The 54,094-nt window shown below is 65.2% G+C and carries 50 protein-coding genes, 1 tRNA gene and 2 pseudogenes (1 of these 53 running past the window's edge); 28 read left to right on the forward strand and 25 right to left on the reverse strand.

Annotated features, from left to right (window positions below; all coding sequences use genetic code 11):
• On the reverse strand, positions 1-4,201 hold the 5' portion of the coding sequence (locus GKO32_RS14850; RefSeq protein WP_166459562.1) for a SpvB/TcaC N-terminal domain-containing protein. Its footprint begins 3,299 nt before the window's first position; the window shows 4,201 of its 7,500 coding nt (coding positions 1-4,201); its start codon is at positions 4,199-4,201; its stop codon lies beyond the left edge, outside the window.
• Positions 4,202-4,312: 111 nt separating this feature from the next.
• On the opposite strand from GKO32_RS14850, the gene GKO32_RS14855 reads away from it, so the two are divergent.
• Both GKO32_RS14855 and GKO32_RS14860 read left to right on the forward strand, forming a co-directional pair.
• The gene (locus GKO32_RS14855; RefSeq protein WP_154757453.1) at positions 4,313-4,801 is read left to right on the forward strand and encodes a MarR family winged helix-turn-helix transcriptional regulator; all 489 of its coding nucleotides are present in this window, start codon (positions 4,313-4,315) and stop codon (positions 4,799-4,801) included.
• Positions 4,802-4,972: 171 nt separating this feature from the next.
• Positions 4,973-5,470 carry a nuclear transport factor 2 family protein gene (locus GKO32_RS14860; protein WP_154757454.1) on the forward strand — a complete coding sequence of 166 codons (498 nt, stop codon included), beginning with the start codon at positions 4,973-4,975 and terminating at the stop codon, positions 5,468-5,470.
• A 57-nt stretch (positions 5,471-5,527) separates the two neighbouring features.
• Here the strand turns inward: GKO32_RS14860 and GKO32_RS14865 are convergent, their stop codons facing one another.
• Positions 5,528-7,258, reverse strand: coding sequence for a CocE/NonD family hydrolase (locus GKO32_RS14865; protein ID WP_154757455.1), 1,731 nt, complete (start codon positions 7,256-7,258; stop codon positions 5,528-5,530).
• A gap of 2 nt (positions 7,259-7,260) precedes the next feature.
• Positions 7,261-8,187, reverse strand: coding sequence for an NADP-dependent oxidoreductase (locus tag GKO32_RS14870; protein ID WP_154757456.1), 927 nt, complete (start codon positions 8,185-8,187; stop codon positions 7,261-7,263).
• A 77-nt stretch (positions 8,188-8,264) separates the two neighbouring features.
• Here GKO32_RS14870 and GKO32_RS14875 point away from each other — a divergent pair, with 77 nt between their 5' ends.
• On the forward strand, positions 8,265-8,834 hold the full coding sequence (locus GKO32_RS14875) for a TetR/AcrR family transcriptional regulator (RefSeq protein WP_154757457.1): 570 nt from the start codon (positions 8,265-8,267) through the stop codon (positions 8,832-8,834).
• Between the two features lie 11 nt (positions 8,835-8,845).
• On the opposite strand, the gene GKO32_RS14880 is transcribed toward GKO32_RS14875, so the two are convergent.
• From GKO32_RS14880 to GKO32_RS14895, 4 genes are read right to left on the reverse strand one after another with little or no spacing between them, the layout of a single operon-like run.
• Entirely contained in the window at positions 8,846-9,649 is an 804-nt protein-coding gene (locus GKO32_RS14880; protein ID WP_154757458.1) for an IclR family transcriptional regulator, read from the reverse strand.
• A 10-nt stretch (positions 9,650-9,659) separates the two neighbouring features.
• Entirely contained in the window at positions 9,660-10,784 is a 1,125-nt protein-coding gene (locus tag GKO32_RS14885; protein WP_154757459.1) for a zinc-dependent alcohol dehydrogenase, read from the reverse strand.
• Positions 10,781-11,782 carry a cupin domain-containing protein gene (locus GKO32_RS14890; protein ID WP_154757460.1) on the reverse strand — a complete coding sequence of 334 codons (1,002 nt, stop codon included), beginning with the start codon at positions 11,780-11,782 and terminating at the stop codon, positions 10,781-10,783. Before GKO32_RS14890 ends, GKO32_RS14885 begins: the two co-directional genes overlap by 4 nt.
• 19 nt (positions 11,783-11,801) lie before the next feature.
• Positions 11,802-12,530, reverse strand: a complete 729-nt coding sequence (locus tag GKO32_RS14895; protein WP_154757461.1) for a dienelactone hydrolase family protein — start codon at positions 12,528-12,530, stop codon at positions 11,802-11,804.
• Positions 12,531-12,604: 74 nt separating this feature from the next.
• On the opposite strand from GKO32_RS14895, the gene GKO32_RS14900 reads away from it, so the two are divergent.
• The 3 genes from GKO32_RS14900 to GKO32_RS14910 are packed head-to-tail and all read left to right on the forward strand — an operon-like array spanning position 12,605 to position 16,017.
• Positions 12,605-14,206 carry a bifunctional 3-(3-hydroxy-phenyl)propionate/3-hydroxycinnamic acid hydroxylase gene (locus tag GKO32_RS14900; protein WP_154757462.1) on the forward strand — a complete coding sequence of 534 codons (1,602 nt, stop codon included), beginning with the start codon at positions 12,605-12,607 and terminating at the stop codon, positions 14,204-14,206.
• A gap of 27 nt (positions 14,207-14,233) precedes the next feature.
• Positions 14,234-15,166, forward strand: a complete 933-nt coding sequence (locus tag GKO32_RS14905; protein WP_154757463.1) for a VOC family protein — start codon at positions 14,234-14,236, stop codon at positions 15,164-15,166.
• Positions 15,167-15,180: 14 nt separating this feature from the next.
• On the forward strand, positions 15,181-16,017 hold the full coding sequence (locus GKO32_RS14910) for a fumarylacetoacetate hydrolase family protein (protein ID WP_312867936.1): 837 nt from the start codon (positions 15,181-15,183) through the stop codon (positions 16,015-16,017).
• A gap of 5 nt (positions 16,018-16,022) precedes the next feature.
• On the opposite strand, the gene GKO32_RS14915 is transcribed toward GKO32_RS14910, so the two are convergent.
• Positions 16,023-16,364 (reverse strand): YciI family protein, encoded by a 342-nt coding sequence (locus GKO32_RS14915; protein ID WP_154757464.1) that lies wholly within the window; start codon positions 16,362-16,364, stop codon positions 16,023-16,025.
• Positions 16,365-16,579: 215 nt separating this feature from the next.
• Here GKO32_RS14915 and GKO32_RS14920 point away from each other — a divergent pair, with 215 nt between their 5' ends.
• Positions 16,580-17,470 (forward strand): TIGR03619 family F420-dependent LLM class oxidoreductase, encoded by an 891-nt coding sequence (locus GKO32_RS14920; protein ID WP_154757465.1) that lies wholly within the window; start codon positions 16,580-16,582, stop codon positions 17,468-17,470.
• Between the two features lie 49 nt (positions 17,471-17,519).
• Here GKO32_RS14920 and GKO32_RS14925 read toward each other — a convergent pair whose 3' ends face one another.
• Positions 17,520-18,974 carry an MFS transporter gene (locus GKO32_RS14925; protein ID WP_281353853.1) on the reverse strand — a complete coding sequence of 485 codons (1,455 nt, stop codon included), beginning with the start codon at positions 18,972-18,974 and terminating at the stop codon, positions 17,520-17,522.
• A gap of 193 nt (positions 18,975-19,167) precedes the next feature.
• Between GKO32_RS14925 and GKO32_RS14930 the strand changes: the two genes are divergently transcribed.
• Both GKO32_RS14930 and GKO32_RS14935 read left to right on the forward strand, forming a co-directional pair.
• The gene (locus tag GKO32_RS14930) at positions 19,168-20,433 is read left to right on the forward strand and encodes an MFS transporter (RefSeq protein WP_154757467.1); all 1,266 of its coding nucleotides are present in this window, start codon (positions 19,168-19,170) and stop codon (positions 20,431-20,433) included.
• Positions 20,421-21,809 (forward strand): mycothione reductase, encoded by a 1,389-nt coding sequence (locus GKO32_RS14935; RefSeq protein ID WP_312867937.1) that lies wholly within the window; start codon positions 20,421-20,423, stop codon positions 21,807-21,809. The genes GKO32_RS14930 and GKO32_RS14935 overlap by 13 nt, the downstream gene beginning before the upstream one ends.
• A gap of 54 nt (positions 21,810-21,863) precedes the next feature.
• Here the strand turns inward: GKO32_RS14935 and GKO32_RS14940 are convergent, their stop codons facing one another.
• The 3 genes from GKO32_RS14940 to GKO32_RS14950 are packed head-to-tail and all read right to left on the reverse strand — an operon-like array spanning position 21,864 to position 24,330.
• Entirely contained in the window at positions 21,864-22,694 is an 831-nt protein-coding gene (locus GKO32_RS14940; protein WP_154757468.1) for a maleylpyruvate isomerase family mycothiol-dependent enzyme, read from the reverse strand.
• Positions 22,691-23,470: a mycothiol-dependent nitroreductase Rv2466c family protein gene (locus tag GKO32_RS14945; RefSeq protein WP_154757469.1), complete on the reverse strand. Its 780-nt coding sequence runs from the start codon at positions 23,468-23,470 to the stop codon at positions 22,691-22,693. Before GKO32_RS14945 ends, GKO32_RS14940 begins: the two co-directional genes overlap by 4 nt.
• On the reverse strand, positions 23,467-24,330 hold the full coding sequence (locus GKO32_RS14950; RefSeq protein WP_154757470.1) for a fumarylacetoacetate hydrolase family protein: 864 nt from the start codon (positions 24,328-24,330) through the stop codon (positions 23,467-23,469). Before GKO32_RS14950 ends, GKO32_RS14945 begins: the two co-directional genes overlap by 4 nt.
• A 332-nt stretch (positions 24,331-24,662) precedes the next feature.
• Here GKO32_RS14950 and GKO32_RS14955 point away from each other — a divergent pair, with 332 nt between their 5' ends.
• On the forward strand, positions 24,663-25,484 hold the full coding sequence (locus GKO32_RS14955; protein WP_154757471.1) for a GntR family transcriptional regulator: 822 nt from the start codon (positions 24,663-24,665) through the stop codon (positions 25,482-25,484).
• A gap of 2 nt (positions 25,485-25,486) precedes the next feature.
• On the opposite strand, the gene GKO32_RS14960 is transcribed toward GKO32_RS14955, so the two are convergent.
• Both GKO32_RS14960 and GKO32_RS14965 read right to left on the reverse strand, forming a co-directional pair.
• A complete protein-coding gene (locus GKO32_RS14960) occupies positions 25,487-26,275 on the reverse strand; it encodes an SDR family NAD(P)-dependent oxidoreductase (protein WP_166459563.1) in 789 nt (262 codons plus the stop codon).
• A gap of 37 nt (positions 26,276-26,312) precedes the next feature.
• Entirely contained in the window at positions 26,313-27,146 is an 834-nt protein-coding gene (locus tag GKO32_RS14965) for an SDR family NAD(P)-dependent oxidoreductase (protein ID WP_154757473.1), read from the reverse strand.
• A 185-nt stretch (positions 27,147-27,331) separates the two neighbouring features.
• On the opposite strand from GKO32_RS14965, the gene GKO32_RS14970 reads away from it, so the two are divergent.
• Positions 27,332-27,556, forward strand: coding sequence for a hypothetical protein (locus GKO32_RS14970; protein WP_154757474.1), 225 nt, complete (start codon positions 27,332-27,334; stop codon positions 27,554-27,556).
• A gap of 148 nt (positions 27,557-27,704) precedes the next feature.
• Positions 27,705-28,499, forward strand: coding sequence for an alpha/beta fold hydrolase (locus GKO32_RS14975; protein ID WP_154757475.1), 795 nt, complete (start codon positions 27,705-27,707; stop codon positions 28,497-28,499).
• 35 nt (positions 28,500-28,534) lie between these two features.
• Here GKO32_RS14975 and GKO32_RS39045 read toward each other — a convergent pair whose 3' ends face one another.
• A complete protein-coding gene (locus GKO32_RS39045; RefSeq protein WP_246243767.1) occupies positions 28,535-28,918 on the reverse strand; it encodes a recombinase family protein in 384 nt (127 codons plus the stop codon).
• A 457-nt stretch (positions 28,919-29,375) separates the two neighbouring features.
• On the opposite strand from GKO32_RS39045, the gene GKO32_RS39805 reads away from it, so the two are divergent.
• From GKO32_RS39805 to GKO32_RS15010, 7 genes and pseudogenes are all read left to right on the forward strand, one after another.
• Positions 29,376-29,642 (forward strand): ATP-binding protein, encoded by a 267-nt coding sequence (locus GKO32_RS39805; RefSeq protein ID WP_166459568.1) that lies wholly within the window; start codon positions 29,376-29,378, stop codon positions 29,640-29,642.
• A gap of 1,238 nt (positions 29,643-30,880) precedes the next feature.
• A pseudogene (locus GKO32_RS14990) lies at positions 30,881-31,437 on the forward strand (thiamine pyrophosphate-binding protein); the annotation flags it as partial.
• A 38-nt stretch (positions 31,438-31,475) separates the two neighbouring features.
• Complete coding sequence (locus GKO32_RS37995) at positions 31,476-31,625, forward strand: hypothetical protein (protein ID WP_166459558.1); 150 nt, start codon at positions 31,476-31,478, stop codon at positions 31,623-31,625.
• A 60-nt stretch (positions 31,626-31,685) separates the two neighbouring features.
• Positions 31,686-32,774, forward strand: a complete 1,089-nt coding sequence (locus GKO32_RS14995) for a Glu/Leu/Phe/Val family dehydrogenase (protein WP_312867938.1) — start codon at positions 31,686-31,688, stop codon at positions 32,772-32,774.
• A 64-nt stretch (positions 32,775-32,838) separates the two neighbouring features.
• Positions 32,839-33,657: an HpcH/HpaI aldolase/citrate lyase family protein gene (locus GKO32_RS15000; protein ID WP_312867939.1), complete on the forward strand. Its 819-nt coding sequence runs from the start codon at positions 32,839-32,841 to the stop codon at positions 33,655-33,657.
• 3 nt (positions 33,658-33,660) lie between these two features.
• A complete protein-coding gene (locus GKO32_RS15005; RefSeq protein WP_154757476.1) occupies positions 33,661-34,575 on the forward strand; it encodes an HpcH/HpaI aldolase/citrate lyase family protein in 915 nt (304 codons plus the stop codon).
• Between the two features lie 295 nt (positions 34,576-34,870).
• Positions 34,871-35,698, forward strand: a complete 828-nt coding sequence (locus GKO32_RS15010) for an HpcH/HpaI aldolase/citrate lyase family protein (protein ID WP_312867940.1) — start codon at positions 34,871-34,873, stop codon at positions 35,696-35,698.
• Between the two features lie 1,644 nt (positions 35,699-37,342).
• On the opposite strand, the gene GKO32_RS15015 is transcribed toward GKO32_RS15010, so the two are convergent.
• Positions 37,343-38,257, reverse strand: a complete 915-nt coding sequence (locus tag GKO32_RS15015) for a UbiA prenyltransferase family protein (protein ID WP_166459564.1) — start codon at positions 38,255-38,257, stop codon at positions 37,343-37,345.
• 136 nt (positions 38,258-38,393) lie between these two features.
• On the opposite strand from GKO32_RS15015, the gene GKO32_RS15020 reads away from it, so the two are divergent.
• Positions 38,394-39,137, forward strand: coding sequence for a helix-turn-helix domain-containing protein (locus tag GKO32_RS15020; protein ID WP_166459565.1), 744 nt, complete (start codon positions 38,394-38,396; stop codon positions 39,135-39,137).
• 132 nt (positions 39,138-39,269) lie between these two features.
• Here the strand turns inward: GKO32_RS15020 and GKO32_RS15025 are convergent, their stop codons facing one another.
• On the reverse strand, positions 39,270-39,929 hold the full coding sequence (locus GKO32_RS15025) for an SAM-dependent methyltransferase (protein WP_154757480.1): 660 nt from the start codon (positions 39,927-39,929) through the stop codon (positions 39,270-39,272).
• 384 nt (positions 39,930-40,313) lie between these two features.
• Between GKO32_RS15025 and GKO32_RS15030 the strand changes: the two genes are divergently transcribed.
• From GKO32_RS15030 to GKO32_RS15045, 4 genes and pseudogenes are all read left to right on the forward strand, one after another.
• Positions 40,314-41,708, forward strand: coding sequence for an amidohydrolase family protein (locus GKO32_RS15030; protein ID WP_166459566.1), 1,395 nt, complete (start codon positions 40,314-40,316; stop codon positions 41,706-41,708).
• Entirely contained in the window at positions 41,708-43,453 is a 1,746-nt protein-coding gene (locus tag GKO32_RS15035) for a CocE/NonD family hydrolase (protein ID WP_208024408.1), read from the forward strand. Before GKO32_RS15030 ends, GKO32_RS15035 begins: the two co-directional genes overlap by 1 nt.
• A 102-nt stretch (positions 43,454-43,555) precedes the next feature.
• A pseudogene (locus GKO32_RS39810) lies at positions 43,556-43,714 on the forward strand (dihydroxy-acid dehydratase domain-containing protein); the annotation flags it as partial.
• A 488-nt stretch (positions 43,715-44,202) separates the two neighbouring features.
• Positions 44,203-44,499, forward strand: a complete 297-nt coding sequence (locus GKO32_RS15045; RefSeq protein WP_166459567.1) for a transposase — start codon at positions 44,203-44,205, stop codon at positions 44,497-44,499.
• Here GKO32_RS15045 and GKO32_RS15050 read toward each other — a convergent pair.
• Entirely contained in the window at positions 44,496-45,173 is a 678-nt protein-coding gene (locus GKO32_RS15050) for a TetR/AcrR family transcriptional regulator (protein WP_154757484.1), read from the reverse strand. The genes GKO32_RS15045 and GKO32_RS15050 overlap by 4 nt on opposite strands.
• A 54-nt stretch (positions 45,174-45,227) precedes the next feature.
• Positions 45,228-46,019 carry an SDR family NAD(P)-dependent oxidoreductase gene (locus GKO32_RS15055; RefSeq protein ID WP_154757485.1) on the reverse strand — a complete coding sequence of 264 codons (792 nt, stop codon included), beginning with the start codon at positions 46,017-46,019 and terminating at the stop codon, positions 45,228-45,230.
• Between the two features lie 102 nt (positions 46,020-46,121).
• Between GKO32_RS15055 and GKO32_RS15060 the strand changes: the two genes are divergently transcribed.
• Complete coding sequence (locus GKO32_RS15060) at positions 46,122-47,810, forward strand: CocE/NonD family hydrolase (protein WP_154757486.1); 1,689 nt, start codon at positions 46,122-46,124, stop codon at positions 47,808-47,810.
• 211 nt (positions 47,811-48,021) lie between these two features.
• On the opposite strand, the gene GKO32_RS15065 is transcribed toward GKO32_RS15060, so the two are convergent.
• Positions 48,022-49,011, reverse strand: coding sequence for an AraC family transcriptional regulator (locus GKO32_RS15065; RefSeq protein ID WP_312867941.1), 990 nt, complete (start codon positions 49,009-49,011; stop codon positions 48,022-48,024).
• Between the two features lie 101 nt (positions 49,012-49,112).
• Here GKO32_RS15065 and GKO32_RS15070 point away from each other — a divergent pair, with 101 nt between their 5' ends.
• Positions 49,113-50,012: an MBL fold metallo-hydrolase gene (locus tag GKO32_RS15070; protein WP_312867942.1), complete on the forward strand. Its 900-nt coding sequence runs from the start codon at positions 49,113-49,115 to the stop codon at positions 50,010-50,012.
• 115 nt (positions 50,013-50,127) lie between these two features.
• Here GKO32_RS15070 and GKO32_RS39060 read toward each other — a convergent pair whose 3' ends face one another.
• Positions 50,128-50,367, reverse strand: coding sequence for a hypothetical protein (locus GKO32_RS39060; RefSeq protein ID WP_154757487.1), 240 nt, complete (start codon positions 50,365-50,367; stop codon positions 50,128-50,130).
• Between GKO32_RS39060 and GKO32_RS40515 the strand changes: the two genes are divergently transcribed.
• Positions 50,254-50,517, forward strand: a complete 264-nt coding sequence (locus tag GKO32_RS40515; RefSeq protein ID WP_376765961.1) for an MmyB family transcriptional regulator — start codon at positions 50,254-50,256, stop codon at positions 50,515-50,517. The genes GKO32_RS39060 and GKO32_RS40515 overlap by 114 nt on opposite strands.
• 50 nt (positions 50,518-50,567) lie before the next feature.
• Here the strand turns inward: GKO32_RS40515 and GKO32_RS15080 are convergent.
• Positions 50,568-50,634: transfer RNA gene (locus tag GKO32_RS15080), tRNA-Lys, on the reverse strand.
• Between the two features lie 468 nt (positions 50,635-51,102).
• Between GKO32_RS15080 and GKO32_RS15085 the strand changes: the two genes are divergently transcribed.
• Positions 51,103-51,537: a hypothetical protein gene (locus GKO32_RS15085; protein WP_154757488.1), complete on the forward strand. Its 435-nt coding sequence runs from the start codon at positions 51,103-51,105 to the stop codon at positions 51,535-51,537.
• Positions 51,538-51,831: 294 nt separating this feature from the next.
• On the opposite strand, the gene GKO32_RS15090 is transcribed toward GKO32_RS15085, so the two are convergent.
• Genes GKO32_RS15090 through GKO32_RS15100 form a run of 3 tightly spaced genes read right to left on the reverse strand, consistent with a single transcriptional unit; the run spans position 51,832 to position 53,724 of the window.
• Positions 51,832-52,206: a hypothetical protein gene (locus tag GKO32_RS15090; RefSeq protein ID WP_154757489.1), complete on the reverse strand. Its 375-nt coding sequence runs from the start codon at positions 52,204-52,206 to the stop codon at positions 51,832-51,834.
• Positions 52,203-53,408 (reverse strand): putative T7SS-secreted protein, encoded by a 1,206-nt coding sequence (locus GKO32_RS38395; protein WP_208024409.1) that lies wholly within the window; start codon positions 53,406-53,408, stop codon positions 52,203-52,205. Before GKO32_RS38395 ends, GKO32_RS15090 begins: the two co-directional genes overlap by 4 nt.
• Positions 53,401-53,724: a hypothetical protein gene (locus tag GKO32_RS15100; protein WP_312867943.1), complete on the reverse strand. Its 324-nt coding sequence runs from the start codon at positions 53,722-53,724 to the stop codon at positions 53,401-53,403. Before GKO32_RS15100 ends, GKO32_RS38395 begins: the two co-directional genes overlap by 8 nt.
• Positions 53,725-54,094 lie beyond the last annotated feature (370 nt).

The raw sequence follows: 54,094 nt of genomic DNA on the forward strand, positions 1-54,094 counted from the left end.
GCTCCTCGAACCGGTGGCCCACCTCGGGCGCGCTGAAGTACGGCTCGTACTGCTTGACCGGCTTGCCCTTGTTGTTCAGCACCGTCCGACCCGTCGCGATCCACCGCGGCGGACCCCCTGGCCGCTCCGGTTCGGCTTGGTTCTTCCGCACCAGGACGTTCCCACCGCCGTCGGAGTATTCGAACGTGGTCTGCACCGGACTGTCCACATCGGAGTGCCGCTCGCGGGCGATGCCGGCCGCGCACGGTGGATGTGTCGCCCAGACAACCGTATCGTCCGTTGTGGACTCGCCAAAGTGGTACAGGTAACGCATGGTCGCCGTGGACAGCAGTTCCCGCGCCCGCGCCGGGTCGTAATCCTCGCCGCGGAAGAAATCCGCCGTGCCCGTCTCGTCGAAGTCGAAAGCGGCGAGCGAATCCCCTTCCCCGTTCTTGCCGCCCACCGCTAGTGCGACGGGCATCCCCAGCACGTCGAACTGCATCTGGGAGGTGGTGCCGTTCGAGTCGCGGATCGCTCGCGGTGTGAGCACCCGGAAGTCGAAGGCGAGGACTTCGGTGCGGTTACCGAGCGGGTCGGTACTCGACCGCACCCGCAGGTCATGCGAGTCGTACTCGACTTGCGTCACCGTGCCGAACGCGTCGGCGAAGCGCGTGGGCTGGAAGAAATGCCGCGACGCGTCCGTGGCGTAACCGGCCACCCCGGAACAACGCCAGTACTGCCCGGCGGTGGTGAGGTAGCCGCTGGTCTTCGCATCACCGAGCGCGGTGAGGACGTCGGGGGTCAGCTTGTTCCCGAGAATCGCCGTCAGCAGGGGGCTGGTGAACGCCAAGGTGTATGTCTCGTAAGGCAAAGCTCGTGCGCCGAGCGTGCCGAGTGCCGCGGGGCTGGTCAGTGTTTCGTCGAAGAACAGGGAACGGACGTGTTCCAGCAGCCGTTTCTGACTGTCCACAATGGTCCCGGATGACTGGTAGCGTGGGCTCAGCCGGTAGCCGCGCAACTCGGCCAGGGTGAAGTAATCGCCTGCGGCGGGACGCATTTCGGTCAGCTCGTAGGTCTCCACCTCACAGGGAAGGCGGACGCGGTGGCTGTCCGGCTGAGGCGGCGGATCATCGGTGTAGCGCGTCTCGGTGTAGGACAGGTGCATTTCGCCTTGTACAGCGGAAACCAGCTCGTGCACTCCGTTTGTCAGCAGCCGGTCGGTGGGCGGGGCCGACCGCCGCGGGTAGCCCACAGTGACGGCCTGCCGGATGTTGCCGAACTCGTCGACGTCGAGGTTCAGGGTGTGCGTGACCCGGGGATCGGGCGTGACAGGTGACGCACGCAGATCCAACTCGTAGTGGTAGCCGATCGTTTCGCTCTCGGTCACATGGAAGACGGCGTGCCGGTTGCCCGCTTGTGGTTGCAGCAGGCGGATATGGCAGGCGTGCGAGGTCGCCGAGAGGATCTTGACAGGGTCCTGCCGGCCTTCCGTGAGCCCGGCGACATCGAGCTCGTAGACCTCCTGCCGCAACGGCGTGCCACGGCACGCACGCAATGCTTCACGTCGTTCGCCGGTCGTGAGGGCCGCCAGATCCGGATCCGGGTCGGGGAGCACGTGTTCGCGGAAGCCACCGAGCACCTGCCCGCCCGGTTCCCTGTCCTCGAACCAGTTCGGGAAGTACTCGCGCTGGAAGGGATGCAGCGGCAGCTCGCCGTCGAGCTGCGCGCCGGTGTGGTACCACGTCACGGTTTTCACCGGCGGCTGGTACAGCCGGTGGTCCGGGGTGACGAACGGGCTGTTCGCGTTGGTACCACTGAAAGTTCCGTAGTCCTCGACGTCGACCTGCTCGACCCGGCCGAACCCACCGAACTCGCGTTCGGTCCCGTCGTAGTATCCGTGGTGATAGCTGTAGGTGCTGGCGAAACTGGTACCGCGCCACTTGTCGCGCACGGTCACCCGCGCCACCACGTGCACGGGAAACGGCAGCTTGGTCCGCCACGGTGTGCCGGCCCGCTGGTCCTGGAGGTAGTACTTCGTCGACGGCTGGTATTCGATCTCCGTCTCCATGCCGAGGTTGTTCCTCGTGGTGATCAGCAGGTGCGGTTTCCCGCCGCTCATCAGGTCGAGATAGCGCAGCGAACGCGACGCGTCGGCCGGTAGCGCGGAGGACCAGACCAGACACGCGGTGCCTTTGCCGAGCAGGTCGATGGCGGTGACGTCCGCGGGTGGCCGGATCGGCAGCGGCACCGGCGCGGCCCAGCTGTTGCCGCTCTGGTTGAACCACACGCGCACTTCGTTGGGGTGCAAGTAAATGAGGTCGGTGGTACCGGATCCGTCGACATCGGCCAGCAGCACGCGTCGCTGGTCGAACTGGCCGGGCCGGTCGGACGGCGCACCGTCCATCGTGATCTTCGGCCCGAACCGGCCGTAGCCGAGATTCGGCCAGTAACACACCTCGCCGTTGCGGATCCGGACCAGATCGGCCAGGCCGTCCCCGCTCATGTCCGCCAGCCGCACCGACTCCGTCCCGTCCGAGAAGAGCAGTACCGGCCCCGTTTCCTCGTCCCGCGATGTCCTAACGCGACACTCCGGCCCGAAGCCCTCCGTGCCGAGTGACGGGTACCAGCTCGCCGTGTCGTCCCCGGTGATCAGGATGTCGGCGAGCCCGTCCCCGTCGAGGTCGGTGAACCTGAGATTCGGGTCGGCCCAGTCGATCCGGGGCAGTGCGCGAAAAGCGGTGAAGGGTTCCCATCCGCCGTCCGTGGTACGCCGGGCAAATCCCGCGTCGTGTCCGGTGAAGCGGACCACGTCGGGCCGGCCGTCGGCGGCCAGGTCGAGCAGTTGCACGCCCTGGCTCAGCGAGAGGCCCGGGGGCGGGGTGACCGGTTCGCTCGGCCCGAGCCGGGCCGCCGTCTGCTCCAGCGGGCTCAGGTTTCGCTTGTACAGCCATGCGCCGCCTTGTTCCGTGAGGACGCCCGGCAGCCCGTCACCGTCCAGATCCAGCCAGCGAAACTGCGTGCCGTCCAGGCCGATCGGAAGGTTCTCGGCGCTGTCCCCGGCCAATTCACGCGGCGTGGGGTCGAGAACCGCTTCACTGTACCCGAATTCCGTCGGCGGATGGGCCTGGCTGCGATACCCGGCGTCGTCGCGCCGGTATCCGCGCCGGGTCACCTTTTCGAGCTTCGCGTAGCCCTGACTGCTTTCGTGCGAATAATCGAAGTCCGTCGAACCGACCAGACAATCACGCCCGATTTCCGGTTCGTCAGGGAAATGGTGGAACATCAGCCCACGGCGGCACAGGCGGTGCGTGCGGACCTCGAAACCGGCGCGGTGCACCGAAAACGCGTCCGGCCTTGCCTGCCAGCCCGGTGCGTCCGCCGGAACCGGGACCTGTGCGTCGTGCTCGCCGTAGTCGAGCACGAATTCGAAGAACCACTGGTCGTCCGCGGGCAGGGGTGGCCACGCGGTGTCGGGGGCGAGCTCTGGCAGGTACGGGTCGTGGTTGCCGTAGCGGATCCGTTTCAGGTAGCGGTTCGCCCGTCGTTCCCGGCCTCGCTCGTAGACCTTCGCGGCGTCGACGTTGTCGTCGTTCTCGCCCTTGTACTCGTAGGCCATGACGTTTCCCTTGTCGTCATGGCTCACACAGATCAGCCAGCTGAATATCCGCGCCGCGTCGGCGGGGTCGGCGATCCGGGATTCCGGCGCCCTGCCGTACCAGGTGGTGATGTTGTCGCGGGAAATCGACCGCCAGCTGACGTCGGCCGGGTCGGCGGTATTCGTCCACCGTTCGATGCGCGCGAACAGGCCCTCGACGCGCGGACGGTAGCGCCGGATGCGGTACCGGACACCACCGACCGTGCGTGACGACGGCTCTTCCATGACCGGTACCAGGTCTTCGGCGCCCGACAGCACGAACACATCGGACTCGGCGTCGTCGTCGTAGCGGGGCAGCCCCTTGCCGGTGCCTCGAGTGATCGCGGGCAGCGCGAGCCGCCACCCCAGCCCGAACGGCCCGTTGCCGGTGCCCGAGTCGTAGCTGAGCGCCAGCCGGGGCTCGAATTCCGACCGGCCGGGGCTCACCGCGAGCGGCACGGTCATGACGCCCGTGCCGGTCGCCGGGCTCGCCGTGAACTTCTCGCCCATCCCCCCGATCGCGCCGCCGCCCTTGGGCAGCGCGACGCTGGGCGGGGCCTGCCCCGCTGGGCCCGCAACGTCGCTCATGGGCACGTCCCTCGCTTTCGGACACCGAGCATCGCTCAATGGGAATTCGCGGGAAGGACTGCCGAAGTTACATTCGCACGTGGTCCGGCACGCTCTGTCACACTGGACCGCATGGCACCCCCGTCGTCTTCTGGCGAGTCGTCCGATGTGAATTCCTTGCGCCTGACGCATGCACTGTGGCAATTGGACAAGGCGCTCAACCGGACGATGGACGAGGCACTGCAGCCGCTCAAACTGACTCGCAACCAGTTCGGCACGCTCAACCGGCTGATGGCCGAAGGGGCGTTGTCGGCGGCCGATCTGGCGCGTGCTTCCGAGCTGCGGCCGCAGACGATCGCGGCGACGATCAATGGCTTGCTGGAGCGCGGCTTGATCGAGCGGCGCCCGCATCCGGTGCACGGCCGCGTCCTGCTGGTGTCGGTGACGGAACAGGGATACGCGCTGTGGAAGGAGGCGGATGCACGGGTCTCGTCGATCGACGACCGGCTGCGGTCGGTGCTGGGGAAAGCCGATTTCAGGGACATGAAGGACCGCGCGTGGGTGCTGGTGAAGGAGCTGGGCGGATCCACCGGGACGGCGACACCACTGTGGCGTTCCTGACCGGCGAACAGGCTTCTTGACCACCCCTAGATATTCGATACTCTGTCAACATGACAGAGTGGCTGTTTCGGCACGCTGGAGGAAATCCCGCTCGTACCGGGCGAACCGACCGCGGTCGATATCGCCTGCGCCTGGTCATCGGCGTGATCGACTGACAGAGGAGTGCACATCATGGCCACCACGATCGATCTGATCCGGCTTTCCCAGGACGTCGGCCATCTGATGGATCGCATGGCGATCAGTGACCTGCTGATCGCGTTCGCTCGTGCCATCGACACCAAGGACTGGGCCGGCTACGCCGCGCTGTTCACCGAGGACGGCGTCGTGGAGATCCCGGTCAAACTGCCGGACGGCACCTTCGCCCGCCACATCGGACGGGCCGGGATGGCCGCCTGGATCGCCGGCGACGCGAACCGGCCTGGCCTGGGGCGATTCGTGCAGACTCATCACCTGAGCGCGAACCACCAGATCACCATCGACCACGACACCGCCACCACCACCTCGTACGCTCAGTGCATCCACCGGCTCGACGATGACCCGGCGAACGTGTGGGAGCTCGGTGGCTGGTACTCGTGCGAGGTGCGCCGCACGCCGGACGCGGGATGGCGGTTCACCAGGGTCCACCTGGACATGGTGTGGGAGCACGGAAAGCCAGTCGGACACGGCTGATGCCACGAAGCCCCGGCGACCATCCCGATCGCCACGGTGGCGGTGGCTGCGCGGCCTTCACGACGTGCCCCGCTCGATGACCGGCAAGATCAGCCGGCTCGGATATGCACGGCCATGCAGCACCTGATTTGTGGCGACGGCCGCTTCGTCGAGCGACTCTCGGGCGATGACACCGCCGGTATTCGTATTGCGGTCGTAGCGGGGGAAGTTACTGCTGGAAATTTCCACCCTGATGCGATGGCCGGGCAGGAACACGTTGGACGTGACCGCCAGATCGAGGGTGACCTGGTGGATCGCGCCAGGCTCGAGCGGTTCCGGCCGCGCGAGGGAATTCCGGTAACGGGCGCGGAGCATGCCGTCGGTCAGATAGATCGCCCGACCGTCGGGGAAGACGTCGACAAGTTTCCCGGTGAAATCGGTGTCCATCGCCGACGACGACACGAACAGTTCGAGGGACACATGGCCGGTGACTTCGACCGGTTCTTCGAGCACCGGGGTCGAAAAGCACAACACGTCATCGCGGGCCTCGACCGGTCGTTGGTCGACCGGTCCGACGGCGTTCAACGCGCTGGGCATGACGAGCCGGCCACCCAGGGTGGGCACTGGGTCCGCCGGGTCATAGACGAAGGTATCGGTCGCATCGGCGCCGGGCTCGCCGGTGGCGAGGACCCCGTCGCCGTCCGCGGTGTTGGCGTGACCCCCACCGCCGAGAAAGTAGTCCACATATCGGGTGCCGGGCAGCGGCCAATCCTGCTCGTCGCGCCACTGGTCCAGACCCATCACGAAGATCCGGACAGGCGCCGATCCGTCGAGCGCATCCGTACGACCCCGTAACCACCTGTCGAAAAAGGCGATGTGCGCGCCGGTCAGGTCGGCAGCCGCCACGTCGGCCGAGAGCCCGAACTGACGGTCGTGGTAGACACCGGTGTACGAGAGGTGATCCCACGGGCCGATGATCAATCGTTGCCCGTCACGACTTTCCTCGCTGCCGGCGGTCTTGCGCATGGCGGTGAACGAGCGAGCCGTCGAGGAGACGCAAATATCGAACCACCCTCCGATGTGGAGAGCCGGAGTTTCGACCTTCTCGGGGTGGTCACCGACCGAAAGTGCTTGCCAGTACTCGTCCCGGACGGGGTGCGCCACCAGCTGCGGCCACCAAGGTGCGAACCTGTCGAGTACGGGCTGATCACCGACGGGCATGGAGGCCAACGGAATGTCGAGGTCGGCGAGCAATCCGCCGATCTCGGTGAGCGCTTCGACGCCCGCCGCTGATCGTGGTGCCCCGGCGAAAGCGACGACCGTCGACCACCACATCACGAGGTGCAGGGAGAAGGCGCCGCCATCGGAATAAAAGGGTGAGGTGTAGTAATCGGTCGTCGTCACCGTGGGGGCGATGGCTTTCAGGGCTGCCGGCGTCTGCGAGGCCGTCGCCCATTGCGTCATCCCGAGATAAGACGCACCGAATGTGCCGACCGTGCCGTCGCACCAGGCTTGGCGGGACACCCAGTCGACCGTATCGGCGCCGTCGGCCGGCTCGTTCACCAGCGGAGTGAAGGCCCCGCCCGAGCGAGAAGTGCCCCGGCAATCCTGGAAGACCACCGCGTATCCGGCTTCGAGGAGCGCCTGAGTGTTGAGGGAATTGGCGAGCAGATTGGGAACATCCTTCCCGTACGGGGTCCGGACCAGCAACGTCGGCGCCGGATGGGTGTCGGGAATCCAGAGGTCTGTGGAAAGAGTGTGGCCATCGCGCATCGGCACCGGCACATCTTTTTCGACGCGGTAGCTCATGGTCACAGCGTGATCAGGATCTTGCCGTGGACGTGACGTCCGGTGTGGACTGTCACGGCGTCGCGGACCTGCTCGATCGGGAAGGTCGCGGCGATCGGCACGGTGATCTTGCCGGCGAGGATCCCGTCGGTGATCCGCTCCATAGCGCCGGCGTCGGCTGCCATACCGCCGGTCGCACGCACGCCGCCGGGAGGGTTGGGTGCGGCGATGGTGGAGATCCGTTCGGGCGGTACGCCGAGGGCGAGCGCGGCCTCGGCCGTCTCGGTGCCGAACAGGTCGGTTGCCGCGCTGACGCCACCGGGCGTCAGTGCCTTTACCCGGTCCGCCAGTCCGGGACCGTACGTCACGGGCTCGGCGCCGAACTTCCGCAGGAACTCGAACGTGCTCTCCGACGCGGTCCCGATCACCCTGGCGCCGGCAAGCTTCGCGAGCTGCATGGCGAACACGCCTACCCCGCCGGCGGCACCGCCGACCAGGACCGTGTCACCGGCCCGCACGTCGATCACCCCGATTGCGGCGGCAGCGGTCATCCCGGCCACGGGAATCGTGCTCGCCACCTCGTCGCTGATGCCCTGCGGCGTATGCCAGAGTGCGTCAGCCCCTTCGGGGGGCGTCTTGACCACCACGAAATCGGCGGCCGCCCGGCCCAGCGCGCCGCCGAAAACCCGGTCCCCCACGGCAAAACCCGTGGCGCCTTCGCCGACCTCGTCGACGACGCCGGCGAAGTCGTAGCCGAAGCCGGATGGCACGGTGATGCCGAACTGAGCCGCGGCCTCGCGCTGCGCGGCAAGGACCCAGTCCATGGGGTTCAGGCTGACGGTCGTGACCTTGACGCGGACCTCACCCTGGCCGGCGTGCGGCTCCGGAATCTGCCGCAACTCCAGTACCTCGGGACCGCCGAACGTCTCATAGATGACAGCGCGGCTCATGGCAGACCTCCACAGTGATGGGACTTGGTCCTATCACCATACACGAGTGATGGGACCAAGTGCCGTAAACTGTCCTCATGGCCCGCTGGCAACCCAACGCATCGGAGCGACTCGTTGTCGCCGCCCTCGAGCTGTTCGAGGAGCGGGGCTACGAAAACACGACGGTGATCGACATCGCGGAGCGCGCCGGGCTGACGAAGAGCACGTTCTTCCGCCACTTCCCGGACAAGCGGGAGGTGCTTTGCGGCGGGGGGACGATGGCCGGGCTACTCGTCGAGGGAATCGTCGCGGCGCCGGCCGAGGCCACTCCGCTCGAAGCGGTGGCTCATGCTCTGGAGACGGTCGGCAAGGAAGCCTTCCCGCCCGATCGTCGTGAATTCAGCGCCCGCCGCCAGGCGGTGATCGCCGCCAGCCCGGAGCTGCGGGAACGCGATGCGTTGAAGGGGCTCGGCCTCACCGCATCGATGATCGACGCGCTCAAGCGGCGCGGTGTTCCCGACCTGATCTCCCGCGTGGCGGCTGAACTGGGTGCGCTCGCCCTGACGATCGCCTACGAGCGCTGGAGCGACACAACCAACGACGACGAATTCAGCGACCTCACGTGGCGCGCGCTTCGTGAAGTGCGCGCGGCCAGCGGGTCGTGCTGAGCCTCGATGCGTCAACCGTCCACAATGGTCATCGTCTCGGTGATCCGGGCGGCCGCCGCGCGGACGGCGTCGATGATTTCCCGTTCCAGTTGGGCGGAAACGCGTGAGGCGACGGCGGCGACGCTGATCGCGGCGATCACCTTCTCGCCGCCGTCGCGGATGGGTGCGGCGATGCCGAGGACGTCGTGGTCGAGTTCCGAGCGGGTCAGCGCATAGCCGTCGTGGCGGATCGTTTCGAACCGCTTCATGAGCTGGTCGATGTCGGTGATCGTCGCCGGGGTGAAGCGCTCGAGCGGGGTGCCGGCGAGGATGGCGCGCGCCTCCTCCGCGTCACTCCAGGCGAGCAGGACCTGGGCCGACGCGCCGGCGTTCACCGGCAGGGTCGAGCCGCGCTCGTAGGAGATACGAACGCGGTGCACGTCGGACTCGGCCCGGTCCAGGCAGGTGACGACACCGCCGACCCGGCGGGTGAGCAGTGCCGTCTCGTGCACGTTCGTGGCGAGGTCGGCGAGGACGGGGAGGGCGACATCAGCCAGCCGGTGGGCGCGCCGGGCCAACCGGGCCAGCTCCAGAACTCGCATACCCAGCCGGAACCGGCCCCCGGGTGCCTCTTCGAGATAGCGCTTCGTGACCAGGCTCTGGAGATACCGGTACCCACTCGACCTTGCGACGCCGAGATGTTCGGCGACCTGGGCGGCGGAGATGACCGGCACGTCATCGGTGAACATGTTCAAAATGTCGAGTGCGCGATCGGCAGTCGAGTTGCGCTCGCGGTAACCCCGCGACGGCATCGTGGGCTCCACCTGTCCTGACATGCGAAACAGTCTACGGTGACTCCAGCTGAGCCGGGTTGACCACCGCCATCCAGATCGGCTCCGTCCGGCTGTGCAGCGCGGCCAGTGCCTGGTCGATCTGATCCAACGGGTACCGGTGGGTGATCAGCCGATCGGCCGTGATGACGCCCGATTCGAGCAGGCGCAGCACGTCGTGCACGTCGGCGCGGGTGTTGGCGCGCGTTCCGACGAACCGCCAGCACCGGGCCATCATCGCGCTGACCGGGGCGAGTTGGTTTTCCAGGTTGCCGCCCATGTGGACGTACGTGGCGCCGGTGGCCATCGACAGGAGCGCCTGCCCGCCGGCCGGGCCGGCTGGGGAGAAGTCGAGCACGGCGTCGGCTCCGCCGGGGACGAGCCGCTGCAGCGCTGTGGTGAGGCCGCCGCCGGTGGTCCAGTCGGCCGGCAGGTCCTCGAGTGCGACGAGGTCGGTGGGCAGCGTCCCGGCCAGTTCCCCCACCGCGGCAAGCCGTTTGGCGTTGCGCCCGACAAGCACCAGCCGGGCGACCCCGAACTGCGGGGCGAGCGTGACGGTGGCCGTGCCCATCGTGCCGGTGGCCGCGGTGATCACGAGCGTGGAGCCGGGGGCGAGCCCGGCGCACTTGAGCGCGCGCAGCGCGTTGGCCAGGTCGTGCACCTTGGCGCCGACGTCGAACCCGACGCCGTCAGGCAATGGATCGACCAGCCAATGCGGGACGCGGACGAACTCGGCAAGGCCGCCGTCGTGGTAGGCGTCGTAAAGCGGTCGCGGGCCGGTGGCGAAGGCGGCGTGGCCCACCAAAGCCTGCTGAGCGCACATCATTTCGCGGTCGGTGGTGCAGTAGACGCACTGGCGACAGGCGAGGTTGGGATGGAGCCGCACCCGGGTGCCGACGGCGATATCGGCGACCTCGGCGCCGACGGCCGCCACGGTGCCGGCGGCCTCGTGACCGAGCGTCGTGGGGAGCACGGGAAACGCACCCATGGCGGCCAGCCGCATGACGCCGGTGGCGAGGCCGGCGGAAGCGACCCGGATCAGCACGTCATTCGGACCCGGTTGCGGCACCGGGACCCGCGTCAAGTTGACGGTCGTGGCGCCGCTTTCCAGCCGAGCGGCGAGCATGGTGTCCGGGCTCATGCGGCAGCTCCGTTCTGGCGGGCGGCGGCGAGCCGCTCGGGGCTGTAGGTCTCCGCTGTCCAGTCGGGTTCCGCGACGCGCGGAAGCTCGCGATTGCACTGGATCCGGATGTGCTCGCTCGGCGTATCGGTGACCACCGCGGTGTGGGCGATGCCGAGCGGAATGCGCAGGAAGTCACCGGGTCGCAGCTCGGCGATCCCGCGCTGGGTGACGACGGTGCGCGTGCCGCTCACCTGGTACTGCACTTCGTCGGCGTCCAGCGTGCGGAGGTAGGTGTGCCCGGGCGTCGGGGGTGTCACGGTCATGCCGATGCGGGCGTAATCGTTGCGGTAGAGCCAAGTCGTACCGGGTTCGCCGGCGCCGCGCAGCACCTGCAGGCGTTCCTTTTCCGTGGTGACCTGATCGAGCAGGCGTTGCTCGTCGATGGGGAACACGGCGATGTCGTGACCGGGCGAGCCCAGGCATTGGGTGACCGCTTCGTTCACCGGATGTGGTTCCCAGCCGGGGAACGGCGGCATCACCACGTCGGATTCGCGGACCGCGGCGCACTCCTCGCTGACCGGTGCGGGGGTGTAGAAGAGCAGGTGGGACTCCTTGCGTCCCCAGTTGTCATGTCCGACTCCCCGGGGCAGCCTCGAGAACTCGCCAGGCCGGTGCTCGACGACCCCGAGTTCGGTCATCAGTGTGCGTTCGCCCGCGATCTGATACGAGATCTCGTCGACGTCGCAGTTGCGATGGTAGAAGGGCTGCCGGTTGTCCATCGTCTGCCATTCGACCCGCAGTTTGTCGTTCTCGAAAACGCCTCGTGGTGGAGCGAAAGGCTGTGCCCGATATTCGACCGGGAAGTGGACGACTTCCAGCGGTGGCTGATCGCGCCACAACGGGATCGGCAGCTTGCTGGGATGCGGCGCGGCGAGCAGCAGGTGCTCGTCGCGTTCCAGCACGCGCAGCGGCTCATCCGTGGTGAACAGGGCGAGGTGTTCGGTGACAGTTCCCATGATTTCTCCGATCCTCCGGTCAGCCGCGGCCGGAAGGAAGATGCTCGGCGAGGAACGCGGTCGTGCGTTCCCAGGCAAGTTCGGCTGCCTTGCGTTGGTACATCGCGGGGCGGGCATCGCAGGCGAAGGCGTGCCCGGCGTCGGCGTAGACGAACTGCCGGGCGGGTACCGCGAGGTCGGCCAATGCCGCGTCGATGGCCGCGACCTGACCGGCCGGGATCGTGGGGTCCTCGGAACCGACGTGCATCAGTATCGGCGCGTCGATTTTCCCGGCGCGATCCAGCACCGCATGTGGGCCCGCGGCAATGCCGGGACCGTAGAAGGCGACGGTGGCCGCCAGCCCGCTGATCGAGGTGGCGGCGGTGAAGGCCGCCCGCCCGCCGAAGCAGAAGCCGATGACGGCCACCCGGTTCGCCGGTATGCCGTCGTGAGTGTCGAGGTGATCCAGTACGGCTTGCACGTCGTGGATGATCGCGTCGGGGCCGAGCGCACCGATCAGCGGCATCGCCTCCGTGTGCTGCTCGTAGCCGAGCACACCGGTGCCGGTGCGATGGAACAGATCGGGCGCGACCGCAAGGTGCCCCTGTGCCGCGATCCGCCGGGTGACGTCCTGGATGTGATCGTTCACCCCGAACGCCTCCTGCAAAACGATCACCGCGGACGTCGCGCCGGCACCGGCCCGATAGAGACGCATCGGACCCTCCGCGGTCGAAATCGTGGTCCATACCGGTGACTGCTGGGAAGTCATGTCGGTCACAATAGCACATTGTCTTACTTAGTAGGTCTTGCGTCCTGAAAAATAGAATGTTTCTATGTCTACTCATGAAGGGCGAACTCCAGGCCGGACGGACCGATGTCGTCGTGGTGGGTGCCGGCCCGGTCGGCCTGACGGCGGCGGCGTTGCTCGCGGCTCGCGGCGTTCGGGTCGTCGTGCTGGAGCGCAATGCGAGCACGAGTGATGAGCCGAAGGCGATCAGTCTCGACGACGAAGCGCTGCGCGCCTTCCAGGCCGCCGGCGTGGCCGATCGGATCCTGCGCATCATCGTGCCGGGCATCGGCACCCGCTACTTCGACGGATACGGCCGGGCCGTGTTCCAGGCCCGCGCGCCGCAGCCGTATCGGCTCGGCTACCCGTTCAAGAACCCGTTCGCGCAGCCGGACCTGGAACGCGAACTGTACGACCACCTGGTCGCGCATCCCGGCGCCGAGATCCGTCTGCGGGCCGAGGTGGTCGGTCTCGCCTCGGCCGCGGACGGTGTCGAGGTCCGCTATCGGCGCACCGACGGTGATGAGGCGACCGAGGCTATTCGAGCGGCGTATGTGCTGGGCTGCGACGGCGGGCGGTCCGCGATCCGCGCCACGCTCGGGGTGGGGATGACCGGGCGCAGCCACCAGGAGCTCTGGCTGGTCGCCGATGTGCTGGGCGATCACCATGACGAGCGCTACGGCCTGCACCACGGCGACCCTGATCGTCCGCATGTGATCGTGCCGGGCCGCGATGGCCGTTGCCGGTACGAGTTCCTGTTGCACGACGGGGAGGGTGCGGCGGGTGACGAGGTCGGGTTCGGGCTCGTCGAACGGCTGCTGGCGCCGCATCGCCCGATCGAACCGGACCAGGTGGAACGGGCGGTGATCTACCAGTTCCACGGTCTGGTCGCCGATCGGTGGCGGGCCGGGCGGGTCTTCCTGCTCGGCGATGCGGCGCACATGATGCCGCCGTTCGCCGGGCAGGGCCTCAACTCGGGCATCCGGGACGCAGCGAATCTGTGCTGGAAGGTCGCCGAGGTACTGGCGGGCCGGCTCAGCGATATCGCGCTGGACAGTTACGAGGCGGAACGACGCCCGCACGCCGAGGCCACGGTCCGGCTGTCGGAGCGGCTCGGGCGGATCGTCATGACGACCGACACCCGGTTGGCGGCTCGCCGCGATGCGTACTTTGCCGCTGCCCTGCGCGATCCCGGCACGCGGGCGTTCTTCGAGGAGATGCGCTATCGCCCGGCGCACCGTTATCGGGATGGTCTGATCGCCGGCCATCCGGACGGACCCGAGATCGGTGTCATGATCGGGCAACCACGCGTCTTCGACACCTCGACGGGCTCGGTCCGCCGGCTGGACGACGCGCTCGGAACCGGGTGGGCGCTGCTCGGCGTCGGTGTCCCCGCCGACCGGATCGCCGCCACCACGGCGATCCGGTCTCTCCCCGTTTCGGTCGCCCAAGTCGCCGTCGACGACCGGCTCCCTTCCGCGCCAGGCCAGATCCTCGTCGATGTTGACGGGCAACTCGACGCCGAGTTCGCCCCTTATCGAGGGCACCTCGTCCTGGTGCGCCCCGATCGTTTCGTCGCCGCGGCTTGGCGGCCGGACGCCCAGCCCGACCTCGTTACCGCACTGTCGCTCGCCGCTCCCGCACTCGCTGGTACCTGACGCGGTCGCCCACGCAAGGAGATCACCATGTCCCGACCACCCCGCATCGTCCTGGACGAGCCGGATAATGCCGGCGCGCTGCGCCGAACCGCCACCTCGCATATCGGGTTGCGCGTCCCGGATGTCCCTGGCACGGCAACGTTCTACGCCCGCGTCTTGGGCTTGACCACGCATGCCGAGCTGCCTGACGGAGGGCGCAGGCTGGGCTGGGGGACGGGGCACCACGTCGTCGACCTGACGCCCGGCCCCGCTGGACTGGACCACATCGCCTTCGAGATCCGTGACGAGGACGGTCTTGTCGCGCTGGAGAAGCGGCTGCGGGACGCGGGGCATGCGGTCACCGCACTGGACCCGGCCCATATCGACGCGCCGGCCGACGGCGTGCAGCCGCGCGGCGTGGTCTGCACCGACCCGGACGGCACCACGGTGCGGTTCCACACACCGGTGCACCGGGTAGGCGAGCACGCCGCCGATACGGGGCGCCGTCCGATCCGCTACCAGCACGTCACGCTGGCCACCGCCGACCTGCCGGCGAAGGTGGCGTTCTACGTCGGGGTGGTGGGCTTTCGCATCTCCGATCAGCTGGCCGACGGCAAGTTCGCCTGGCTGCGCTCGGATCGCGATCACCACACGCTCGCCGTCGTCGAGACCGGGCGGACGGGACTCGACCACTACTCCTACGATCTCGCCGAATGGGCCGACTTCAAGGCCTGGTGCGACCGGCTGACCGATCAGGAGGTCGACGTGGTCTGGGGGCCCGGCCGGCACGGTCCTGGCAACAACCTCTTCATCTTCTTCGACGATCCGGCCGGCAACCACGTCGAGCTTTCCGCCGAAATGGAGCAGTTCCACGACGACCGGGTCACCTACACGCCGCGCCGCTGGGAACCGGTGCCGCGCAGCGTCAACCTGTGGGGCGGCCAACTGGCCACGTGGCGCCGTACCTCCGAGACCGACTGAAAAGGGAAACAGACGTGTACGCCACTTACGAGTACGAGGGCCGTCGTCGCGTGGGTCGCGTGGAACCGCGGCCCGATGGCGACCGGCTGATTCCTCTCACCGGGCTGAGCGAGCTCGGCCGTGACACTCCTGGCGAGGTCCTCGCCTCGGCGACCGAGTTGCCGGGCGAGTCCGTGGCTGCTGCTGAGGTGTACCTGTGCCCGGTGGTCCCGCACCCCGACAAGATCGTCTGCGTCGGGCTGAACTACCTGGCCCATGTCGGCGAATCCGGTCGTGATCTGCCCACTTATCCGGTGCTGTTCACCAAGTTCGCGTCCAGCCTGATCGGCCCGCGTGACGACATCGTGCTGCCGCCCGAGTCCGCCCAGGTCGACTACGAGGCTGAGCTGGCGGTCGTGATCGGACGTGCCGGCCGGCGTATCCCCCGCGAACGAGCGCACGAATACATCCTCGGCTACACCGTCGCCAATGACGTCACCATGCGCGACTACCAGTACAAAACGCACCAGTGGTTACAGGGCAAGTCCTGGGATCGCTCGACGCCGCTGGGCCCGTATCTGCTGCCCCCGGCCGAGGCGGAGGTGACCGCCGCCCGGGTGCGCACGGTGCTGGGCGGGAAAACGGTGCAGGACGCCGACACATCGCTGCTCATCTTCGACATCCCCACGCTGATCGCCACGGTGTCCGAGTTCACCACGGTGCTGCCGGGCGACGTGATCCTCACCGGCACACCCGGCGGGGTCGGTTTCCGGCGCGATCCCCAGCTTTTCCTCCAGGACGGCGACGAGATCACCGTCGAGGTCGAGGGCATCGGGGCGCTCACCAACCGCGTGTGCCGGGAGCGCACCTGAACCCCTTATCTGTCGGCGCCGGTGGGGCCGACGACCGGCGCGGGCAGCTCGAACTGGCCGATGCCCAGCACGTGGTGCACGTCCCAGGCGATGGAGTCGTAGTTCCGGTAACCGGCCGCGATGAGCGGCTCACTGCGACATAGCTCGTGCACCGCCTCCTCCGAGAGGTGGCCGAACACGATGATCCCGAGCTCGAACCGATTGGCCGGCCCGGCCATGAGCACCTTGCCCGCGAGCTGCTGTTCGCGCATCCAGGTCAGGTGTGCCGCGAGGGTTCCGTCCTTGATCGCGGCGGCAACGGCCGTTGCCTGGCTGCCGACCCACCGGTGTGTCGTGAGATGCCACATATCGCTCCTTCTGTCGCGTCCGTTCGATGCGACTCTAGTGGAGTCCTGCAATATGAGTCCAGCGACCTGAATTATAGGACTTCTGCTCAAGTGTCAACACATTGAAGGGAGGATTCTGAATCTTCGCTGGTAGATAGCTGAGCTGCCAAGAAGTCGGCATTGACAATCCGCAGAAGAGTTGACACTTGAGCTGGGCTGGAACTACCTTCGGTGACGTGAAATTTGGCGTTGTCTCGTATACGACCGACTACACGATCGGCCCCGTGGAGCTCGGCAAGGAAATAATGAGCTGCGGCCTGCAGGCCCTTTTCGTGCCCGAGCACAGCCACATTCCGGTGAAGCGGGAAACTCCGTGGGGCGGACTTTCGCATGCGGACCAGGCCGCCACCGACGATCCGATGTGGATGCCGGACTGGTACGAAAACTCGCTCGACCCGTTCGTCGCCCTCACCGCGGCGGCCACGGCATCGCCGGGACTCGTGGTCGGCACCGGGGTGGCGCTGGCGTCACAGCGGCACGCCATCAGTTTCGCGAAAGCCGTGGCCAGCCTGGAGGCGGTGATCGGCCCCGACCGGTTCATCTGCGGCGTGGCCCCGGGGTGGAACGTCGAGGAGATGCGTAACCACGGCGTCGGCGGCAAGCAACGGTGGCTCGCGATGCGCGAGACGGTCGAGGCCGCGATCCGGATCTGGACCAGCGAAGAGGCCGAGTACCACGGCAAAGTCGTGGACTTCGACCCGATTCGCAGCTTCCCCAAGCCCGCGACCCGGCCCCATCCGCCGGTGTTGTTCGGCGGACACTCACAGGCCGCGCTCGACCGCATCGTCGCCGTCGGCGATGGCTGGATGCCGGTGGCCGGCCGGGGAGCCCGCCCCACCCTCGAGGACATCGAAAACGGGATCAAGTTCCTCGCTCGCCAGTCCGAAGAGGTCGGTCGCACCTTCATCACCAACGTTCTCGACGTCCGCGTCGACCTGGGCACCATCGAGCGGTACCGCGACATGGGCGTCGACCGGTTCCTGTTCGGCGGTCCCCCGGTGTCCAAGGACGAGGTGCTCCGCAACCTCGACACCTGGGCGGATGTGTTGGCACGCCTGGGTTCCTGACCGTCGCGCGAGGCGAACGCGGACATCGCGTTCGCCTCGAGTCGTTTCGTCAGCGGGTCGGCTGCGAGCCCCCGTCGGCCGGCACGGTCAGCGGGACGGACGGGTCGGGCAGCCGTCGCTCGTGCCGCTGGGCCCGCGTCGCGCCCAGAATGGCGAGGCCTGCCACCACCGCCGGGACGGCGAACAGCACCAGCAGGTTGCCCGCGGTCCAATGCCGGTCGATCAGGAAGCCGGCCACCAGCGGCGCGAGAATGGCCCCGAGCCGACCGGCGCCGATCGCCCAGCCCACCGCGGTGGTCCGGACCGCGGCCGGGTAGAGGTCCGGGACGACGGCGTAGGTTCCGGCCATCGAGCCGTTGATGAACAGGCCCAGCGCGATGGCGACCACGAGCACACCGCTGAGGTTGCCGAACACGAGGTTCATCAGCAGCAGCGAGACGCCGGACCCGAACAGCACCACGACGGCGAGCAGCCTGGTGCTGAGTTTGAGTGCGATCGCGGCGAAGAGGAGCGTCGCGACGAAGCCGCCAACGTTGAGCAGGATGCCCGACTGCGCCGCCTGACCTGCGGACGCGCCGCTCGACTGGAGCAGCTTCGGGGTCCAGGAGTTGGCGAAGTAGTACACCGCCTGGGTGCAGAAGAAAGCGACCCAGATGAGAAGGGTCATCACGAGCGTCCGGCGGCCGAAGACGGCGGCTCGGATACTCCCGGCATTCCCACGAGCGGCCGACTGGGCAGGCAGCTCGGGAAGCTCGGCCAGCTCCGGCTGACCGATCTGCGCCAGCAGCCGGTTCGCGTGGGCCAGCGCGTTGCGCGGGCGGCGGGCCAGCAGGAACGCGATCGACTCCGGCATGTTCGCGATCACGACCACGATGACCACGACCGTCGCCACCGCGCCGATGGCGAACGGCGCGCGCCAGCCGTATGCGCTGATCAGGGACGCCGCGGCCACCCCGCCCACGATGCCGCCGAGGGAGGGCCCCGCGGCGTACAGCGCGATGACCGTCCCACGGCGCCGCCGCGGCGAGTACTCGGCGAGGATCACGGGCAGGCCGGCGGAGATGCCCCCGATACCGAGGCCGGTCATCAGCCTCGCGACGAGCAGGACGGTATAGCTCGGCGACACCACCGCCAGCACCATCCCGGCTCCGCAGAGCACGAGGCACCAGACGACGAGAGGCCGCCTGCCAACGCGGTCGGCGAGCGGTGCCAGGAAGAAGGCTCCGATCGCCATCCCCACCGGTGTCGCGCTCAGGAGGACCCCGAGCTGTCCACCGGTGAGGCCCCACTGGGCGGTCACACCCGATGCCGAGTAGGACATGCCGAAGATGTCGAAGCCCTCGACGGCGTTGAGCACGAAGCACAGACCGACGATGAAAACCTGCCGTCTCGAGAACGGTGACCGGTCGATGGATTCCTGGATCGACATTGCGTCTCGCCTCCTTTGGTGCGACGCCCGGCGACCCGCGCTGGGTGGCCGGCATGGTCGAGCAGTGACCCCCAGAGTGGTGAACGTTACTACACTCGAAGCCGGTTAACCAGATAATCTGTCAACACTTCTCTCCATCACTCCTCTATGACAACCAAAAACGAGCCACCGTGTCCTTAGAAGTGACAAATATGTTTACACTTTACTCGGTCTAGGAGAGGTGTAGTGATGAGCAACCGGTGCCAGCGATCTTCCGGCATGGTGTGACGTGAGGCCGTTCCGGCGGATCGACCGTGCCGCGCACGACCCTGCCCTCGATCTCCGGGCAGGCACGCAACTCGCCGACGGATGGTGGGCCTTCGCGGCAGTTGCGTCGGTGCTGACCATCGTGACCATCGGCGTCAACATGCCCCCGGTGCTGTTCCCCAGATATGTCGACGCCTACGGCCTTTCCCCACTCACCGTGACCGGCGTCTTCGCCACCTACACCCTCTGCATCGCACCGGCGCTCCTGGTGTTCGGACCGCTCTCGGACGCCATCGGGCGCAAACGGGTCCTTCTCCTCGCGATCGTCATCGCCGTGGCCGCCGCGATCGTGCTCGCCGCGGCACGCAACGTTTGGTGGCTCTTCGCCGGGCGCGCTCTCCAGGGCTTGGCTGTCGGCGCGACCCAGGGCCCGGCAGCGGCCGCCCTCGCCGACACACACCCGCGTTCCGACATCGGGCAAGCCGCACTGGCGGCGACCTTGGCGACGTGCATCGGTACCGCGGTCGGGCCGATGTCCGTGGGCCTGCTCGCACAGTACGGCCCAGCACCGCTCCAGCTGTCCTATCTGGTCGAGCTGGCGCTCCTCGTCGCCGCTCTGGCAGGGCTGTTCGCCGGCTTCCCAGCGGCGAAGAAAACACACGGACGGCGCGTCACAATCAGCTGGCCATCAGTTCCCGCGAACATCCGGCCCGCCTTTCTCCGTGCCGGCGGCTCAGCCGTGCTCGCCTGGGTTGTCGCGGCCCTTTTCCTTGCCCTGGCGCCATCCTTGCTCAGGACGTACCTCCACACCGACAACAGCGTGGTGTCCGGCGGCGTCCAGGCCCTGATGCTGACCTGCTCCGCTCTCGCCCAGCTCGGCGGACGCAGACGGCAGTCGCGGCCCCTGCAGATGTTCGGACTCGTATTGCTCGTCGCCGGGCTGGGCATCCTCGCGGGCGCGGCTTCGGCGACCTCCGCGGTGCTCTGCGCGCTGGCGGCCGCCGTCGCCGGAGCCGGTCACGGCCTGGTGTTCAGCGGAGCCGCCCGCGAGGTCGGCGCCCTCGCGCCGAGTGACCGTCGCGGAAACATCATGTCGATGTTCTTCCTGGCGATCTATCTCGGCGTCACGGTGGCGGTCCTCGGGGTCGGCGCCCTTTCGTCGGGCGTCGGCCTGATCCTCGCGGTGCAGCTCTTCTCGCTGGCGGTGGGCCTTGCGTGCGCGATGAGCGTCGTCAGCCACGTCAACGGATCAGTGGTCAACAGGAAGGCGGCAAAGTGTTGCCCATAACCGAAAATTTCGATGTCGCGATCATCGGCACGGGCTCCGGCAACTCCCTGCTGACCGCCGACTACGACAGGCTGAAAGTCGCGATCATCGAGCGTGACGTCTTCGGCGGCACCTGCCTGAACCGGGGCTGCATCCCGACGAAGATGTTCGTGTACGCGGCGGACGTGGCCGAGACCGTGCGGCACTCGTCGCGGTATGGCGTGGACGCGCGACTCGACACCGTCCGCTGGAACGACATCGCCGACCGGGTCTTCGGGCGCATCGACCCCATCGCGGCCGGCGGCGAGGACTACCGCAAGAGCTTGGACAACGTCACGGTGTTCAACGGGGAAGCCCGGTTCACCGGCGAACGCACGCTCGAGATCCGTTCCGCGGACGGATCCTCGCGCCACATCGTCGCCGACGACATCGTGCTCGCGGCCGGCGCCTCCCCGCGAATCCCGCCGATCCCCGGCCTGTCGGAGATTCCGTACCACACCAGCGACACCGTCCTCCGGATCCGCGAGCTGCCGCGGTCACTCATCATTCTCGGCGGTGGGTTCGTCGCGGCGGAGATGGCGCACATCTTCGGCAGCTTCGGCGTCGACATCACGATCATCAGCCGCGGCACACTGCTGGCGCGCGAGGACGAGGACATCAGCCGCGAGTTCACGCGGCAATACAGCGACAGGTTCACGACGTACCTGAACGCCGACATTCTCGAAGCGGCACCCGGCGGCGACGGCACGGTCCGGATCGACGTACGCGTTGACGGCGAACGAATTTCCGTTGCCGCGGAAGCACTTCTGGTCGCGACCGGCCGCACCCCGGCCAGCGAGACCCTCGCGCTCGACGTGGCCGGCGTCGAGGTCGACGCCGCGGGATACGTCGTGACCGACAAGTTCCTGCGCACGACCGTCCCCGGTATCTGGGCCCTCGGCGACATCACGAACCCGGCACAGCTCAAGCACACCGCCAACGCCGAAGCCCGGATCGTGGCGCACAATCTCGTCCACCCGGATGACCTGCGGGCGATCGACCTCTGGCCGATCCCGCACGCGGTGTTCGCCGGCCCCCAGATCGCCTCGGTCGGGCTCACCGAACAGGAACTGCGGCGCGCGGGAACCCGCGCGTATGTGACCGCTACGCACCACTACGGCGATGTCGCGTACGGCTGGGCCATGGAGGACACCGAGAATTTCTGCAAGCTCATCGCGGACGCCGAAACCCGGGTGCTGCTCGGGGCCCACATCATCGGACCGAACGCGAGCATGCTGATCCAGCAGCTGATCCAGGGCATGAAGTTCGGCCAGACCGTGGACGAGATGGCTCGCGGGATGCTCTACATCCACCCGGCGCTGAGCGAGCTGGTCGAGAACGCCTTGCTCAAGCTGTGAGCCGGGACCGGCCCGCTCCGCCCCCTTTATCGGAGCGGGCCGTCGTGCGGCCGGTCAGACCGTGAAGGCGAGGTTTTCCAGCACCTTCGCACCGAGTGCCTGGTCACCCTCGATCGTGACCTGGGGCTTTGCCGCGTGCGGTTCGATCCGGCCACCGACCAGGCGCATGAACAGAGCCGACGACAGCCGCAGCGTGACCGTCGCCGGCGCGTCGAGCGCCTCCCTGACCTTCGCGCGGCCTTCGACGGCGACGTGCAGCTGCGCGGTGACCGGGCCTTCGAGCGCGAGTGTCACCGAAGACCCCTCCGGCGCGCCCGCCTGCTTGCCGATGACGAATCCGAGCGCGGACCGCACCTCCGCCAGGCACTCTTCGGCCACGGGGCCGCCTTCGCCGCCCGGCCGGCCGATCGCGTGCCGGATGTCCTGCTCGTGCATCCAGCAGTCGAAGATCCGGATCCGCATGAACCCGCTGTAGGGGCGTTGCCCGCCCGGCGTCCAGCTGTCGGCCTCGAACTCCTCGTCGGACATGGCGCGCAGGAACGCGGACCGGCGAGCGGTGACCTCACGGAACTCGGCGAGGAGCTCCTCGTGGGTCAGGGGGCGCAGCGCGTCGATCCAGGCCTCGTTGGTCTGGCCGATCACGTTGCGCACGTGCGACTTGGTGCCCTCGCCGAGCGTCGCGGCGGCCACGCGTTCCCGCATGGTGTCCGGGCCCTGCTCCAGCATGCGCTCGGTGCCGACGATGTGCGCGAGCGTGTCGTGCACATCCCAGCCGGGAAGCACGGTCGTGTCCCACTCACCGGCGGGCAGCGGGGTGAGCAACTTGTCGAGGTCGGCCCACACGGTGCCGAGCAGATCGGCTACTTCCAGACGCCTGCTGTTCATCGGTCCGCCTTCCTGTTCTTCGGGTCGTGTTCGCCGAAGTCGATGACCTCACCGCGGTTGATGCTCGTCCAGTCCCTGGCTTCGAGGTATGGGCGAATGGTGCGGGCGATGAAGTCGTCGTCCTGCTTGGTCTTCGGGCGCTGTGTCTCGTAGAGGTGCGGGAACTCCAGCCAGGCCGTGGTGGCGTACCAGAGGCGGAGTGCCGCCGCGCCTGTCGGTGGGTCCATCACGACCGGCCCGAAGAGTAGCTGGTCACCGAAGAACATCGACGGGACACCGAAACCACCGGCGTTGATGACACGCTCGTGATCGGCCTTGACCTCGTCGTGGGTGGTCGGGTCGGCGATCGCCTTGTCGACCACGTCCGCGTCGACGCCGATCCGGGTGAGCAGGTGACGTGCCACGGCGGGGTCGTGGGGCCGGTGACCATCCACGTGCAGCGCCCAGCCCGCGGTCTCGAACCACTTGTCCACCAATGACATGTCGGTCCGCCGCAGATAGGCGCCGATCCGCATCATCGACCATCCGTAGGTCCACTCACGTTCCCACGGATGTTTCTTGCCCTCGACGCGGTTGACCTCCTCCAGGCTGAAAAAGCGCCAATTGATCGTCAGGCCGGTCTGTTCGCGGACGTTGCGCAGCCACCGCGCGGTCTGGAACGCGAAGGGACACAACACGTCCATGTGGAAGTCGACCGTCGTCGGCGCCTTGCGCACGAGCTCCGCCACCGCGGCTTCCGCGAGGCGGGTGGATGTCTCGGGCACTGTTCCGGTCATGCTGCCGCTCCGCTCTTGTCTTCCCCGGTTGTGGACGACGATTCGCGGACGCACGGGTTCGTCAGCGTCCCGATGGACTCGACGGACGTGACGACCACGTCCCGCGCTTCCAGGGCCACCGGAGGTTTGCGGGCGTGGCCGACGCCGCTGGGGGTGCCGCCCAGGATCAGATCCCCGGGCTTGAGCGTGACGATGTGGCTCAGATAGGACACGACCGCGGCGGGTGGGAACACCATGTCCGATGTCCGTGCCGACTGCATCACCTCGCCGTTGACGGTGCAGGTGATTTCCAGGTCGTCCGCGTGATCGACCTCGTCAGGAGTGACGAGCAGCGGGCCGAGAGGGTTCGTTCCCTCGAACGTCTTGCCCTGAAGCCACTGCATGGTCCGGAACTGGACGTCGCGGGCGGTGATGTCGTTCGTGACGGTGTAGCCGGCGATCGCATCCCGCGCCTCGGCCTCCGAGCCGCGCCTGATCTCGGTGCCGATGACGTAGGCGAGCTCGGCCTCCCAGTCCATCGCGTGGGACATGGCGGGCAGGGCGATGTCGTCCTCGGGACCGATCAGCGATTCGGAGTACTTCGCGAAGAGCGTCGGGTGGTCGGGTACGTCGACACCCATTTCCGCGAGGTGCGCCTTGTAGTTCGCGCCCACGCAGATGATCTTGCCTGGTGCCGTGACGACCGGAGCGAGATCCAGACCGCTCGCATCCAGCTCGCCGGTCGTAGCGACTTCGCGTCCCTGGGCGCGGAGGGTGATCAGCGCGCCGACATCGGGGGCGTCGAAGAGCTTCGCCGCACCGTCGACGAGTTCGGCGGCCGACGTGGTGCCGTCGGACCGCCTCAGCGTCACAAATCGCATGCCTTTGTCCGTTCCGAAAGGCCGCCTGGGCCGCTGACGTACGCGCGGCTTGCTCGGCGGGATGGAGTGGAGTCCCGGGGCGACTTGCATCGACGTCCGCTCCACTTGCGCCTCACGATATCATAAAGTGTCAACACTATAATCCGGACTTAGCCATCACTGGCGGCAGAAGTGCAAGAAGAACGCTAAAAGTGCTGACAGTCGACGCATTTCAAGCAAGATCAGTGCGTCGCAAATTGCTCCGCCGGCTCCCCATCGTGTTAGCATTTGCGAGCTGGCGCAGCGACGCGCTGTCCTGGAGGCAGCACTCACGGCGTAGCCTCCGGACGAAGATGACTGCCGCCAAGGGAGATCGGAGGCCCGACTTGGCCGAAGACCGGTTTCCGTCCTCCGACGCCACCCAGGATGCGCCGGACTCGGCTCTTGCCGAGGACGAGGCGGCGGACAGCGGGCGTGACGCGAGCACGGTCGCGTACCTCAAGATTCGCAAGGACATTCTCGCCGGCCGTGCGGCGCCCGGCAGCTATCTGAACCAGGTCCACATCGCTCGCGAGCTCGCCATCAGCCGCGGTCCGCTGCGCGAGGCATTGCGCCGGCTCGAGAAAGAGGGCCTGGTGGTGTCGGAGAAGAACCGCCGCAGTCGCGTGGCGGAGCTGTCCGCATCCGATGCCGAGCAGCTCTACGCGCTGCGGTGCGTGAACGAGAGGCTCGCGATCGAGCTCAGCGTTCCGCTCCTGACCGGGGACGACCTGCGGGACATGGCCGAAGCACTCGCCACCATGCACGCCACCGACAAGTCGGACGAGGACGCCTGGGAAGCGGCGCACGAACGGTTCCACGAGCTCGCTTTCATTCGCGCGCCCAGCCGGATCTACGGGGTGGTGCAGGAGCTGCGGGAACACGCCGGCCGGTACATCAGGCTTCTTCACGTGGAGCGAGCGCACGCGTTCGCGCTCGTGGAGCACGAGCAGCTGCTCACCGCGTGCCAGGAAGCCGACGCGGTGCGCGCCGCCCAGATCGTGACGAGCCACTTGGCGCGCACGGCGTTCGGGGTGCTCACCATCATCGACCCGCTCTACGAACCGGCCTCGTTGCGGCAGCTCATGCGCCGGGTGATGGGCGGCGACCCGGTGGCCTCCGTCCGGGTGAGCTGACGTCAGATCAGCGCCGACGTGGCACCGCCGTCGACGAAGATGGTGGCGCCACTGATGAAGGACGCGTCGTCGGCAGAGAGCATGAGAACGGCCGCGGCGACCTCTTCCGGTGCGCCCATCCGCCGCATACCTGCCATGTGGGTTCGAACCCACTCGTCACGGACCTCCGCGAACCGTGCCTCGTCGTTCTCGGCACCGAGCGACTTTCGCACCATGGGGGTGTCGATGGTCCCGGGGCTGACCACGTTGACCCGGATGCCCCGCGTCCCGTAATCGAGGGTCGCCGCACGGGCCAGGCCGTTCAGCGCAAGCTTGCTGGCCGAGTACGCGGCGGTCCCCGGCCGTGACCCGTGCTGGATGATCGAACCGGTCAGCACGATCGACCCGCCGCGGTCGAGCAGATGGGGAATCTGGTACTTCATGCTCAGGAAGACCCCACGAGTGTTGACGGCGAAAATGTGGTCCCAGTCCTCGACAGACATTTCGTGGATGGTGGCGTAACCGTTGGCGCCGGCATTGTTGTGCACGACGTCCAGCTCGCCGAGGTACCCGACGGCCTGTTCGGTGGCGGTTCGCACCGACTCCGCGTCACGCACGTCGACCGGGAAGAAGGCGGCCGATCCACCGGCAGCGCGAATGCTGCTGACGGTCTCCTCGGCGCCCACCTTGTCGACGTCCAGACACGCGACACGCGCCCCTTCACGGGCGAACGCCACGGCGCTGGCTCGCCCGATCCCCGACGCGGACCCGGACACGATGACGGCCTTGTTCTGGAATCGGTCAGCACTCATGGACGGCTCCCCGGTTGTCTGTTTCGTTCGGATCTGGTCACCACTTGAGGGACAGCCCGCCGTCGACGACGAGGTCGATTCCCGTGACGTACCTGGATTCATCGCTGGCGAGGTACAGCGCCGCCCACGCCACGTCCCAGCCTTCACCCCCGACTCCCAGCGGCACGAGCGCGGCACGTTTGGCCCACATTTCTTCCACGTTCGCACTGTCCACACCGGAGATACCCGCGTCCTGCTCGACCATCGGGGTCTGCATGGCGCCGGGCGAGACGGCGTTGACCCGCACTCCGTGGCGTGCGTACTCGACCGCGGAGGTGCGGGTGAGGTGCAGCAAGGCGGCCTTCGACGCGTAGTACGCCGCATAGGACACGCCGAGCCAGCGGGTCCCGGCGATTGAGGCGATGTTGACGATCGATCCGCCGCCGCGGGAAGCCATGTGCGGAATCGTGTGCTTCATGGCCAGCAGCGCCGCTTTGACGTTGACGTCCATCACGCGGTCCCAGTTCGACATCTGCATGTCGACGACTCCGCCGACCTCCGCGATCCCGACGTTGTTGTCGAGGATGTCGATCTGGCCCCACAGCTCGAGGCAGGCGGCCACCATGTCGCGTGACTGGCGCTCGTCGGTCGCGTCGGCGGCGTAGGCATGGGCCTGCCCGCCCTCATCCGTAATGATCTTGGCCGTCTCTTCCGCGGCCGCCGGATCCCGATCGACGCAGAAAACGGCGGCGCCCTCACGAGCGAATGTCACCGCGGTCGCCTTGCCGTTGCCCCACCCCGGGCCGATGGAGCCTGCTCCGACGACGAGCGCGGTCTTACCCGCCAGGCGGCCGGCCACGCGACGATCGTGTTCGGACGACGTTCGGCTCATGGGAGTACCTGCTCTCTGCGACGCTGCATGGCTGCTGTCACATCCTGAAACCACGAGGCAATACTGTCAACACTTCTTGTCGGCGCAGTTGCCAATCCGAGCTAAGCCCGCAAGTCTTATCAGCACACTGTGGTCAAGTGTCAACACAATAGGCAGAGGAAGGTGCAGGCGACGTTGGTCAACACGTGGGCGGAGTGCTCGACGGTCTCGTGCCGGGCCTGGAGTCCGGGAACCAGGTCGTGTCGCGGGCTGCCGGTATCCAGCCGTGGTTGTCGACGGCGTCTTCGTGGAACCGCGGGCAGAAGCGCAGCAAGGTGTCGTGGATGCGGGTCCTTGCTTCCAGTTCGTCGAGGAAGGCCGGGCAGTGCGAAGGCATGTCACGGCGACTGGAGCAGCGGGAAGCCTCATAACTGTAGACACTTAACGGCCTTCTCGTGATCACCAGTGCCGACAAAATGCCAAACAAGCCGTTGACGGTCCGCAACCCCGCCGAGTAGTTTCACCCTCAGCCGTCGCCCCTCGTCCGAGGCCCGGCACCCCCAGGCGAAAGGTATCCCTATGCGATTTCTCGCTGTTCATGGCGGCTGTCACGGTGCATGGGCCTGGGACTTCGTCAAGCCGGAGATGGCGAAGCTGGGCCACGAGTTCGTCGCGGTAGAGCTTCCCGGCCACGGAACCCGTCGCGACGAAGTGGCGACACTTGAGGGCTACCGCGACGCCGTCCTCGAGCTGATGCGACCGGGCGACGTGCTCGTCGGGCATTCGTCCGGGTCCGTGGTCGCCACCATCGCCGCGAACGAGCGCCCCGACCTCGTCTCGCACATCTGTTACGTGGCAGGAATTCTCCCGGTCGAGGGCAAGCCGCTCCCTTACGAAACAACCTCGACGAGCCTCGGATCCGACGCAGCATCGCCCGTCGACGACGAGTCGCCTTTGGACACCTACATCAAGATGACCGAAGGCAACGAGGCGTTCTACTTCGAGCGCCCGGGCGCGGTCATGGCCTTCTTCAACGACTGCTCCGAGGAGCTCGTCGACTGGGCCTACTCGAAGTTGGTCCCGGAGCCGTTCGCCCCTTTGACCGTTCCGGTCTCCGTCCCGAACTTCTGGAAGCAGCACGACCTTTCCCGCAGCTTCATCATGGGCTCGCGGGACACCACCTGCTTCCCGGCACTCGCGCACCTGCAAGCGAAACGTTTAGGGGTTGTCCCGCTGGAGATCGATACCGGGCACTCGCCGTGGCTGAGCAAACCGGCCGAGTTCGCCGCACTACTGGTCGAGGCGACAAAGACCACGCCCATCGGACCGCTCGTCCCGACGTCGTTGCATGTCACGCCCGAGCACACCGGCTGAACTGGCTGCGTCCGCACGTGGTTCGGGATCAGTCATCAACGCAAAGTTCGATCCAATGGTTGATTGATCAGCGCTTTGCAGACCTGGTTCGAAGGGACGCTCTGCCTTCGTTGACCGCAGAGCAGGTGATGCAGTTGCAGGAAGCGTTCACTCGACGCGTCATCACGACGATGTAACGCAAAGCCCCCAAGGGCAGGCGGAAAGGCCGCAAACGCACCTTCGGCTACCAGGTCGACAAGACCACCGACCAGCATTCGGCCCATCGGTGGAAGTGTCGAACGGTTTGGTGGCCGACCCGAACACGACCTCGGCGGAGTCGAGTCGTCGAGCAGCATGACCATGTCTCGCAGGTTGCGAGAGAAGCGGTCGACGCGATAGACGAGCAGCACGCCGATGACACTGCCGCGGACGGCGGCCACCGCCGTAGCCTATCCCGGCCGGTCGCCCGGTCAGCGCTCAAATCGCGTTTTGATCCACAGTGCACGCTGATAGTTCCACGGAGGCGACGGTCATGATCGACGGCAACTCGTGCTCGCGTGGCAACGCAACCTCGTCGGCCTGCTTGTAGAGGCCGTCTTCGTCGGGCCATCGGTAATGTCGACGCCTTTCGAAGTGCGCAGAATCTCTCGAGCACCCGCCTGGTGAGGAAATCCAGTTCGACTGGCTAGAGCTGCCCGGTTCGCGGCTGGCCTGGGACGTGAGGCGGCAGGCGCACCTGCTGGTCGGGTACTCGGCGCACTCGATCCGGCGCGGGGGTCTTGGACGACGCGGAGGACTTCCCGCACCTGGTCGAGGCCCTCGACACGGTGGTTCGCAAGCCCGGCGGGGTGAGCCAGGTCTGGCGGTTGGACCGGATGTGGACCGATCGACGAGAAACTGACCCCCGATCTGGCTACGCTGCGGTTCCTCGACGACGCCTCCAACGTGCTGTTCGTCGGCCCGCCCGGAGTGGGCAAGACTATGCTCGCCACTGCCCTGACCGACGCGCGGCGCGGTCGAAGCCGGAAACCTGCCGCTTCCCGGCGATGGCGCGTCCGTGCTGTCCCAGGTGATCAACCAACGCTACCTCGAACCTGCCGACTCCGCTCTCGCCAGTCCACATCGGACACTCTGCGCGAGGCGGTGAAGGCGCATGTCTCCTAACACCAATGCGATTCCGAAGACCCGCCCGATCTGCCGGGAAGCGTTTATCGCGACCGAGCGTCACACCAGGACCCGTTTCTACCGCACGCCCTGACAGCGCTGCCCAGTCCGCTGCTGCAGCTCGCCTGCTCCATCGCTGACCCGGGCTGTGCTGCGCACCCAGCTGGGAAATTTCGACGAGTATCCCTGGGACTTCAGAGAGCGCCGTCAGAGCACAGGGGCTCGGTGCACGTCGTAGGCGGCAAGGTAAACCAGTGTGGCGCACGGGTATATTCAGATTTCAACCGTATCACCCCGCGCGGGCAACCCCCATGACGGTCAGCACGAGCAAACCTTCGGCAGACGCTGATACTCAACGACTTCGGGCGGTGGTACTGGCCCCACATCCACCACCGGCCCGACGCTCCCGCCCGGTCTCGGCCGCATCGGGCAGTGACGACTCACATCGCTGGCAACGTCGCGGCTCGAGCATCACGGTCTCGTCCGGATCACCGACCAGCCAGTGTGACGACGAGGACGCACCCGGCTGCTTCTCAGGTCTGCGCCCCGACCGGCCCCGCGGCGAACTCTTCTTCGCTGACTGCGTCTCCTACGGCGTATCCGACGCCGGCGGACGCGAAGAATTCGACGACGCATCCGATGACGCTGCAGCTGACACGGCAAGATCATCCCAGATTGAGCTCACGCTTCACCCGCCAAGGCACCAGACAGCTGAATAGCTACCTGGATGCCATATTTTATTGGCCAGACCACCCAAACCGGCTAGATTTGGCTTCGTCCGGATGAAGTCGTCCCCTGGCTAATGCGCGGTGCGTCGACGACTCTGGGAAGACGTTCGGAGTCTTTAAAAGTGGCGATGAATTGGATGTTGATTTCACTGATTCGCGAATTGGCGGACGTGATCCCGTTTTAGGGGTGCTTGGTTGTCGACACGTCTCGCTCTGGAAGATTTTAGTTGTAGCAGTTTCGGGTTCAGATGCAGGAGATTGGACTCTGGCGTGGGTGGTCGAAAAGAAATTTGGTGTGCGCACCCGGGGCCCAGGGGCCTGGCGCTCCAAACGCCGCCGGCGACCAAGCCCAGGCGCGCGGACGAGGAAAGCGCCGCCGGCAAGCGCACCAATCTAGAGGCTCCAACCCATTGGTGTAGTTGAGAACCAATGGAAACGTCGATGAGATCACCCGACTCTGACCCCTCTACTTGCAGACACCTGGCATGATCAATAACTCACTGGATCGATATGAATACGTCCTCTGATATGGATAGGTCTCCTGTTAATAGCACCCCCGCGACACGTTACAAACAACGTGACCCGTTAGAACTAGGTTGCCAAACTAGCCAGGCAAAATTTGGAGGGATTGGCGGAAGGTCGTTGGTGCGGTTGTTGGAGGCCGTTGGTGTCGAGGTTGTGTTCGGTATTCCGGGTGGCACGATCCTTCCCCCTATGATCTGCTGCTGGACTCGACGATGATGCGGCACGTGCTGTTGCGGTATGAGCAGGACGCAGGGCATGCGGCGATGGGGTATGCGGAGGCCACGGGCAGCGTGGGGGTGTGAATGGCGACCTCGGGTCCGGGTGCAACGAATCGGGTGACCCCGCTGGCAAATACGAATATGGATTCAGTGCCGATCACCGGACACCAGAGGCGGGCGTTGACAGGCACGGACGCGTTCCAGGAGGCCGACATCTGCGGTATCACGATGCCGATCACCACGTACAACGTACTGGTCACCGACCCGGCCGATATCCCGCGGGTGATCATCGAGGCGTTCCACCTGGCCGTAAGTGGCCGGCCGGTAAAATCAAGAAAAAGGTCGACGTCATCCGCCGCGCAATGGACATCAACCACCGCTCCGTCGTCATCGACTTCGTGGTCGGCAAGGATGCACAGGTGTGGCCGAAGGTCGCTGCAGGCATCGGCGACGGCGAGGTCGTGGCCGCCCGCGGAATCCGACCACTGTTCAATGATGGTGACAGTACATAAAAAACCGAAGGTCGCTCACGACTGTGATCAGGTGCATGGACTGAAAGAGGAGTCACCATCGTGAACGTAGGCGTCTTCGAACGGAGGGCTTGTCACGAAGAGATCGTGTTATGCCATGACGCCAAGACCGGCTTGAAGGCAATCATCGTCATTTACTCAACGGCGCTCGGTCCTGCCCTCGGTGGCACGCGCTTCTACCCGTACGAATCAGAAGATGACGCCATCGACGATGTCCTCAAGCTGTCCAAAGGAATGGCCTACAAGAATGCTCTCGCCGGCCTTGACCTTGGCGGCGGGAAGGCGGTGATCATCGGGAACCCTGTGACAGACAAAACCGAGCCGTTACTACGCGCCTACGGTCGATTTATCGAGTCACTCGGCGGACGGTATATTACCGCCTGCGATGTGGGTACCTCGGTGCCGGATATGGGCCACATCGCGGGCGAATGTTCGCATGTGACGGATCGCTCGTCCCGCGAGGGCGGTGCTGGCAATTCCTCTGTCCTCACCGCGTATGGCGTTTATCAAATCATGCTGGCGTGCGCCGAGTACACGTGGGGCGAACCTTCCTTGCAGGGTCGACGCGTCGAAATCTCAGGCATTGGCAAGGTAGGCACTTTACTGGTCGAGCAGCTCGTCGACCACGGCGTGATGGTCGTGGTCACCGACCTTGACAAGGAGACAGTCAGTAGGGTTCGACAAGCGCATCCGGAGGTCGATGTCGTTGACTGCACCGACACATTGATCCGTTCTGATATCGACGTGTACGTGCCCTGTGCTCTTGGCGGCGTACTCAATGATGACACCGTCCGTGTCCTCCGCGCCCGTATCGTCTGCGGAGCTGCAAACAACCAACTGAGTTGTGAAGGTATCGACAAGGATCTTCAAGATCGTGGGATTCTCTACGCTCCGGACCATCTCGTAAACGCCGGAGGAGTCATCCAAGTCGCCGATGACCTCCACGGGTTCTCGTTCGAAAGAGCCAAGCTGCGGGTAACAAATATCTACCGAATCACAAGGGAGGTGTGCGAGCATGCTACCAAATATTGGATTACTGCGGGGAAAGCGGCCGATAAGATTGCCGAACAAAAGATAATAGAACCGACCAGAGGTCGAAACAGCAAAGGTAAATGTAACATCATTGATTGACGTCTTTAGTTCTTAAGTCATAATTCAGGAGGCGCGAGATGTCTGACTTGTCGAGGCGCTCATTGTGATTATCACACGGGATTCTATTGCACGCGCGCGTTCGGTACTGGCTGTCCCGGGGCATCGACCTGATCGGTTTGTCAAGGCGGTACACAGCGGCGCTGACTCTGTTATGTTGGACCTCGAAGATGCTGTAGGTCCAGACCTTAAATCCGCTGCGCGAAAAAACATCAGCGATTGGCTGGAATCCGGCGGGGAAGGGATTGTCCGGATCAACGGAGTTGAGACACCCTGGTACGAAAAAGACGTTGAAATGCTGGCCGGCCGGCGATGTGCCGTCGTGTTACCGAAAGTAACAAGCCCACTGCAGATTGAGCTTCTGCTAAGGCGGTTAGCAGAAGGATCATTCGTCATAGCCTTGCTCGAAACTGCTGCAGGAATTCTTGGTGCCCGAGAGATATGCGCGACGCCTGGGGTTGTGCGTGCTATCTTCGGCAACGGTGATCTCGCGAGCGAACTCGGCATCGATCTCGCCGATCACGTTTCGATGTCACATGCTCGTTCCCAGATTGTACTGGCCTCGGCCGCAGGTGGTTTAGTTCCCCCGCTAGACGGCCTTACTATCGCAATAACTGACGATCAGAAATTGAAGTTGGATGCGCAGCATTCGGTCGCCATGGGTTTCACAGGTAAGGTCTGCATCCACCCGCGTCAGATACATACGGTCCACGAGATATTTACACCTTCTTCGACGGAACTTCAGTGGGCGCGAGAAGCTCTCGCTGCGTCGCATGACGGGTCAGTTGCCGTCTTGAATGGAAAGCTTGTGGGAACGCCGATGCTGGAGCGCGCACGCCGTCTATTGTCGCAATGGGAGGCTTAGGTTATGCGGCTGCGGCGATCAGTGCTTGCTACCCCTGCTACTAATGATTGGATGTTTGCCAAAGCAGCTGGCTGTGGAGCGGACATGGTTTTCTTGGATTTGGAGGACTCTGTTCCCGAAGCGATGAAAGATGTCGCGCGGGAAAGGGCTGTCGCAGCCCTACTTGGCTACGAATGGGGGCGTACGACGCGTGCTATTCGGGTCAATGCTCTAAACACCCGGTGGGCATATGACGATATCGTGGGTATAGTCAGTCAGGTCGGCGAGGCCGCGGATTCCCTGGTCCTTCCGAAAGTCTCGACACCGCGCGAAGTTTGGTTCGTCGATGTACTTCTTGGTCAACTTGAAGCTAAACTGGGCCTGGACAAGCAGATTCGTCTTGAAGTCACCATAGAAGGGGTTAAAGGTCTCGCCAACGTCGAGAAGATTTCGCGTTGCAGTAGCCGAATAGATTCGCTCATCTTCGGTTCGGGAGACTATGCGGTATCCCAACGATCGCGGGTTGATACGAACCTTGAGCCGGCTGACCCTTATCCAGGTGATTTGTGGCATTATGCGCGGAGCAAAATCTTGGTTGCAGCTCGTATTTCCGGACTGGATGCCATCGACGCTGTCTATCCAAAATATCGTGACGATGTCGGTTTCGAACGTACAGCCCGGCAAGCTGCAGTATTAGGTTATGATGGCAAACTGGTGATACATCCTAGTCAAGTCCCACTGGCCAACAAGGTGTTTGCGTCGATGGACGATGAATTAGCCCGAGCTCGAAAGAACCTTGAGGCGCGCGCGCTTGGAGAGCAAAACGGCCATGGTGCGGTTGGCGTGAACGGCAGCATGGTCGACGCAGTGCATGCACGTCTAGCCCGCGACGTGATTTTGCGAACACAGTTGGTGCGCGAGGCTGACGGGCAGACCTGAAATTTCATCGGGCCTTGTAATCAACCGTGTGCAAATGGTCCTTGTTTCGATCGCTATTTGTACCCAGAAAGAATGATCTAGTTTGAGGAAAGTTGTCCGGTTATCAAGGCAGACATCCTGTGGGTGTGTTGACGGCCGCTCTGGTCGGGCTTTGAATGCTTTTCAAGGTTTGACTCGAAGTTGATCCATGTTGGCTTTCAAGGTGTAGTTGGGGGCGACGATAAAGCCAGCGGATTCTCTTCGGGAGATCGTGATAAATATTAATGAGGATACTCAGTTCAAGAAAGGTGCCGATGTGACCGATGCATGGGAGTTCATCAGGCGAGCTCGCTCATTGTTGTTCGTTCCGGGGCATCGTCCTGATAGGTTTGCCAAGGCGGCCGACAGCGGTGCGGACGGAATAATCATTGACCTCGAAGACGCTGTCGGTTTCGATTTAAAATCGTCGGCACGCGAAAACGTTCGTCAATGGTTTAGTTCAGGTCAAAACGCGATAATAAGAATCAACTCTGTTGACACTCCCTGGTATGAAGACGATATCACGATGCTTGCCGACGATAAACGCGCGGTAATGTTGCCAAAGATCACAAGTGCTGAGCAAGTCATAAGTGTCCTGGCTCGACTGCCTCCCGGATCGTGCGTGGTGGCTCTACTGGAGACATCGTCGGGCGTCTTGGCTGCCCGTGAGATCTGCGCTGTTCCAGGGGTAGTACGGGCCGTATTTGGTAACGGGGACCTGGTTGGTTCGCTTGGGATTGAATACGAGGATCGAGCGGCACTGGACTATATTCGATCCGCTATCGCACTGGCATCGGATGCGGCTGGGATTTCACCACCGTTTGACGGTGGCTCAATGTCGCTTGCAGACGAGGACCTACTAATAAGCGACGCAAAGCACGCAATTTCGTTCGGTTATACGGGAAAGGTTTGTATTCATCCTTCGCAGGTCTCGATCGTAAATTCAATTTTCACCCCATCTCGCGAAAAGATTCAGTGGGCCCGCGATGTTGTGGCGGTGGAGGGGGACGGGTCGATAGCGGTGCTAAATGATAAGGTCATAGGTAGACCGATAATCAAACGAGCAAAGCGCTTATTGGCACAATGGGGATCAATTGTCAAATAGTTTTCAGAAGGATTTTTGGGGCTGAGTTTCATGGATGCCGATCATCCGATTTTTGTGCGGGCAGTTCGGGGAGAAGTCCACGGCGACACCGCCGGCTGCTCGCGCGCGCTACTTTTCGCTGCCTCTAAGTTCTTCCGCCTCACAGATTCGACGAGTCGACCGGAGGCAGCAGTACGGACAAGACGATGGAGTGGCTGCTTGAAGTCATGGCGTATGTTCCCGTCAGGGAGCACCCGATCCGGGCGCACCTGGATATGGTTCAGTATTGCCTCGATTCACAGACACCTGAAACAACTGCGGAACTCCTGGCGAATGCCATTGACCGACTCCTTGTCTCGTCATCCCAGTCACGGGGAAGTGATATGGCAAGCGATGGAGCGTCGGTATCGCCATCCCCGCAAAAAAAGATCCGAATTGCCACTCATCGAACGACTCGCTGCACGAAATAGTCACTCACGCCGATCGTGAGATCCTATCCGATTTCTTCCTGACGACGACAGATTTCATTCGCGACTTCGTCCGCGGTCTCACCGACCACTTCACCAAACAGTGTCGAAAAATCAATCCCAAGGAAACGCATAATCCGGGCGTAGCCCCAGGGCTGGGTTCTGGATACGACCGAGTGATGGTCCACCGACTCTTGGCGAGTATCGACCCGTTTGTCGGCGGTGAAACCGCCGACACCCTCGGTGCAATCTTACGCTGGCCCAGAAGTCGGCAAGTCGAAGCTGCGATCGACTTGACCTGGCCCCTCGCCCGGAACTCCTCATCCCACGTGACGCCCCGAATATACGCGGCACTCGCTCGACAGGTACGAGAGTCAGCGCCCGCTACTCCGCCCTTCTAGCACCGCCTCAGGTCAGTATCGTCATCACCCCACTCGTCGCGGTGCGACTTCTCTGCTTCGACCGACTCTGTTCACAAGAGTCATGGATGCGCACAAGTAAGGAACTGCTCGTACCACTCGTGGCGAACCACGACCGAATGCTGACAGCCTGGCGGTCGTTCGCTTACTTGATACCGTCGAGGAAGCGAATCAAAATGAATTGTTTCTGGTTCTGCTGGAGTGGCACTCCTACCTGTGTGGACTTGTTAACCAGCAGGCGTGGGGATTTTAAAGTATTCATCAACTCTGGCAACGAATAACACGCCATGACATTACCGAAATCAAGACGGGGTCACGAATGGTGTGCGTCGGAAATTTCGAACCATGACTATTATTGCGGCATTTGGGGTCCGGAAACAAACACGAGCTTTATAGGTGGCATTCTGGAATTTCGCTGCGCGTTTGCGTGAGCAGGCTCTGGGCAGCACGGAGGTCCCGAGTATCGGCGACCTGAGAGATAACGCTCCGTCGCTTGTATGACCTTTCGCCTATGCGTTGGTCGCATCATCGTGAGGGGCGGCGGTTGCCGCGGTAGATCTCCATGCGCAGACGTGCCCTTCGAAGCCGCCAAGACTTCTTCGCCCAGTCGAGGGCGAAACGGGCGCCTGGCCGTGCGAACTTGTTTATCAACGTGCGCCGCTCCATGTAGCAGGACGTCGATCGCCGTCTAGTTGGCGGGTCCACGGCTCTGGAACTGGTCGGCTCAGCGTCCAGTGCGGTGAGTTGTGGTCTCCAATCATGGAGAGGCTAAGCTGCCTCTATAGAGTGGCGAGTGGTAGCGCTGCTATCAGCACTTCGCCGAGTGTCACCAGTGGAATCGTCTGCCGCCGCATGCTCCTCATTGTCGGCACGGCTCTTGTTCCGTTCATGAGCGGGCGTAGGGCTGCGCCGAGCACGATGAGGTGTGGGGCGAGGCTGATCAGCATTTTGATCGGGCCGTAATGCAGGCCCATCACTGTGCCTGCGATGACCAGCCCGGTCGTCATGATGGCGCAGGCCGTCGCTGTGGCGCGGGCAATGCCGTAGCGTACGGCGGCCGTCCTGGCGCCGGCTTCGCGGTCGGGTTGGTGATCGGGGACGGACCACCAGGCCGTGCGCCCGACCGTCAGGATTCCGAGTCCGGCGAATGTCACCAGTGCGGTGGTTTCCAGTCCGGAATGGACTGAACTGTACGAGAGGAGGCTGGGCACTGTAGGGAGGCCGGCGGCGAAACATACTGCCCCGATAAAGCCGCGATGCTTGAGGCGAATCGGTTCTACGTTGTACAGCACATGCAGCAACACGATGACCGCTGCGCATACGACGGGTAGCCAATATCCGCTCGCGATCGTGGCGATGAGCGCGACGAGCAGCCCGGCCGACAGCTCGCCGACAGCCCAACATAGCGCTCCGCGGCGGCCGACCCTGCGCCCGGCGTGGGCCAGGTCCTTCTTGCCCGCATGGCGTTGGTCGGTGGCCAAGTCAACGGCAGTGTTGAGTACCAGTCCGCCGCATATCAAGAACAGGTTCGCGACGACGGCAGCCAGTGCGGGCACGCTGAGCAGTGCCCTGAAGTCGCCGATCCCGAAGGAGACGCCCCACACTGCATAGGCCAGATACATCAGGGGCAGCGGGCCCTGCAGGCGGTGAATGATCATGACGTCACGTAGGTGCAGTCCGGCGATTTCCAACACTCCGCTATCACCGCCCGTTACCGGGGAAGCTGTGAGCCGGCCTGGGTGCACGCAAGACGGTGGCCGCGCGCCGCGCGGCCGGGTCGAGGTGCACTACCGAAAAAGTTACGTTCCAGTTAGTTTGAGTAGACGCAGCATGACGAGGTCCACCAGAAAAGTCAACCAGATCGTAATTTTCCCAGGCTTGATGGAAGGCGGCCAGGAGATCATGAGCGACGACGCGCGGCACGCTGACGATCCACCGCCGAGGACGCGTGGCGAGAAGATCGTGTGGATGCTGGCGCGCAAGCTGCGTCCGTATGAGGATTCAGCCGTCTTGCAAGATCCGAAGCGGAAACGCAAGCGGAAGCCATACCGGCAGAAGGATCTTGCGGCTGCGATCGGCGTATCGGCCGTCTACATCAATACCATCATCAAGAACCCCGACCGGCGTGTCAGCTTTGATGTGATGAGTGACATCAGTGCTTGGCTGGGTGTTACCTCGGACGTGTTCTCCGACCGATATGTGTGGGATGAAGCGGAAGTCCTGTGTCAGCTGAACGGGACCGGTCCGGCCAAGGCAGAGTCCACTGCTGTGGCGCTGTCTCTTCGTGAGTTGGGCGAGGACACACCGCACGCCGGGGAAGAGGACTTCCAGATCCGGGCCGCTCGGGCGATAAGGGAAATGGACCCTGCCACGTTGGAGAAGCTGCGCCCCATTGTGGCCTCGCTGATTGAGTTGTGCGACCGGCCCGACTTGTTGGCGCAGTTCGGCGAAGTGACGGTTTTCACTGTGAATCGCGGATCGCACAGCGCCGAGGAGAACTCGGGGAACGCGTCCGCCGAGTCCAAACCCAGTCCCTCCGAATTCAGTAAGGCACGGCCAGAGGAGGATCGCTGATATGCCTGGCTATTGGCCAGTCGTGAACACCAATCCGCACTTCTCCTGCACGCGGGTGGCCTGCAACAACGCAGCGCTGGGTACTTGAGGCATGCCGCGCACCGGCTTTTCATCCGCACCGTCGCTGGTGGGTTAGTGTTTGCGGGCGAGGCCGGCGTGGACCTCGGCGAGGTGGGGGTTGCGGTCGATGGGTTCGGTGTCCGGGCGCCACAGTGGCACTGGCAGGAGGCCGGGTTCGATCATGTCGAGGTCGTCGTTCTGGCTGAAATGTGAGATGCCGAGGTAACTGCCGGGCGCCAACGCCGCGATATAGGAACCCACGATCCTTTCCGGGTCGTCGCCCTCAGGCAGATGCAGCAGCGTCTCGATCAACAGCATCGCGACCGGCTCACGCAGATCGAGTAAGTGCTGGGTCTCGGGAGCGTCGAGTACATCCGCGGGCTGTCGGATGTCGGCCGCCAGGTAGGCGGTATTCGGATCGTCGGCGAGTAGCTGTCGCGCCTGACCGGCGAGGCTGGTATCGATGTCGACGTAGACGACCCTTGCGTCGGGGTTGACCTGCTGGGCGATCTGATGCACGTGACCATCGGCCGGGACACCTGAACCCAGGTCCAGGAACTGGGTGATGCCCTGCTGGGCCAGGTAGCGAACCATGCGGGCGAGCAACTGCCGCTGGGCGCGGACGAGGAACGGCACATGTGGCGCGCAGACCAGGATGTGCTCCCCGATGTCGATGTGTTCCGAGGTGTGGTGTACGCCTCCCCCACCGATTGGTCGTTGATCTCCAGCCACGGAGGTCAGCGAGTCTACTCGATGTGCAAACGCCAGCCTCAGTATTGATTACCGTTCGTCACAGGGTGATGGCTTGGCGTTCAATGAAAGGCCACGGGCTCTATGGCCGCGAACCCTGGACCCAAGGATCAAAAGCCCGCGGGCTCGATCGCGGTGATCTTGAAACGGGCCTCGATTTGCAGAGGACCGGAGCGCCCCTCTGCCTAGTCACCCCCACGGCATAGGCCAGTGACCCTTCACCCGAGTCGTACTGCTTCTTCCGACAGCCTCGGTGCCGGGTCCCGCCCCTGTGGCCATGGGTGGCTCTCGCAGGGTGTGGTTGGCACCACATCGAAGGCCTAGCGTCCGTGGGTCGAGGCCTATCGGAAGGGCGGAATGCGACACATGAGTAAGACCCTCTTGAAGGGCGGGGCGATCCTCAGCATGGATCCCGCAATCGGCACACTGCGTCGAGGCGACCTTCTCATCGAAGGTCAGCGCATCGTGGACATCCAGAACGTCATCGACGCCGACGACTGCGACGTGGTCGACGCTTCAGGGATCGTCGTCATGCCCGGGTTGATCGACGCCCACCGCCACCTCTGGTACGCAGGAATACGCGGCGCCAACATGGACTCGACGCTCGTGGACATCGGTGCCGCACACTGGGGGCAGCTGGGACCTGCTTTCACGCCAGACGACGTCTACGCATTTACCCGCGCGGGCATTGCGGACTGCCTCGACAACGGCATCACCACGGTCTTCGACTGGTGCCACGTCATCAACTCGCCGGCCCACGCCGAAGCTGCAATCAGCGCTCACCAGAGCATGGGGATGCGAGCCATCTTCGGCTACGGCGGCTCGATGCTGACCAAGGTGCAGGAGATGGAAGGTGAAGGCGTCGCCAGCCAATGGGACCACGCCGCCGAGCTTGCGCGACGCGGGCTCGACGAGGACGCCGGCAGATTGACTCTCGCTCTCGCGCTGCCAGGCCTGGACTACGCGTCGCTGGAGGACACGATCCGTGATGTGAACACAGCACGCGAGCTCGGTCTGTCCATGAGCTTCCACGTCGGCGGTCCGGAGGGGGCGCCGCCGAAGGAATCCATTCGAGGCCTGGCGGAAGCGGGACTCCTCGGCCCCGACATGAGCTTCGTCCACTGTTGCGACACCACGGTCGAGGAGATCGAGCTCGCGGTGGCCGCGGGAGCGCACCTGATGAGCTGCCCCGCCGGCGACACGGCCCTCGGCATCGGATCGACTCCGACTCCGAGGATGCGCAGACATGGTGCGCGTCCAGTCTTCAGCACCGATTCGGTGCTGGCGACGTCTGGTGACCTGTTCGAGGGAGCGCGAATAGGTCTGCTGCTGGACCGATACGAGGACGCACTGAAGACGTTCGCGGGGGGAACGCCGGTCGGGACCCATGAGTCCCAGGAGGGGCGGATGACAGCACGCCAAGCACTCGAGGCGATCACGAGCGCGGCGGCGGCGTGCTGCTGGCTCGACGACGAGGTGGGCACCCTCGCTCCCGGGAAGCAGGCTGACATCATCCTCCTCCGCACGACGGACCTGAACCTCTGGCCGCTGTCCAACCTGGAATCGGCGCTGCTGGCCGGCGCGCGCGGCAGCAACGTCGACACCGTGTTCGTCGCAGGCGAGGTCGTGAAGCGTGGCGGGACGCTCGTCGGCGTTGATGTCGACGCGATCCGAGACGATCTGGTCGTCGCGCGCGACCGACTGTACGCCGCGTGCGATTTCGATGACATCAATCCGAAGCCGTTGAAGGAGAACGCGTGATGACCGAACAATCACAGGTCTTGGACGGCATGATCGTCGAGCTCGACGTGCCCATCACGGTGGACGATGGCACCGTCTTGCGAGCCGACGTGTTCCGGCCGGTCGCAGATGGTCAGTACCCGGTTCTTTTGAGCTATGGGCCGTACGCGAAGGACCTGCACTTCGAGGACGGCTACCCCGACGCGTGGCGCATGATGTGCGAGCAGCACCCGGATGTCCCGGCTGGATCGACCAACAAGTACCAAGCGTGGGAGGTCGCCGACCCTGAGAAGTGGGTGTCTCAGGACTACGTTTGCATCCGGGTCGACTCGCGAGGCGCGGGACAGTCCCCGGGCGTCATCGAGTCGTTCTCGCCCCGCGAGGTCAAGGACGCCTACGACTGCATCGAGTGGGCCGGCGTGCAGCCATGGTCGTCCGGCAAGGTCGCGATGAGTGGTATCTCCTACTACGCGGTCATGCAGTGGCGGGTCGCTGCGCTGCAACCCCCGCATCTTGCGGCGATCGTCGTGTGGGAGGGCATGTACGACTTGTACCGCGAGGCCGCATGCCACGGTGGAATTCGCAGCACTTTCGTGAGTGGGTGGTACCCGAATCAGGTGTCGACCGTCCAGCATGGCTTGGGCGACCGAGCCCGCAAAGGCCGTCTGAAGGGACGGTCCGTGGCAGGTGACGAGACCTTCACGGACGAGCGGCTCGCTGCGAACAAGGTCGACTTCGACCAAGAGCTCGTCCGGCGTCCTTACGACGACGATTTCTTCGCCGACCGTCGAGCCGACCTGAGCAAGGTGACTGTTCCTCTTCTCTCGGGTGCCAACTGGGGAGGTCACGGCCTTCACCTACGCGGCAACGTGGAGGCGTACCTCGGAGCCGCATCCGAGAACAAGTGGCTCGAGCTGCACGGCCTGGAGCACTGGGTGCACTACTACACGGACTACGGACGAGAGCTTCAGCTTCAGTTCCTTGACCACTTCCTCAAGGGGAAGGACAACGGTTGGGATGAGCGTCCTCCAGTCCTCATGAATGTTCGCCACCCGGACGAGACCTTTGTCTTCCGCGAGGAACACGAGTGGCCGCTCGCTCGCACGGAGTGGACCGAGCTGTATCTCGACGCCTCGGACCTGACTCTGCGATCGGACCCACCCACCACCGACGCGCACGTCACTTACCAAGCCATGAAGGAAGGAGTGTCCTTCACGACTGTGCTGTCCGAAGCGACTGAGATCACCGGTCCTGCCAGTGCCTCCCTGCGAATCTCGTCCGAGACGGAGGACGCAGACCTCTTCCTCGTCCTCCAGGTGTTCGATCCTCTGGGCAAGGAAGTCGCGTTCACCGGCGCTGTCCAGACTCACACGCCCGTCGCACATGGCTGGCTTCGAGCATCGCATCGCAGCCTGGACGCGGAGCGTTCATTGCCTTGGCGTCCTTTCCATCCTCACGACAAGTCCGAGCCGCTAGTCCCGGGGCAGGAGTACGACGTGGAGGTCGAAATCTGGCCGACGTCAATCGTGATCCCGCCAGGATTCACCCTGGCCCTGACCGTGCAAGGACACGACTACGAGCCACCTGGACATGTCCCTGACACGAAAGCGCAGTGGGCCTCCATGCGAGGTGTCGGTCCTTTCAAGCACAACGATCCGCACGACCGTCCCGAGGAGATCTTCGGCGGCACCGTGACCCTGCACACCGGCGGCGAGAATGCGCCGCGCGTCCTGCTGCCCGTCATCCCCGAGAGCAAGGAGTCCTGACGCGACGCTCACAGTTGAGTCGGTCATTTTCGAGGCTCGTCTCGCGAGAGGTGATCGCGGACTCGGTGGAGCTGGTCGTCCACGCAGAGGGACTCGGACGGTTTCGTGATGACCGACCTCGACGGCGTGGGTGGTATCCCGATGGTCATGAAGGCCCTGCTCGACGAGGGCCTCCTGGACGGCGACGCGCTGACGGTCACCGGAAAGACCGTCACGGAGAATCTTGAGGTGGTACCCCAACCGGACGGGGCCGTCCTCAAGGGTCGCCGGTACCGACGTGGCGGTGTTCAGCGGACCTGCGACGGGTGTGGACTGGCGACCGCGTCACCGGTGGCGCGTCACCGGCCGCACCCCGGGCGCGGTCTGGCTCTGGACTGCAAGCAAACCCGCCAGCCGCCGCGACGTTCCAGCCGCCGAAGACGGCTGCACGATCTCCGCCACGACGCCGCCTCCCTATCCCTGGCCGCGGGCAACGACGTCGAAAACGCCCAGGTGGGCGCCTTCACAACCAGGTCGCACCAGGTCTGACCTGCGCAAACAGTGCCCGGATACCCCGCCCCCGGTAGCCAGTGGTGTCTCCTGATGGGCTCTATTGCCCACGCGCTGCTCAAACGGAGATCAAGAAGCGACCCGCCTAAGGCGTGTCTGACAAAGATCGCGTGTGGTGGCTGGGTTGCTGGTGGTCGTGTCGCGGTTTCGGTTGTTGTCGGTGTTCGGGTGGTAGCAGACGATCTGAACCCGGCGACACGGTGTATTCGTCTCGCGCGATCCGAACCCCCCTGCGCAACCGCAAGATCGGTGCGGTGATCCCCGAACCCGCCGACCAGGCCGGGCACCGCAAACCCCGCGGGTCCCGCGGCGGGCGCCCACCCGCCTTCCACGAGGTCGACTACCGCGGCCGCAACGTCATCGACCGGTACTTCAACCAACTCAAACACTGGCGTGGCATCGCCACCCGAATCGACAAACTCGCCAACATCTACCGAGCAGCAATCGTCCTACACGCCGTAATCACCTGGACGACGACTTCGTCAGACATGACCTAGCCGGCTTCGGTGCAGAGCGCATGCTGGAGCGTCCGTGCGAGCCATGCTTCGTACTCGTCCGGTGAGAGGTCCCGTGAGACGGTGAGCAAGTCGTAGGTCTCGGGGCTGGTGAGTGCCCACATGGTGTCGACGATGTCGTCGGTGGTCAACTCGGGGCGCCAGCCGGGGACCGCCGCGCTTTCGATGACGGCGCGCATGGTGCGTCGCCGCTCCCCGGTAATCATCTTCCAGTCGGCGGCGACCGTCTCGTCCGTCGTCGCTGCGTGACGCAGCATTCGCCAATAGGGCGCCGCGCGATGCGCGACACGGACGTACATCCGGCTCAGGGCTCGCAGGGTCGCCCTCGCGTCGGGATCGGTTCCCGACTCCTTGGCCAGTTCCGCGACGAGGCCGTGCCGCCAGATATCGGGCTCGATCGGGAGGCCGGTTGCGGTGACCGCGGCGTTGGCCGCCGCCCTCAGCAAGGCCGGTTTTCCGCCCTGCCAGGCCAGATAGAGCGTCTGCAGCGAGAAACCGGCGTGCTCGGCAATGGCACTCACCGAAGTCTGGTGGTATCCGCGCTCCCGGAACAGGACGTCCGCCGACTCCAGGAGCCGGCGGCGGGTTTCCTCGCGGCTGGCCGCCGCCGCGGCACGCCGCCGCCGATAGGGGTCATGCGGTCTGGATTCCGACACTGGTCGCACGCTAGCTGGAACCTCCTCGCCGCGCCCGGTCGGGCCCGGTACCGCTCACCGGGGCGGCGGCGGGACGAACCGGCCTGCCGTGATACCGCAGTCGATCGCGAGCACGTGGCCGGTGATCGAGCGGGCGGCGCTCGACGCCAGATAGCTGAAGCCTTCGGCGATCTCCTCGGGTTCGATGATGTGCGCCAGCGGCAGCAGCGCCATGGGATCGCCGCCCTGGCCGCCGAAGACCTGCCGTGCGCGGGCCGTCATGCCGGTGCGGGTGGGGCCGGGGGCGACGGCGTTGACCCGGATCTCGTCGCGGGCGTACTCGAGGGCCATCGACGCGACGACGTTGTGCAGCGCGGCCTTGCTGGCGCCGTACCCGGCGAGCATCGGCTGCCCGTGCAATGCCGCGGCCGCTCCCGTGTAGAGGATGCTTCCCCCGCCGCCGGCCCGCATCGGCGCTATCACGTGCTGCGCGAGCAGGAGCCCGGCCCGGACGTTCAGCGACCACATTGCGTCCAGGTCCTCGAGGGACAGTTCCTCGACCCGGCCCGGCAGTGCCGCGCCGGCGTTGTGCACGAGGACGTCGATCCCGCCGAGTTTCCCCACGGCCTCGTCCACCACGGCTTGGGCGGCCTCCGTCGAGCTCAGATCCGCCTCGAGGGCCAGCGCCGTTCCGCCCGACGCGCTGATGTCGTCCAGCAGTGCCGCGGAGTCGGCGATGTCGACGGCGAGCACGGTGGCGCCTTCGTTCGCGAAACAGCGCGCAGTCGCGGCCCCGATGCCGCCCGCTGCCCCGGTGACGACGACCCGGCGTCCTTGGTGCCGGCCCGGCCTCGAGGTCTCAGTCATGGCGTTCTCCTCACTTGAGTGTTACTCAATCCAGCTTGCCACCTACTGTCCACCTTGGCTAGAGTTACACTCAAGTTGAGCGTGACTCAAGGGAGGACAGTCATGCAATTCCGATCGAAGAGCGCGCTGGGAACGGCCCGTCTCAACGCGCTGCGGCTCCTGCGCCCCGACGTGCGCGTGACCGACCCGCCGGCCGGTGTGGTTTTCGATCGCGACGTCCCGGTTGTCGTTCGCGACGGAATCACGTTGCGTGCCAACGTCTTTCGGCCTGAGCAGCCCGGGCGCTATCCGGTGTTGCTGTGTGTCCAGCCCTACGGGAAGGACGACATGCCCCGTCGGCGGCGCGGCCGCTACACGGTCCCGCTGGCCTACCGGCTTGCCGCGAACGACGAGCCGATCTCGATCTCCGCCTGGACCTCACATGAGGCCCCGGACCCGGCGTTCTGGGTGCCTCGCGGCTACGTACTCGTCAACGCCGACCTGCGGGGGTGGGGCCACTCGGACGGGGTCGCCGAGACGTTCCGCCCGCAGGAAGGGGAGGACGTATACGACGTCGTCGAGTGGGCAGCCGCCCAGGAGTGGTCCAACGGGCGGATCGGGATGAGCGGGGTCTCCTACCTCGCCATCACGCAATGGACAGGCGCGGCGACCCGGCCGCCCCATCTCGCCGCGATCAGTCCCTGGGAGGGATTCTGTGACGGATATCCGGACTTCGCCTATCCCGGCGGAGTCCGGGAAAACGGTTTCCTGCGCGTGTGGAGCGCGCAGCAGCGCCTCACGCGTCCTTCGGCCAACTCCTACCGCGCGGCGCAGAAGCGGCATGTGCTGCGCGACGACTGGTGGGCGGCGCGCAGCCCGCGGGTCGAGGACATCGATGTGCCCGCGCTCGTGTGCGGGAGTTTCTCGGACCAGAGCCTGCACACCCGTGGCACGTTCGAGGGCTACCGGCGCTTGTCCTCTTCACAGAAGTGGCTCTACACCCACCGCGCCCCGAAGTGGTCGACCTATTACGGCGCGGAAGCCCTTGCCGCACAAGCACTTTTCTTCGACCACTTCCTGCGCGGTGACGACACGGGAATCACCGAGACCGCGCCGGTCCGGATCGAGATCCGGGAGAGCCTCCACGAGATCGCCGCGGTGGCCGGCGCTGCGGATTGGCCACCCCCGGAGGTCCGGCCCGTGGAGCTGTATCTCGACGCGCGGGCCGGATCCCTCGGCGAGAACCCTCCGGTCGACGCGGCACAGGTGACCGTCGGCCCCGACGGCACACGCTTCCGCTGGCGCTTCGATCGGGAGACGGATGTCGTCGGCCCGATGCGTCTGCGCGTCCCGGCCACTCTCGAACACGACGACATCACGCTGTTCGCCGGCGTGCGCAAAATGCGCGACGGGCGGGAGGTCGTCTTCGAGGGCTCCTATGGTTTCACCGAGGACATCGTCACCCGGGGCTGGCTGCGGGCCTCACACCGGCACGTCGACGAATCCCGGTCCACCTTCTGGGAGGCGTTCCATCCGCACACGCACACGTCGCCCGTGCCGCCGGGCGCGGTCGTCGAGCTGGATTTGACGCTGCTGCCGTCGGCCACTCGGTTCGCGGCCGGTGACGACCTGGTGCTGGAACTCCGCGATACCTGGTTCTACCCGGCAAACCCGATCACCGGGCAGTTCCCCGCCGTCTACGAACACTCGCCGCGGCAGCGCTGGGAGGTCCATACGGGCAGCGCCCGACGCGCGTCACTCACCGTCGGCATCTGGGACGGGCCACTGGATGCCGCCGGGCCGCCTCTCTGAGGGCTGCCATCTCGGGGGAACGTTGTTGCGGGAGCTCACCGAGGCACGGGTGCAGGCGATGTTCACCACTCTGATCCGCACCCATGGCTGCACCTCTACGAGGCCGTGCGGCAACTGCGAAAGGAGTGCGGCGATCGCCAGATCGGCGAGCCGGGTTCGTTCGAGCTGGACCGTCCGGTGCGCGCGGTGTTCGTTCCCGTGACCGCGGCTGTCACCCTCGTTCACTGGGAGCACACGTGGCGATGACCGACCCGGCGGCACCGACGGATGACCAGGCGGCCGACCGACCGCCGGCTTCCGCTCGATATCGCCCCGGGGTGGTGCCGTACTCCTTCGCGAAGGCGTGCGAGAACGCATACGGACTGCTGTAACCGACCTTTCTGGCTACGGTGGCCAGGGTGTCCGTGGTGTCCCGGAGCAGAACGGCGGCGCGGACGAGACGCCACCAGGTGAGGTAGGCCATCGGTGGGCGGCCGACCAGGGGGGTGAAGCGGCGCGCCAGGGTGGGGCGAGAGACGCCGACCTCTGCGGCCAGCCTGTCATTGGTCCACGGGGCCGCCGGGTCGGCATGCAATGCCCGAAGGGCCGCAGCCGTCACCGAGTCGGCGAGAGCGCCGGGCCAGGCCCGGTGGCCTGCATCGGTCATCCACGAGCGGATCATGAAGACGAGCAGGAGATCCAGCAGGCCCGGGAGTGCGATCGAGGAGCCGGCGCGCTGCTCGTGCTGCTCACTCGCGAGGAGGCCAATCGCAGCGCGGAGTTCGCTGCGTCCGTCCGGCCGGCTGGGAAAGTGGACAACCTCCGGCAGCTGGGTCAGGAGTGGGTGGAGGCGACTGCGGTCGACCCGGTACTTGCCGCACAGCACCTCCGTCCCGGCGCGATCGTCTCGGGCACGCGGGCCCGCCTCCGCATGCCAACGGTCGAACGGCGTCGCCGTGCCGACCGCGACCGCCCTGTCGAGCGGCGAATCGGCGACCACATACCCGTTGCCGTGGGGGAGCAGCAAGACGACGTCACCCACACCGAGTGACACCGGGGCACTGTCGTCGGGCAGCAGCCAGCAGCCGCCCTTCAGTACGGCGAGGAACGCCGCGCCCTCATAGGGGTCCAGGCGAACACACCAACGTCCATCCATCCACACCCGGTCGGACGACGGGTACCCGAGGCGCACCGCAGAGATCGCATCGCCGAGCACGTCCACACACCGAGCATATCCGCCGCGATCGTGTGTGAGGCGAAAGCGCATTCCGGTGAGCCGGATGCGCATTGAGAGCAACGGGCGACCCTCCTAGCGTCGAGCCTGTGACGAACGAGAGCGTGCCCAACATGATGCTGGGAGACGTCGAGATCATCCGGGTCGTCGAGTGGCAGGGCCCGTTCGCCCCTGCCCCCGATCTGCTCCCGGAAATCGCGGGCGAACTGTGGAAGGACAACGAGGGCTGGCTGGTACCGGACCACTGGCAGCCGAACAGCGACCGGGCGGTGATGGCGGTGCGGACCTGGGTGCTGCGCAGCGGTGGGCAGACCGTGCTGATCGATACGGGCATGGGCGACGGGCACGAGCGGCCGAGTACGCCGGAGTTCGATCTCTGGCGTGGTGACCTCCTCGGAGGACTCGCGAGAGTCGGCGTTTCCCCGCAGGACGTCGATGTCGTGGTCAATACGCATATCCACGTCGACCACGTCGGCGGGAACACCGTCGACGCAGGCGGTGAGTGGGTCCCGGCGTTTCCCCACGCTGAGTACCTCATTCCCGCAGCGGACGACGCGCACTTCGGGCCGGGCAACGCGGCGGGCGATGGCCTGCAATCGGACGATCGCCTCATCTATGCAGACAGCATCGCGCCCATCCACCGGGCCGGACAGGCCGTGCTGTGGGACGGTCGTCATCGCATAGACGAACACCTCGTCTTGGAGTCCGCGCCCGGCCACACCCCCGGCTCGTCCGTGCTGCGGCTGGCCTCCGGAAACGATCGGGCGGTCTTCGTCGGAGACGTGCTGCACAGCCCGATGCAGATTCTCCATCCCGACTGCAGCAGCTCTACCTGCCTGGCCCCTGAACAAGCCGCCCGTACTCGTCAGCGGATCCTCCACCAGGCAGCCGATGAGCGGGAACTGCTCGTGCCTGCACACTTCGGCGGTACCGGTGCCGTGGAGATCCGGCGGGACAACGGTGGATTCATTCCAGGCGAATGGGCGTGAATGAAGACGTTCCTCCTGCGCCGGCCCGGCATCTTCGTGTGGTCCGCACCAGCTGACCAGTCTCGCACGGGTGCGGATCGAACACGTCGTGCAGAGTTAATAAACAATCCCGAGCTCAAGGAGCGCTCTCGGACATCACGGCCGCGAGCCGAATTCCACCGGAAGCCGAGTCGAGCTCAGTCGACATCGTGATCATTCGTCCACAGCCGACGGCCGCGAGCTGCGGGAACTCATCGGCGAGTTGGCCACCGACAGCAACGCCTTCCGCCCGCTCAGGGGCCACAATGTGCGCCTGCACGACTGCGACACCAAGTCCATCGACCACCCGGGCGTCGGCGATCTCAACCTCGCCCACGACTCCGTGGAGCTTCCCGGACAGGACACCACGGGGCTCACCCTCACCGCCCGAACCAGGCTCAGCTCCGACCGTGGCCCCGAACAAGGCCAAGGGCAGTTCGCACACCCACATGCTCGACGTGACATAACAGGAAGACCCGCAACCTGACGTTTCCGCAGTTCAAGCCATCTGTCGGGGCTTCCTGTGCGCCCTTCTTGTGGGCCGCCAGGGACTCGAACCCTGGACCCAAGGATTAAAAGCCCCAGTGATCAATCCTGGTGATCTTGGAAGAGCGCTTGGGCGCAGGGCTTCTACCCGTGGTTTCCCTGACTTTTGAGAGCATGTTTGCGTTCGGGAACGCCCAAGGTGGGCTCCGTTATGTCTCATTCGCCCTGCCGTGCTCAACGGGGTCGTGGACCCTACTTGACCTGGGGTTTCCGGCGTTCCAATGCCGGAGCGTCCAGGCTCCTGCCCGCCGCCACCCGGCTGACGGGAGCCCATCCGTGCCCCACGCCCATGCACGTGCGACGTTGCCTGCGCACGCGTTGCACGAACAGCCCATGCGCGGCAAGCTATTGACGAGGCCGAGACGCGCTCAACGTCGGCATGAGCGCTTGTCGGCGACAGTAACGGCCAATGGCACGGACTGCGGCTCGGCCTGCGATGAGTTAACCGATAGCCATGCCGTGCGCATTACTCCAATCGGGGGGTGACTAGTGCAGCTTTAGCCGCATGCACCTAAGGATTAGGGCTGTGCAACAGCCCAAATTTGACGTGCAGACGTACGCGTGGAACTGGTTCTCCATGCATGCGAACCAACGAATGCAGCTAGTAAACTTCTGGCTTGTCGCAGTCGCCTTTTTGGCTGCTGCGTTTGTACAGGCGAGAATGGGCCACATGACGGCTATCGCGGTCGGTGTCAGCGTGGCCGGCGCACTGTCAAGCTTGGCATTTATGATGCTGGACGCGAGGACCCGGCAACTTGTTCACCTCGGAGAAAGGGCCCTGCGGCAGGTCGAACGCGACCAGGCCGACAGAGAGTCAGCCCGCCAAGTAATTTTGGTGGCGGCGGCGAGCGAAGTTCGGAGGAGTCGAATTAACTCCTACCGAGTAATTATAGAGGGCCTCCAATTATGTATTGCGGCGCTGTTCACCTCGGCTGCAATTTACTCGTTGGTTGTCCCGTAAAAGTGCATCGATCTTGCAGCTCCCGGCCTGAGCCAGCCACCAGTATCGCCAACTGTATGGCCCGTGCGGAGGGTGGGCCTCCGGCCACCAAGGCACTCGCGACGCGCTCACGGATTTCCGCGCGTGGGTCTGGCGGGCTCGATGTCCTCACCGACGGGGCACCGCCCGGCGGATGAGCAGGCGTGCCCGTGCCGCCGTTCATTCACCCGTGCTGGCGCTCATCACCCGGCACGCGACTCTTCAGACCAAGCGCGAGAGTGTCAGATTTTCGACAGTCCCCGCCAGCGTAAGCGGTTACGTGAAGGCGAGCCGGGGCGGTTCTCGTGTGTAGATCTGGACTTGGCCCCAGTCGCCGCTCAATTCGTAGTGGTCGTTGTTCTGGGTCATGGTGTCGATGTTTCCGAGGTCGGCTTCACCGGTCGCGTCGGTGAAGACCAGGGCGCTGCGTTCCAGCCATCGCACCTCACTCACCTCGGTGAAGAGCAGGTTGGCTTTGGCGTAGCAGTACTGCTCGTCGGGTTGGGGTGGTCGGTAGCGCGGGTGTTGTGGAGTCAGCACCGCCTCGAGCGCGAAGGAGAGCATGCTGGGTTCTTCCCTGATACCGAGCACATAGCTATCTTCGAGGTAGACACCCGCCAGGTCAGGGAATTGGTCGTAGTTCGTGGTCATGGCAGGTCCCATTCGATTGGTGTGTGGTTGCCGGGGCTGCGGCGGGTGACGGGATTGCCTTGCGAGTCGATCCGCTGACCTTGTTCGTTCCGAAGCTCTACGTGGGGGTTTTCGCTGCCGGGTGTTCGGGCGCTGCCTTCTTTGATGGTCATCCGGGGAATCCCGTTCTCATCGACATATTTGGCGGGCCCGTTGGGTGTCTGCGTCCGGGCCCAGCCTTGCGATTCGGCGTACCGTTCCAGGTCCGAGGCCTTCGGCGGCACACCGTCCTTGAAATTGTCCGCCAGCCCTTCGGCTGGTTTCGGTGTCGCGGTGGGCTCCGGACCGGCGTCTCCGGTCTTCTTGATGACTTCGACTCGGTCATCACCGGACGCGTGCTGCCCAAGATCGGCCATCGCGGCGGTGGTGATGCCGATCCCGGTGGCCACCCCGGCGGCGGATACGGCCTGGACCGGGACGCCTGCCACCGCACCGACACCGGTGGCATCCAGGACTGTGCCGCCGCTGAAGCCGGCCGCGCTGATCGTGGTCAGCCCCAGACCGCCGGCCACGCCGAGCACATCAAGCGGGTGCTGCAGCGCGGCGTTGCCGAACGATGCGAGTCCGTTGACCACGTCGGCGCCGGCGTTGGCCAGGGTGTGCCCGAGGTCGGACAGCCAGCTGGACTTTTGCGGCGCGGTGTCCATGGCGCTGCGCAGGATCCCGGCGGCGGTGTCGCCTGCCTCCGTGGTCTGGGCGCGAGCTCGGTTCAGCGTGTCCCGCGCGGCTTGCCGATCAGCTTCTCCGGGGTCGCTGAACGCTGGTGGAGCCGGTTGGTTGTCGGCTGCTGCTTGGGCTACCGCCTGGTCGTGTGCCGACTGGGCTTGCTGGGTCGCTGTTTGGCCGCGATTCCAGGCCGCGATGGCTTCGGCGGCCTGTGACTGTGCCCACCGCAGGGTGTTGGCGTAGTCGTCCAGTGCGTCAGCTGCCGACCCGAGCGCGTCGCTGGCGGCGAACCACTTGCGGGGCTCGTAACTGAACTTGTCATGAAACGCCTGCGCCGCCGGCCCGGTCCAGGACCCGGTGTCCACGGCCAACAACCCTTGAGCCGCGTCGTCCGCGCTGTCCGCGCGTGCACGCAGCACCCGGGCGTTCTCCTCGATCGCCTGTTGATTGCCGGTGACCAGTTCGGTCGGATCCTGGGATTCGCCGAGTTCAGCCACCGTCCACGGCTCCTTGGCCCGGATCGCCACCCAACGTGCGTGCCGTCGCGTCGTCGATTCCCCGATAGGCGTCGGCGGCCTTCGTCAACGCGCTCCCGATCGCGCCGCCGTCGCCGGTGAGAACGTCCAGCCCGTCGCTCCAGCGCACACAGAAGTCCATCAGCGCGTCGTGCAGGCCCTGGTGACCGTAGAGATCGCTCTCACCACATAGACCGCGCAACTCGAAGTTATCTTGGTCCTTGACCGACCGCGAGATGCCGTTGCCCGCCTCGGCCACTTTGTCGGCATCAACACGGAATCCGGGACTGTTCACCACTGTGAGCCCCCTGTCGGACACGGACAGTACTAACCGTGGTGATGGTAACCAATCAGCGCTCGGGCTGTCTCCGCCTTCGCTCCGTGATATCCGGGGGCGACCGTTTTACATGACCTCCCTTGGGGCCATGGTGAAGGTCGTAGAGGTTATCGCTGCCATCTTCGCTGCTGCTTGGGCCGCGACTGGGCGGGGGCCCTGTGCCGTTTCCGATCCGCGCTCTTCGGTGGTAGGTCGAGACTTGCTGGGTGGAGGATCGGGAGTGCCTCAAAGCCAGGCTATGGATGGTGATCACTATGACGACGTCGACGGGTGTGTTCAAGCGGTGCAGTTGCCGGGACGCGGCACGGGTCGAGTTGCCGGCCATGGCTGA

This window comes from Amycolatopsis pithecellobii, assembly GCF_009707865.1.
Lineage (GTDB): Bacteria > Actinomycetota > Actinomycetes > Mycobacteriales > Pseudonocardiaceae > Amycolatopsis_E > Amycolatopsis_E pithecellobii.

What these genes read in the sequence shown, in the direction of transcription:
- GKO32_RS14855 (WP_154757453.1), top strand. Translation starts at nt 4,313, where the DNA reads ATGGCACCCCCGTCGTCTTCTGGCGAGTCGTCCGATGTGAATTCCTTG.
- GKO32_RS14860 (WP_154757454.1), top strand. Translation starts at nt 4,973, where the DNA reads ATGGCCACCACGATCGATCTGATCCGGCTTTCCCAGGACGTCGGCCAT.
- GKO32_RS14865 (WP_154757455.1), bottom strand. Translation starts at nt 7,258, where the DNA reads ATGAGCTACCGCGTCGAAAAAGATGTGCCGGTGCCGATGCGCGATGGC.
- GKO32_RS14870 (WP_154757456.1), bottom strand. Translation starts at nt 8,187, where the DNA reads ATGAGCCGCGCTGTCATCTATGAGACGTTCGGCGGTCCCGAGGTACTG.
- GKO32_RS14875 (WP_154757457.1), top strand. Translation starts at nt 8,265, where the DNA reads ATGGCCCGCTGGCAACCCAACGCATCGGAGCGACTCGTTGTCGCCGCC.
- GKO32_RS14880 (WP_154757458.1), bottom strand. Translation starts at nt 9,649, where the DNA reads ATGTCAGGACAGGTGGAGCCCACGATGCCGTCGCGGGGTTACCGCGAG.
- GKO32_RS14885 (WP_154757459.1), bottom strand. Translation starts at nt 10,784, where the DNA reads ATGAGCCCGGACACCATGCTCGCCGCTCGGCTGGAAAGCGGCGCCACG.
- GKO32_RS14890 (WP_154757460.1), bottom strand. Translation starts at nt 11,782, where the DNA reads ATGGGAACTGTCACCGAACACCTCGCCCTGTTCACCACGGATGAGCCG.
- GKO32_RS14895 (WP_154757461.1), bottom strand. Translation starts at nt 12,530, where the DNA reads ATGACTTCCCAGCAGTCACCGGTATGGACCACGATTTCGACCGCGGAG.
- GKO32_RS14900 (WP_154757462.1), top strand. Translation starts at nt 12,605, where the DNA reads ATGAAGGGCGAACTCCAGGCCGGACGGACCGATGTCGTCGTGGTGGGT.
- GKO32_RS14905 (WP_154757463.1), top strand. Translation starts at nt 14,234, where the DNA reads ATGTCCCGACCACCCCGCATCGTCCTGGACGAGCCGGATAATGCCGGC.
- GKO32_RS14915 (WP_154757464.1), bottom strand. Translation starts at nt 16,364, where the DNA reads ATGTGGCATCTCACGACACACCGGTGGGTCGGCAGCCAGGCAACGGCC.
- GKO32_RS14940 (WP_154757468.1), bottom strand. Translation starts at nt 22,694, where the DNA reads ATGAACAGCAGGCGTCTGGAAGTAGCCGATCTGCTCGGCACCGTGTGG.
- GKO32_RS14945 (WP_154757469.1), bottom strand. Translation starts at nt 23,470, where the DNA reads ATGACCGGAACAGTGCCCGAGACATCCACCCGCCTCGCGGAAGCCGCG.
- GKO32_RS14950 (WP_154757470.1), bottom strand. Translation starts at nt 24,330, where the DNA reads ATGCGATTTGTGACGCTGAGGCGGTCCGACGGCACCACGTCGGCCGCC.
- GKO32_RS14955 (WP_154757471.1), top strand. Translation starts at nt 24,663, where the DNA reads ATGACTGCCGCCAAGGGAGATCGGAGGCCCGACTTGGCCGAAGACCGG.
- GKO32_RS14960 (WP_166459563.1), bottom strand. Translation starts at nt 26,275, where the DNA reads ATGAGTGCTGACCGATTCCAGAACAAGGCCGTCATCGTGTCCGGGTCC.
- GKO32_RS14965 (WP_154757473.1), bottom strand. Translation starts at nt 27,146, where the DNA reads ATGAGCCGAACGTCGTCCGAACACGATCGTCGCGTGGCCGGCCGCCTG.
- GKO32_RS14975 (WP_154757475.1), top strand. Translation starts at nt 27,705, where the DNA reads ATGCGATTTCTCGCTGTTCATGGCGGCTGTCACGGTGCATGGGCCTGG.
- GKO32_RS37995 (WP_166459558.1), top strand. Translation starts at nt 31,476, where the DNA reads ATGGACATCAACCACCGCTCCGTCGTCATCGACTTCGTGGTCGGCAAG.
- GKO32_RS15005 (WP_154757476.1), top strand. Translation starts at nt 33,661, where the DNA reads ATGCGGCTGCGGCGATCAGTGCTTGCTACCCCTGCTACTAATGATTGG.
- GKO32_RS15020 (WP_166459565.1), top strand. Translation starts at nt 38,394, where the DNA reads ATGACGAGGTCCACCAGAAAAGTCAACCAGATCGTAATTTTCCCAGGC.
- GKO32_RS15030 (WP_166459566.1), top strand. Translation starts at nt 40,314, where the DNA reads ATGAGTAAGACCCTCTTGAAGGGCGGGGCGATCCTCAGCATGGATCCC.
- GKO32_RS15035 (WP_208024408.1), top strand. Translation starts at nt 41,708, where the DNA reads ATGACCGAACAATCACAGGTCTTGGACGGCATGATCGTCGAGCTCGAC.
- GKO32_RS15055 (WP_154757485.1), bottom strand. Translation starts at nt 46,019, where the DNA reads ATGACTGAGACCTCGAGGCCGGGCCGGCACCAAGGACGCCGGGTCGTC.
- GKO32_RS15060 (WP_154757486.1), top strand. Translation starts at nt 46,122, where the DNA reads ATGCAATTCCGATCGAAGAGCGCGCTGGGAACGGCCCGTCTCAACGCG.
- GKO32_RS15090 (WP_154757489.1), bottom strand. Translation starts at nt 52,206, where the DNA reads ATGACCACGAACTACGACCAATTCCCTGACCTGGCGGGTGTCTACCTC.